The sequence below is a fragment of the Pontibacter mucosus genome (assembly GCF_003054055.1).
GTDB lineage: Bacteria > Bacteroidota > Bacteroidia > Cytophagales > Hymenobacteraceae > Pontibacter > Pontibacter mucosus.
The window spans coordinates 1-57,671 of sequence record NZ_QBKI01000002.1; the positions used below are offsets into that span (position 1 = coordinate 1).

Here is a 57,671-nt window from a genome sequence, read left to right on the forward strand (position 1 = left end):
AGCACCTCTTCCCATTCCGAACAGAGCCGTTAAGCCCGGGAGCGCCGATGGTACTGGGTTCACCCCCGGGAGAGTAGGTGGCCGCCAACCCCATCAACAGCAGGGCCCCCTTCGCAAGAAGGCGGGCCCTGTTTGCGTTTTCAGCCCCCTGGGAGAAGAAGGTGAGGAGATTTCTATTATAAGGTTCCTCCGAATCGAGATGTATGATTTCAATGGCAGAAACCAATCTTAACTTTTTACATCAAACTTACCCGAACTCCTCTATTCATATCTGCTTCTTTCTGGCAGCACCGACACTCAAGGCAATTATACCTCCTTCATCTTGTGTGGCAAACAGCCTTCTATTTAGGCTTCTAGATCTGGAGTAATCTCTCTATTATAGGTAGGCAGGCGGGGATATTGCATCTAGTATGGTTGCTTGCTAAGCGAACCCCCAGTTTCTGTTTAAGCAAATCCCTATATAACTGCCTTTCTTCGCCAACACTGATTAGGAAAAGTTAGTATAGCCTTGGAGCTTGTTGTTTTTTCTTCTGCTCCTCTTTAAATTGAGCTATGGCGTTTCTCTACCCTTCCTTCCTGTTTGCTCTTGCGGCTGTGGCAGTGCCCATCATACTTCATATGGTACAGCTAAGGCGTGCTAAAAGGGTGATGTTTAGCAATGTCAGGTTTATACAGGCTTCCAAGGATCTTACTGCCAGCCAGCGCAATCTAAAAGAACTGCTGATTCTGCTTTGCCGGATACTCTTCATCGTTTTTTTGGTGCTGGCATTCGCGCAACCCTTCTTACCAGCAGCAGATGTTGCCGCACCTGGTGATAGTTCGGATGTAGCTATAGTGGTTGATAACTCCTATAGTATGCAGAACCTTCAGGCTAATGAGAACCTTGCGCTGCTGAGCGTTGCAACAGATAAAGCCAAAGCCATCTCCGGCCTTTTTCCGGCTTCTACTTCATTTAGATTACAGACTTCTGACAATCTGAATCATGGAGCGCCTGTCGAGAAAGGGGAGGTTGCGGCTATGCTTGACGGCATAGATATGTCCGCGAAAAGCTTTGCACCAGGCGCGGCCTTCCGGGTACAGCCGTCGCATTTGTTTATACTTTCTGATTTTCAGAAGAATAATTTCTCACCGGCAGTACTAGATGCTGCTGACTCCGCCACCCAAATACATTTATTGCCCTTGGAGGCTGCCAGCACATCCAATGTCACTATAGACTCAGTTTATCTCGAAGATGAATTCCTACGGCCCGGCGCGGAGAACAGGTTGTTTGTGCTGCTTTCGAACACAGGGGACGAGGCAGTGGAGGATGTACCCGTAAAACTGTATCTGCAGGATCAACAGGCAGCCGCCTTAAGTATAGATTTACCCGCAGATCAGGCTACACAGGCCGTAATGACATTCAGAATAACAGGCAGCAGCACGGTAAACGCTTATGTGCAAGTGGAGGATTATCCTGTAGATTTTGACAACACCTACAATTTTGTCCTGGCACCCTCTTCTCCCATCAGCATTGTAGAAGTTACTGATAATCTCCAGTCAGAACTAAAGCAGCTTTATCAGAGCGAGCCTTTCTTTAAATTTGCCGCCTTCCGTAGCAACTCCATTGATTACGCCTCCTTGGCCGCTGCCGATATCGTTATTTTGAACGGTGTTCAATCCATGTCTGCGGCTTTAGCAGCAACAGCGGCTAACTATGTTAAGGAGGGAGGCACCTTAACCGTTATTCCACCCGATGGTAGCGAAATCGGTGCTTATACCACACTATTCCAAAACCTGAACATACCTGCCTCCTTCACTGGTGCGGGTAAAAGCGGGGTGAAAACAACACTGGCTACTCCCGACCCTAACAATCCTTTTTTCAGAAGTATCTTCTCTGATTTTAACGCGGAGATGCAAATGCCTGCCGCCTCCAGAAGTATAACCTGGAGCAGGGCTTCGGATGATATTCTGAAGTATAGAGGCGGCGCGCCTTTTCTCTCACGCTTTGACAGAGGGAGTGGGGCCGTTTACCTGATGGCTGCCCCCCTGAACGAAGATTACAGCACGCTGCCAAATCATGCCCTGTTTGTGCCTGTTATGTATAGGGTAGCTATTGGAAGCTACAAGCAGGTGCAGCAGTTGGCCTATACATTGGGCGGCGGAACGGTGCAGTTGCCCGTGCCGGCACAGGTTAAGCGCGAAGGAGTGTATGAACTGGTAAAAGATACCATGGCCTTTATTCCAGAGCAGCAGGTGCGGGGCGGCCGTCTATACTTTAATGTGCCGCCTGACATGAACGAGGCGGGGTTTTATACGTTGCAACGGCAGGATTCAGTACTGACGACGCTCGCCTTCAACTATGACCAGCAAGAATCCTACCTGCAGCAGTACAGCCCGGATGAGCTGCGCAGCCTGGTTGGGAAAGACCGCCCTAACGTGCATGTTTATGACTACGGGGACGCTTTTTCTGTAAAGGGCGAGTTCGAAAAACGATATTTTGGCGTCAAGCTTTGGAAATATTGCCTAATATTGTGTCTGTTTTTCCTGATGGCCGAAATAGCACTTATTAGATTCCTCTAACATGAAAGTTCTTCTTCAAGCAGCAACCATTTACAACCCGAACTCTGAGTACCACCTTCAGCAACAGAACATCCTCATCGAGCAGGGCACAATTACCTACATTGGCCCGGAAGCAAAGGAAGCAGACAAAACTGTAGCTGCAAACGGCCTTTGCGTGTCAGCGGGGTGGGTAGATTTGCAGGCATTTACCGGCGAACCGGGCCTGGAGCACAAAGAAGATCTGGAGAGCCTGGCTTTGGCAGCGGCAGCGGGTGGTTTTACAGAGGTATTGCTGTTGCCTAATACCGAGCCTGTCGTGCAGACGAAAGGAGCAATTAACTTCATTAAGAGCAAAAGCCTCTCCCTACCTGTAACGCTGCTGCCTGCCGCCGCCATCACGGTGAACGCAGAAGGCAAAGACCTGACCGAAATGATCGACCTGCACCAGTCGGGGGCAGTTGCTTTTACGGATGGCACAAGCCCCTTGCAGGGAGCAGACGTGTTGCTGAAAGCACTGCAGTACATGCAGCCTTTCAACGCTGTGCTGATGAACCGTCCGGAGCACAGGCGCCTTACCGAGAATGGGCAAATGCACGAAGGCGAGGCCAGCACCCGTTTGGGCATGAAGGGCATTCCGGCACTGGCAGAGGAAGTGACCGTGGTGCGCGACCTGCAGTTGCTGCGCTACGCGGGCGGTAAACTGCACTTCTCGCTTATCTCTACCGGTGCTGCTGTGGAGGCTATCCGGAAAGCGAAGGCCGAAGGACTGCAGGTGACCTGCGATGTGGCCAGCTACCAGGTGGCGTTTACCGACGAAACCATCGAGCCATTCGACACCAACTATAAAGTAACACCGCCTTTCCGTAGCGAGGCCGACGCGGCAGCCATAAAAGAGGGCTTGCTGGACGGCACCATTGATGCCGTGGTATCAGCACACATGCCGCAGGACGTAGAGGCCAAGAAACTGGAGTTCGACCTGGCGGAGTTTGGCATCATCAACCTGGAGACAGCCTTTGCGGTGGCCAATACAAGTATGGAACTGCCCCTGGAGGTGCTTATCGAAAAGTTAACGACTAACCCACGGCGTATACTTGGCTTGCCGGAGGCTATCCTTAAAGTAGGCGAGGCGGCAAATCTCACCCTTTTCTCCCCGGAGCAAGTATGGGTGTCTGCAGTGGAACAAAGCAAGTCGAAGTCACATAACAGCCCTTTCTTCGGGCGCGAGCTGAAGGGCAAGGTGCTGGGAACAATTCATAAGGGGCAGCTGGTTCTCAACGATTAATTTTAATATATTTATACTTATATTAGAAGGCTTGAAGCAGGTTTGGTCCGGAAGTAAAGACTATGTTTAATCAAACTATTGTGCGGATAGGGGTACGCTATGGCGTATTGGGCGGGCTTGTTTGCTTTGCTTTGGTAGCCATTTTATACTTTGTGGGCTACAATCCTTTCGGGGACATGGGCCGCATCTCTTACCTGCCTATCCCGTTCTTCGTTTTTCTGTCCATCCGTAACTACAGAAAGTATGTAGACTCGGAGCTTACTTTTGGCAAAGGATTCCGGGTGGGGCTGGCCGTGGCGTTTTACACGGCGCTCACCTCTGGCTTGCTGGTGCTGGCCCTTATCTACCTGATTGGGCCAGAGATACTGCAGAACCATATTGCCGAGATGCGGGCCATCCTGGAGGAGACGCGCGAGCAGCAGGTGCAGATACTGGGGGAGAAGTCGTATAACCAGTTGTATGAGGGGCTTGGCGAGCTGACCCCGACGACGCAGGCAGCAGATTTCTTTTTGTGGAGGTTGATTGTGGGTAGCATTTTCGCGCTGGTGGCTGCCGTGTTTTTTAGAAAATAACTACAACTAAACTCATATGACAACCATGACTGAAAAACAACCATCCGTAGGAGCTGTTGCCTTAAAGTGGGGCTTCATCTTTGGCCTTATTGGCGTTGTGTATACACTGGTGCTGATGGTGGCAGACCTGATGATGAACCCGTGGCTCTCCAGCCTGACGTATCTTATACTTGCTGCAGGCATTGCAGTGGCCATGAAGAACTACAGGGAAGAGAACAATGGTTTTATGTCATATGGGCAGGGTTTGGGTATTGGCGCTATTGTGTCATTTCTCTTTGGCCTGGTGACAGGGATATTCTCCTGGGTGTACACCAACTTTATTGACACGGAGTACATGAGCCGTATGATGGAGAAGCAGCGCGTGCAGATGCTGGAGCAGGGCCTGACCGACGAACAGATTGACGCAGCCATGGCCTTTTCTGAAAACTTTAAAGGGCCGTTGACGGCGATATTCGGTTCAGCCATCGTTATGCTGATTATTGGGTTTATCTTGTCGCTGATTATCGCTGCTATCATGAAGCGATCACGACCGGAGTTTGAATAAATAGATGCAATACGCTTATGATATTTCGGTAGTAGTTCCCCTCTTTAATGAGGAGGAGTCGCTGCCAGAGCTCGTGCGCTGGATCAGAAGGGTGATGCATGCGCACGAGTTTTCTTATGAGGTAATTTTGGTGGATGACGGCAGCACCGACCGCTCCTGGGACGTGATAAACGACCTGGGCGAGGAGGACAAGGCCGTGAAAGGCATCAGCTTTAACAGAAATTACGGCAAGTCTGCCGCTTTGAACGAGGGCTTCCGACGCTGCGAGGGCGAGGTGGTGATCACCATGGACGCCGACCTGCAGGACAGCCCGGAGGAGATTCCGGCGCTCTACGACATGATCAAAAACCAGAAGTATGACCTGGTGAGCGGCTGGAAAAAGAAGCGCTTCGACCCTCTGAGCAAAACCATCCCCACGAAATTATTTAATGCCGCCACGCGCAAGCTATCGGGCATACAGCTCCACGACTTTAACTGCGGCCTGAAAGCGTACCGGCAGCTGCTGGTGAGAAGTATAGAAGTGCACGGTGAGATGCACCGCTACATACCCGTTATCGCGAAGTGGAATGGGTTTACCCGCATTGGCGAGAAGGTGGTGCAGCACCAGGAGCGCAAGTATGGCACCACCAAATTCGGGCTGGAGCGCTTCGTCTATGGCTTCCTGGATCTGCTTTCCATTACCTTTGTGTCCCGCTTTAAAAAGCGCCCGATGCACTTCTTCGGCTCCTTTGGCACGCTTATGTTTGTGGTGGGTCTGGGCATTACCCTGTGGCTGATTGTGCAGAAACTGTTTGGCCTCTACGCCGGTGGCCGTGTGCGCGACATTGTGGACCAGCCGCTGTTCTTCCTGGCGCTGGTGGCCGTTATATTGGGGGTGCAGCTCTTCCTGGCTGGTTTCCTGGCCGAAATGATTTCCATTTCCTCCAACAGACGTAACGAGTACCTGATTCGGGATAGGGTAGGCGCGATTAAAAAGTAAATGGCAAAGCGGGTAACCATAGTGGGGCCGGCGCACCCCTTGCGGGGCGGAGGCATGGCTACCTTTAACGAGCGACTGGCCTACGCCTTCCAGGAGGCGGGCTGTGAGGTGGAGATCGTTACTTTTAGCCTGCAATACCCTTCTTTCCTTTTCCCGGGCAAGAGCCAGTATACTTTGGAGCCCGCGCCTGCTGGCCTTAGTATAAAAGTGCTCATCAATTCTGTTAACCCGTTGAGCTGGTGGCGCACCGGCCGGTACATCAAAAGTCAGAAGCCAGACCTGGTGGTGTTCCGCTACTGGCTGCCCTTTATGGGACCGGCGCTGGGCAGCATTGCCCGCATCATCCGCCGCAACAAGTATAGCCGCATCCTGGCCATTACCGATAACGTGGTGCCGCACGAGAAACGCCCCGGCGATGTGCCCTTCACCAAATATTTTCTCTCCTCCTGCCATGGTTTTGTCACCATGTCGCGCTCGGTGCAGCAGGACCTGGAGCATTTTGAGCCGGCAAAACCCAGCGAGTACCTGCCGCACCCGCTGTATGATAATTTCGGAGAGGCCGAGACGAAGGAAGCTGCCTGTTCTGCCCTGGGGCTTGATCCAACGTATAACTACCTCCTTTTTTTTGGCTTCATCCGTGCTTACAAGGGGCTGGACCTGCTGCTGCAGGCCATGGCCGACCCACAGGTGCAGGAGCTGCAGAACCTGAAGCTGATTGTGGCAGGGGAGTTTTACGAAGACGCTTTGCCCTACCTTCAACTCATCCAGGAACTGCAGCTGCAGGACAAACTTATTCTTCGCACCGAATTCATCCCGAACGCAGAGGTTCGCCATTATTTTTGCGCCGCCGACCTGGTGGTGCAGCCTTACAAGCACGCCACCCAAAGCGGGGTAACACAGGTAGCCTATCATTTTAACAAGCCGATGGTGGTAACGCGGGTAGGCGGTCTGTCGGAGCTTGTGCCTGACAGGGAGGTAGGCTATGTGGTAGAACCGCAGCCACAGGCCATCGCCACGGCCATACAACAGTTTTATACTTCCGGGCAGGCAGCCATACTTTCAGAGAACATCACCAAGTATAAAAAGCGCTTCAGCTGGGACCGTTTTGTGAAGTCCATTTGGGAGCTGGCTGAGAAAGTGAAAGTATAAGTATAGCTTTCCGCTTTTCTGCAGACAAAGTATAACGCCGGCTTCTTTGCAAGCCAAAGTATAGCGTGTAGATTGGGCGCTCCTCTAAATAGGGATAACTGAAGAGAAAGTATAAAAAATTGTGCTGGACGGAGGTTGTCTAAACATTAAATATTCCCTATTTTTATTTTTTATTGTGCCTGCTGACCTATGCCAAAAACTTTACTCCCATACTTTGTTACCTTATGCCTCATTGTTTGCGCCCCGGTGGCCAGGGCACAAACAGTAAAACAGGACAGCAGTTTTGTACGGCAGGCAGTTGCTGAGCTGGCGCAGGTCTACCAGGACAGTATCGGGCTGCAGAGCCACCTCTACTCCGGCGCCGAGTACACCAGCCTGGCCAAGCATTTCATGGAGGGCCATCCATACTTTAAAACCAAATCCTTCGAGCCGGGGTCTGTGCACTACGACGGCGTCGAGCTGCATGACGTGCGCCTGATGTATGACGTGGAGCAGGATGAGCTGGCTATCATCTATCCCGGCACCGGCTATATCATCAAGCTGGTGAAACAGTTGGTAACCGGCTTCGAGTTAGGGGGCGAAACGTTTCAGAAGCTGGCCCTGGATAGCACGGCTTCGCCCTCCAAGGCGACATATTACAGCGTGCTGCACGATGGGCAGGTAAAGGTGCTAGCGCAGCGCCGCAAAGTAGGGCAGGAGCGCGTGACGTCGAAAGGATTTGAGGGGGAGTACCGGGTGGAGGACAGGCATTACCTCTTTAAAGACGGCGCCTACCACACCATAAGCCGGAAACGCTCTCTGTTAGGCCTGCTGCAGGATGAGAAAAAACAGTTAAACGGCTTTATCCGGGAGAACAAACTCAAGTTCAGAAAGCAGCATAAAGAAGCCTCGTTTGTAAAGGTTGCCCGGCACTACGATACCCTGAAGCGATGATGTGTTTTGCCGCGCCTTTTATCCACCCTCACCCACGAACAGCTATGCCCCGGTTTTACGCCAAGTTTATACTTCTTTTCCTGCTCCTGGCTGGGGCTATACTTCCCGGCCTTGCGCAAGAGCACAGGGAGCCAACCATTACAGGAAACTATACCAACATAGCTTTCCAGGATTTTGTGGAGGACCTGGAAAAGCAGACGGCCTATACTTTCTTCTTCGACCCGATGGCGGTAGATAGTATCACCGTGACGCTGCAGGTGCAGGGGCAAACCCTGAGCCAGGTGCTGCGACAGGCTTTGCAGGGCACGCAGCTGCATGCGGCCGTTACAGCGCAGCGGCAGGTATTCATTACCCGCGAACGCCCTGTACTCACGAGCCTGCCGGATAATTTCTTTAACCAGGGCACCAATGAAGTTGAGGCAGAAGCACCGCAACTGGCAGAAGCATACCTCCCGCAACAGGTAAACCGCAGACAGGCAGCCTCTGAGCTGAAACTGTACGAGATTGGCACGCCGGGCGGCAAGGCTGGCAGGGCGAACCTGGCAGGAACCGTGCGCGATGCCAAAACCGGGGAAGCCATCATCGGGGCTTACGTCTATGTCGAGTCTCCTACCATTGGAACAGCCACCGACCAGTATGGCTACTATTCACTGACCTTGCCTGTGGGCCGCCATGAGTTGAAGCTGCGCGGCATTGGCTTGAAAAACACCCGTCGGCAGGTGCTGCTGCACAGCGATGGCAAGCTGGACATAGAGATGGAAGAGGAGGTGCGCACACTGAAGGAAGTGCTGGTGGAGGCTGAGAAAGACCGCAACGTATCGGGCCTGCAGATGGGCCTGGAGCGCCTCGACATCCGCACCATCAAGCAAGTGCCTACTGCCTTCGGCGAGGCGGATATTCTGCGCGTGGTGCTCACGCTGCCTGGCGTAAAATCAGTAGGAGAGGGAAGCACGGGCATGAACGTGCGCGGCGGCTCCACCGACCAGAACCTGATTTTGCTGAACGATGCCACCATCTACAACCCTTCGCACCTGTTTGGCTTTTTCTCGGCCTTTAACCCGGATGTCATAAAGTCGGTGGAGCTGTACAAGAGCGCGGTGCCGGCCAAGTATGGCGGGCGTCTTTCTTCGGTGCTGGAGGTAGCAACACGCGAGGGCAACAAAAAGGAGTTTTCCGGCTCCGGCGGCATTGGCCTGCTTACCAGCCGGCTCACGCTGGAAGGCCCGATTGTAAAGGACAAAACTTCTTTCCTGATTGGGGGCCGCACCACCTACTCTGACTGGATCCTGAAACAGCTGCCTGACAAGTCGTTTAAGAAAAGCGAGGCCTCGTTTTATGACGTGAACGCGCATATCAGCCACGAGATAGACAACAAGAACAGTTTATACTTTACCGGCTACTTGAGCAAAGACCGCTTTAAGTTGGCGGCCGACACCCTCTACCGCTACAAAAACCAGAATGCCAGCATCAAATGGAAGCACAACTTCCATAACAAACTCTACAGCGTGCTTACCGGCACGCATAGCCACTACAGCTACGACATCTCCAACGAAGATAATGCGGTAAACGCCTCGCGGCTTGCGTTTGGTATCGACCAGTCTGGGCTGCAGCTGGATTTCAACTTTTTCCCGGATTCCAAGCACACGGTGGATTTTGGGGCCAGCTCCATCCTTTACCACGTTACGCCCGGCTCCTTAACGCCTAACAGCAGCGAGTCGATGATCAGGGCGGACAAGGTGCAGCGGGAGAAAGCCCTGGAAAGCGCAATCTATATTTCCGACAGGTACGATATAAGCCAGCGGCTGTCGCTCTCCTTTGGGCTGCGTTACTCGCTGTTTAATGCGCTGGGGCCGCGCCAAGTATACAGCTACGCACCCGGTGTCCCAAAAACGCTTTCCACCATCGCCGATACCCTCTCCTACAGCGGGGGCAAATCCGTGGTAACTTATCATGGGCCGGAGTTCAGGTTTTCGGCACGGTATGGCCTCACGGATAACTCCTCGGTAAAGGCAAGCTACAACCGGCTGCGCCAGTACCTGCACATGCTCTCCAACACGGCCTCCATGTCGCCGACTGATACCTGGAAGCTGAGCGACCCCAACATAAAACCGCAGGTGGGCGACCAGGTGGCGCTGGGCTACTACCGGAACTTCCGGGCCAATACCATTGAGTTCTCCGTGGAAGGATACTACAAGTGGATGCAGGATTTCCTCGACTACCGAAGCGGGGCCTCCATCATCCTAAACCACCACATCGAAACGGACGTGGCCAACGCCGAGGGGAAAGCCTACGGCGTGGAGGTGATGCTCAAGAAAGCCACGGGCAAAATGAATGGCTGGGTAAGCTATACATACTCCCGCACGATGGCGCGCCTGAATGACCCGGCAACTTCAGAAGTAATAAACGGGGGTAACTGGTACCCGAGCAACTACGACAAGCCGCACGACTTTACCCTGATCAGCAATTACCGCTTTAGTCAGCGCTTCAGCACCTCGCTGAACTTTACCTATAGCACCGGAAGGCCTATTACCCTGCCCATGGCCAAGTACTACGACGGCACAAGCTACCGCATCCTGTACTCCGATCGGAACGAGTACCGCATCCCGAACTACTACCGGGTGGATTTAGCCATGAACATTGAGGGCAACCACAAAGTGCAGAAACTGGCCCACAGCTCCTGGACCCTGGCCGTGTATAACCTGACCGGGCGCAAAAACCCTTACTCGGTATACTTTAAATCAGAGAACGGCAGGATAAGAGGGTATAAAATGTCGGTTTTCGGGCAGCCGATCCCGACCGTTACCTACAACTTTAAGTTTTAATCGCATGAAATTCCGTTACTGGAACGCTATACTTGGTTGGCTGCTGCTGCTTGCGGGCGGTTGCGTGGAGCCTTATACGCCTGAGGTGCTCGAGGCCCCGAACAGCTTCCTGGTGGTCAATGGCTTTATCAACGCCAACGGGCCTACCACCATCCAACTCCTCCGGACACAGAACCTGAGCGAGGAAACCATGCCCCCCGCTGAAACCCGGGCGCTGGTGAGAATCGAGTCTGACAACGGAGAAGGCTATACCCTGCAAGAAACCGGCTTGGGGAGCTATACCATCGGGCCGCTGCACCTTAGCCCGCTGCAGCAATACAGGCTGTTTATCCGGACTTCCAACGGCAAAGAATATGCCTCCGACTTTGTGGAAGCGAAGCAAACCCCGGCCATTGATGAGGTAAGCTGGGCGCCAGTTGATAATGAGGTGCAAATCTACGTGAGCTCCCACGACCCAAGCAACAACACCTGGTATTACCGCTGGGAGTTCGAGAGCACCTGGCAGTTCAGGTCGGCGCTTTTCTCCAACTTTAAGTATGTGAACGACACGGTGGAGTTTCGCACCGATGCCGATCCGCCCATTTATCATTGCTGGAAATCAGCAAACTCCACTTCCATTCAGCTAAGCAACTCTGTCAGGCTGAGCCAGGATGTGATCAGCAAGTTCCGGTTGTTCACCCTACCTTCTGATGCCGAGCAGCTGGGAATAAAGTATAGCATCCTGGTGAAGCAGTATGCCCTCACGCGCGATGCCTATGAGTACTGGGAAACGCTCAAGAAGAACACCGAAAGTATGGGCACCCTGTTTGACCCGCTGCCCTCGCAGCTGAAGGGGAATATCCGCAACCTGCAGGACCCGAATGAGCCGGTGGTGGGTTTTATGTCGGCGTCTACTACGCAGGAGAAAAGGATGTTTATCAACAGCAGAGACCTGCCGCGGGAATGGCGGCTCTTTAACCCTACCTGCCAGTTGCCCGATACGTTCCTCTTTTCCAGAGACAGGGTAGCAGACTACTTTAGGAGCGGCGTGCTGATACCTTTGAATGAGCTGTATCCGGAGGGATCTCCTTTCCCGGTCGGCTATACTTACAGCAACCTGAATTGTGTGGATTGCAGGACCAAGGGCACGAATGTAAAACCAGCTTATTGGGAATAAATGATGAACCTCAGACAAAAATCACGGGAGCATCGACATCCCACCAGTATGCCGTTTTATCTGCCGGCTATACTTGCGCTTATACTTTGCCTGAGCGTCTGCGGCAAGGTAGCAGCGCAGGCAGGCGGCATTACAAGTATAACCCAAGACTTTGACGCCCACCGCAGGAAGGCACCCCAGGAGAAACTCTTCCTGCACTTGGACAGGCCGGTGTACGCCTGCGGCGAAACTATGTGGTTTAAAGTATACAGCGTGGACGGTACGCTGCACCAGCCGCTGGACCTGAGCAAGGTAGCCTACGTGGAGGTGCTGGATACCGCGCACCGGCCCGTGCTGCAGGCCAAGGTGGCGCTGAACAACGGTACCGGGAATGGCTCTTTTATACTTCCAGCCAGCTTGTCTTCCGGTAACTATACGGTAAGGGCCTACACCAACTGGATGAAGAATGCCGGCCCGGACTTCTTTTTTGAGCAACCGGTCACCATTGTTAATACCTTCAGGCAGTTGGAGGCACCCGGCGCCACGCAAGCGCCAGGCTACGCCGTTCAGTTTTTCCCGGAGGGCGGGCACCTGGTGGCTGGCATCGCCGGCAAAGTAGCCTTTAAGGCCGTGGACAAAGTCTCTGGCAAAGGAGTGGCCTTTACAGGAGAACTGCAGGACCAAAGTGGCGGCGTTATCGCAACGTTTGCGCCGCACAAGTTCGGCATGGGGCACTTCACCTTCACCCCGGAAAAGGAGGAGAAATACACCGCAGTTATAAGTTTGGCCGATGGGAAAATGATCCGGCAAGCGCTTCCTGCTGTGCAGGACCGGGGCTATGCCATGCAGCTGAAGGAGGCAGGTGCTGGCCGCTTGAAAATCTCTGTTAGCCAGGCGGGCGTGCAGGGAGCGCGGGTATACCTGCTGGGCCATACCCGGCAGCAGGTAGCAATAGCTGAAGAAGCTTTGGTAAACGAGGGGAAAGCCATTTTCCTGATAGAAGAAGAAAAATTGGCGGACGGTATTACCCACTTCACCATTTTTACGCCGGAGAGGCAGCCTGTGTGCGAGCGGCTATACTTTAAGCGGCCTACGCAAGCGCTTCAGTTGGAGCTTACGGCTAACAAGTCTACCTACGGCACCCGCGATAAAGTAGCACTAGACCTGGTGGCTCAGACAGCAGCAGGAACAGGAACCAGAGCGAACCTGTCTATGGCTGTGTACCGGCTCGACTCGCTGCAGCAAAGTATAAGCGGAGACATTGAAAGTTACCTCTGGCTCACCTCTGATTTGAAAGGCTCTGTTGAAAACCCCGGCTACTACTTCTCCGGGGCAGGTGCCACCGACCGCCAGGCCATGGACAACCTGATGCTCACGCACGGGTGGAGCCGTTTTAAGTGGGAAAGCATGATAGGCAAGCAGCCAGCGCCGCTGCAGTACCTGCCCGAGTATAACGGCCACCTGATACAGGGCAAGGTAACACACAGAGCCACCGGAGCACCCGCGCCCGGCATCGCCACCTACCTTTCCTCACCTGGCAAACACATCCGTTTGTACAACACGATTAGCGGCACCGATGGCCGGGTAACCTTCGAGGCTGTTAACTTCTTTGGCGAGCGGGATATCGTGGTGCAAAGCGACTTTACGAAAGACAGCACCTACCATTTCGAGATTTTCAGTCCCTTCTCCGACAAGTATAGCACCCGGAAACTTCCGGCGCTTAACCTGACCGAGCAACTGGCGCAGGAGCTTACACTGCGGCACGTACAGACGCAGGTGCAGCATGCCTTTGTGGGCAGCCGCGCAAACGGTATAGTGACAGCCTCCCCGGACACCACCACCTTCTACGGTACTCCTGATGAACGCTATTTTCTGGACGACTACAAGCGCTTCCGGGTGATGGAAGAAGTAATGCGGGAGTATGTGCCGGGCGTAATGGTGCGCAGGCAGGGCGGCAAATTCCGGTTTATGGTAATGAACAGGCCCTACCGAACCGTTTTCCAGAACAACCCGATGGTGCTGCTCGATGGCGTGCCGGTGTTTGATATCGACAGGATCATGGCCTTCGACCCGCTCCAGGTGCAGCGCCTGGACGTGGTGACGAGCCGCTTCCTTAACAGAGGGCAGGTGCATGAGGGGGTGGTGAGCTACACCACCTACAAAGGTGATTTGGGTGGCTTTGAGCTACATTCGAAAGCATTGCTGCAGGCCTACGAGGGGCTGCAACTGCAGCGGGAGTTTTATGCCCCCACCTACGAGACACCGGAGCAGAAGCAAAGCCGCCTGGCCGACCTGCGCAACCTGCTGCACTGGGCACCTGCGTTAGTGCTGGAGACAGGCCAGCAGCAGCAAACGCATTTTTATACTTCTGACCAAACCGGAACCTACCTAGTAGTCGTGCAGGGCCTGACCGAAGATGGCCATATCGGAAGCAAGGTGCTTACCCTTAAAGTACACCAGCCATTGGTAAGAAAGTAGCATGTTGTTGTAGATGATCATCACAGAGAAGTATAGCCAGCTGGCGCCCGAGGTAAAAAGTATACTGAGCCGGCTGGTAGAGGAGGAGTTTGGCCATGTGGCCTTTGTGCAGGAGCGTGCGTGGGCCCAGCCGGATTGGGTGCTCATCCAATATGAAAACGAGGAAATCGCCACCTTCTGCCATATTGTAGTACGCGAGGTAAGTATGGACGGGGCATCGTATACAGTGGCTGGCCTCAACAACGTCATCACGCCCAAAGCGCACCGAGGCAAAGGCTACGCAAGCGAGGTGGTGCGCGAAGCAGGTAAATTTGCCCTGCAGGAGTTAAATTGCGCTTACGGCCTGCTGCTCTGCGCCGACACCCTGCTGCCGTTCTATAGCCGGCTGGGCTGGTACAGGCTAGAGGAGTGTAAGCTATACTATAGCCAGCCTTCCGGCGAGCAACGCTACGACTCTAACACCATGTTACTGCCGCTAACGGGCCAGCCAAACTTCCATCCCAGGCACATCAACCTGAACGGGTTACCCTGGTAATTTCTGTTTTTAGCGATTTGTTGCTGCCGCCTGCCTTGCGGGTGTTTATACTTTGGGAGCCAATGCTTTACTTTGCACGGTAAGTATAAACACGATCTAAAACTATGGAAAAAGAACACTACACCCTGGTACTGGGAGCCGGGGGAAACATCGGCGGCAAGGTGGCGCGCGAGCTGCTGCAGCAAAAGGCTAAGGTAGGCGTGGTGGGGCGCAGCCGTAGCCGCCTGGCGGATTTTGAGGGCGAGGCCGAGCTGCTGGAAGGCGATTTTAATGACGACTCTTTTCTGCATCAGGCATTCCTGAAAGCCAGCAGCCTGTTTCTGACCGTGCCGGACGAGGCTTTCGCCGACGTTTCTGCCACGGCCCGGCGGCTTGCAAGTTTACTGAAGGGAACACCGGTGACACACATCGTGAACATCAGCAACAGCATTGTCCGGAAGGCAGGCCAACCCACCCGGCTGGTGGCGCTGGAGCAGGAACTGAACGCACACCTGCCACAGCACCTGCTGCACCTGCGCTGCGGCAACTTTTTCGAGAACCTGAACTGGGGACTGCACACGCCCTATGCCCCAAATCTGAAGCTGCCTTACATTTCCTCCTACGAAGTAGCCTATGAGGCCGCCGGCCACCTGCTGCAGCAGGACTTCTCGGGCAAACAGGTAAAAGCCTTGCTTGGCGAGCGCGACTATAGTATGAAAGAACTGGCCGCAGCAGCTGGCGTAACCTACCAGCAGTTGCCCTATACTCCGGAGAACATCCACTTTTACCAGCCCTTTAACGAGGGGGATTTTGAGGTGGAGCCGCGCACGGAGAAGTATAAAACCGGAAGAGACGCACGATTTACCTTAGCCTACTTTCTGGAGCACGACCTGCAGGTAAGCCAGGTATAATCCCCTTAAGGATTCATTTATGGGCAACGGAACTACTTGCCAAAGCGTGAATTCCCCTCCTTGGAGGGGCTAGGGGTAGGTTTGATGGCAAAATAATGGCAGATCGCACAACTACCAGATAATGGTATAGGGCCTTCCCAAAGTATAAAAAGAACCGCCCCGGCAGTTTCAGCTACCGGGGCGATTCTTTTTATACTTTACTGCGGTTCTATACTCAGATCAGTTGCTCTACGCCGGTATAGTTAAACGGAGAGATTTTCTTCAGCTCGGCTTTTACCTCGTCGCTCACCTGCAGCGTGTCGATGAAGGTATGGATGCGCTCCTCGGTCATCTTCTCGTTTTTGCGGGTCAGCTCTTTCAGGGCCTCGTAGGGCTGCGGGTAACCCTCGCGGCGTAGCACCGTCTGGATGCCCTCGGCCACTACAGCCCAGTTGTCCTCCAGGTGTGCGTTCAGGGCAGCCTCGCTCAGTTCCAGCTTGCCAATGCCTTTTTCCAGCGACTTCAGGGCGATAAGCGTATGCGCCAGCGGCACGCCCACGTTGCGCAGCACCGTAGAGTCCGTCAGGTCGCGCTGCAGGCGCGAGATGGGCAGCTTGGCCGACAGGTGCTCCAGCACGGCGTTGGCGATGCCCAGGTTGCCTTCAGCGTTTTCAAAATCAATGGGGTTTACTTTATGCGGCATGGCTGAAGAGCCAACCTCTCCGGCTTTAATCTTCTGCTTGAAGTAGCCCATGGAGATATACTGCCACACGTCACGGGAAAAGTCGAGCAAAATCGTGTTCAGGCGCTTGAGTCCGTCGAAGTAGGCGGCCAGGTTATCGTAGTGCTCAATTTGGGTGGTGTACTGGCTGCGGGTCAGGCCCAACACGTCCTGCACAAAACGGTTGCCGAACTCAGGCCAGTCTATACCTGGGTAAGCCACATAGTGCGCGTTGAAGTTGCCGGTAGCGCCGCCAAACTTGGCTGAGAACGGTACCTGGGCCAGCAGGTTAAACTGGCGCTGCAGGCGCTCGGCAAATACCATAATTTCTTTGCCTAAGCGGGTAGGGGAGGCCGGCTGCCCGTGCGTGTATGCCAGCATCGGAACGTCTTTCCATGTATGCGCCAGTCCCTCCAGCGTTTGAAGTATAGCCTGGTAGGTTGGCAGCAGCACCCTTTCATGCGCCTCGCGCAGCGAGAGCGGAATAGCCGTGTTGTTAACGTCCTGGGAGGTAAGCCCGAAGTGAATAAACTCCTTGTGCTCGCTCAGCCCCAGCGCGTCAAACTTTTCTTTCAGGAAATATTCTACCGCCTTCACATCGTGGTTGGTGGTTTTCTCCGTTTCCTTAATGGTGAGGGCATCCTGCTCCGTAAAATTGTGGTAGATGGCGCGCAGGTCCGGGAAGAGGTTGTGGTTTACCTCCTGCAGCTGAGGCAGCGGCAGCTCGCAAAGCGCAATAAAGTATTCCACCTCTACCAGCACACGGTAGCGGATCAGGCCAAATTCTGAAAAATAGGGGGCAAGGTCGCTGGTGTGGCGGCGGTAACGGCCATCCACCGGCGATATGGCAGTGAGTGTTGTAAGATTCATAGTTCGGGATGTGGTTCTCCTCTTCAAAGATACACAGGTTTCTACACGTAGCCAATTCTGGCGCGGCTGTTTATACTTGCCTATCCGACAAATATGCTGTCAGATGCAATTTTCTGGCTGGTGGGAGTGTTAAAGACTTGTGCTGCAACTGTTTTGGCACCAAGGTTGTGGCTAAGTACCTGTCCTGCACATCCTATCGCTGCCGTAACCGTAGTAGGGGTTGTGGCAGTATATAGTTCAATTTAGGGATGCCTATATAAAAAATAGCTTTATTTAAAAGCACTGCCTTTTTACAGATCTTATTCTTTAATTCGCACCGGATTATACCTTGGACCATCGTTTGAAAAATAAAATACTGATTTGGGCCGGCGGCGTGCTGGCCTTCTTTGCGCTCCTGTTCATCCTTCTTTTCGCCTTCAGGAGCAAACTCTTAAGCTATACCGTAGACCGCGTCATCGCCAAGGTGGAAAACCGCTATCCGGTGGATATGCACATCAACAAGGCTGAGTTTGTAGGCTGGAAATCTGTGGTGCTGAGCGACATCAGCCTGGTGCCGCACGACCGCGATACCCTCTTCACCACCGATAGCGTGCATGCCACTGTCGGGCTCCGCTCCTTGCTTAAGGGCCGTATCGTGTTCAGGCGCCTGGAGGTGAGCAACGGCTACCTGACCGCCGTGAAACGTGGCGACGAGACGAACTTCGACTTCCTGTTGAAGAAGGACGAGAAAACACCCGATCAGCCTAAGGACAGCACTGCCGCCGGCCGTAACTATGGCCAGCTGCTGAACCGCCTCATCGAAACCGCCTTCGATAACGTGCCGGACCAGGTAGACTTCAAGAACCTGAATGCCTCCTACGCCTCCACCAGCCGCAACATCGACATCAGAATGCCTTACCTGCTCATCGACAAAGGCAACATCGAGTCGGATGTGTACATTAAAACCGACTCGCTGGTAAACAGCATGCACGTGAAAGGCACCATCGACCCGCGTGACTATAACATCTCCGCCAGCCTGTATGCCAGTGATACGACTGGAATACGTCTGCCCTATGTAAAAGAGCGCTTCGACGCCACGGTGGCCTTCGATACGCTGCACCTGAGCCTGACGGATAAAAAGTACCGCAACGACAACCTGACCGTTCGGGGCAATGCCATGGTGAACAACCTGGTGGTGAACCAGCCCAAAATCGCCTCAGAGGATGTGCACGTAACCGAAGGCGAAGTGGACTACGTGGTTACCATCGGGCCAAACCTGTACGTGGTGGATAGCCTGACGGAGGTGCGCGTGAACAAGGCCAAGGCCAAAGTATACGCGGCTTACCAGAACCGGCCTTCCCGCATCATCGACCTGAAGGTGAAGAGCGACCAGATACAGGGCACCGACTTCTTTGCCTCCCTGCCCACAGGGCTTTTCGAAAACCTGGAGGGCATACAGGCCGAGGGCTGGCTGCAGTACGACCTGGACTTCCACGTAGACCTGGACAGCCTGGGGCAGGTGGTGTTCGACTCTGACCTGGATGCCTCCGAAGACTTTAAGATTGTGAAGTGGGGCAACACCAACATCGAGAAGATAAACAGCTCCTTTGTGCACACCATGTATGAGTATGGCAAGCCTATCCGCACCTTTACGGTGGGGCCGGCCAACCCGTTCTACGCGCCGCTGCATACCATATCGCCCTATTTGCGCAATGCCATCCTTACCGCCGAGGATGCCGGCTTTTACAGCCACAACGGTTTCCACGAGGAGGCTTTCCGGCAGGCTATCATCAAAAACCTGAAGGAGGGCGACTTTGCCCGCGGGGGCAGCACCATCTCCATGCAGCTGGTGAAAAACGTGTTCCTGACGCGCCAGAAAACTGTTGCCCGCAAGGTGGAGGAGGCCATTATCGTGTGGCTTATCGAAAACCTGGATCTGGTGTCGAAGAACCGCATGTTTGAAGTATACCTCAACATTATTGAGTGGGGGCCGGACGTGTATGGCGCCAAGGATGCCTCGCGCTTCTACTTTGGTAAGCAGCCGTCTGAGTTGAACCTGGCGGAGGCCATCTTCCTGACCAGCATCATCCCAAGCCCCAAACGCTACCGCTCCTCTTTTGACAGTGCGGGCAACCTGCGCAGCTGGAAATCCGGTTACTACCGCCTGATAGGGGGCATCATGCTGCGCCGCGGCCTGATTTCGCAGGAAGAGTATGAGAACCTGTACCCGAACGTGCGCCTCTACGGCCGTGCCCGCGACCTGATTGTGACAGAGCCGGATACGTCTATGGTAGAGGAAGAAGAGATAAACCAGTTTGAGCTGGAAAGTATAGACATGCTTAACTTTTAATCGAGCAAAGTATAAAAGCGCCGCCCCTGCAACTACACAGCTGCAGGGGCGGCGCTTTTATCACCCGCGGATTATGTATACTTGCACGTATGGAGAAAGAAGAGACACCAACGCATGAGCCTGTGGGCCTGATACCGCGGGCAAGCGCCATGGCCTCCCGCGTGGGTCTGGACTGGTTTCTGCTGGCGCTGATTGGGATGATCTTGCTGGCCTACCTGTGGCCGGAGCTCGGTGTGGACCGGGAACCCATTTCCTTGAGCGATGTGGCCAACTATGGGGTGTCGCTGATTTTCTTCTTCTATGGGCTGCGCCTGAGCCCTGAGAAATTAAAGGTAGGCCTGAGCAACTGGAAGCTGCATGTGGTGGTGCAGCTGAGTACTTTTATACTTTTCCCACTGCTGATTTTGCCGCTTTATACGTTGTTTAAGGACACGCCGCAGGAGTTGCTGTGGCTCGGGGTGTTTTACCTGGCCGCCCTGCCCTCTACGGTATCCTCGTCGGTGGTGATGGTGTCCATTGCAGGGGGTAATATTCCGGGAGCGATTTTCAATGCCAGCATCTCCAGCCTGATGGGCATCTTCATCACCCCGCTCTGGATGGGGCTCTTCCTGACCACCAGTACCGAGGGTTTCGATATGGGCAGTGTGATGGGGAAACTGGTGCTGCAGGTGCTGCTGCCGGTCGTGTTGGGCATCCTTTTGCACCGCTATTGGGGTGATTTTGCCGAACGCAACAAGGGCCGCCTCCGTGTGTTCGACCAGATCATCATCCTGCTCATCGTGTTCACGTCCTTCTGCGAGTCGTTTGCCCGTGAGATGTTCAGTGGCTACAGTGCCGTGGATATACTTCTATTGGGCGCCGCCATGATAGGGCTGTTCTTCCTGGTATACTTTATTATCATGGCCATCACCCGGCTGCTGGGCTTCGACCGCGGAAACCAGATTACGGCCATTTTCTGCGGCTCCAAAAAATCGCTGGTGCACGGTACTGTCATGTCGAAAGTGCTGTTTCCGGGGGGCAATATGGTTGGCATCATCCTGCTGCCCATCATGATTTACCACGCCCTGCAGCTGCTGGCCTCCAGCATCATCGCCCAGGCAGAGGCTAGGAGGAAGGGTGGTGAGTAAAGTATAAAGCTACCCTGACTGATACTTATTGCTGATCGTAAGCTTCGAGCTTTCGTTCTAGCCTTAGGGCCGCAGTGTCCGCAGGTCCCGCGAAGGTCTGGTGTTGGCTATACTTTGTCTGCATCAGGATTTGCTGGATGAAAGGATGAGCAGGATTGCTTTACCGGGTCCAACCACCCCTAACCCCTCCTTGTCTAAGGCGGGGAGCCTGCTGTTACTTTGGCTGAAGTATAATTTTCATAGCTTCAGTTCTCGCGCGGACAGGTCGCGACCTGTCCCTACAGAGTGTAAACCTACCACTAGCCCCTCCGTGGAGGGGAATTATATGCAGGCGATTAACATCCCCCTACTCCCTTCGAAGGGGGACTTAGGCTGAAGTTGCATAAGCAAAAGCTATCGACCCTATCCCAGCCTTTGGGTTGAGCGCCTTGTAGATTTCTGGTGCCGCTGTGGCGGCATTGCGACCGAAGGGTAGCAAAGGAAATGTACACCGCGCGATGCCCGAAGGCGAGCCCTCTCGGGCTTGAGAGCACCAAAGTATAAATGCAACAGTAGCCTTTGTTAGTCTATAGGATGAAAGGGAGCTAGCAAGGATAGCTTGGCTCCAGTTGCGGGAAGAAGGGGTTATGAAAGTATAACCGAAATATTAAAAGTATAGCCGAAGTATAAATATGGCTTTTCAAGCCAGTTGGGTTGCAAACCCAACATCATAGTAGGACACAAGTCTAAAGACTTGCGCCAGGAAGAGGACAAGGAAGTATCGCAGAAGCAAGTATGAAAGTATAGCCAAAGCATAAGTATAACTTAAGCGGATTCGGAAATCCATAGCCTTTACCACTTCCCTAAAAACAAAAAGCCCCACCCGCAAAAGCAGGCAGGGCTTTTAAACTATAGAAATCGCAGCTTTAAGCCATTTGTTTCTGATGCTCCGCTTTCAGCGCAGCCTCTTCCTTGTCCAGCAGGCGCTTGTCCAGAATGAACGGGCCGAATGGCAGGAGGGAAGCGATGAAGCCTGCCGCCAGCTTTTTAAAGCCCCAGTTATGCGCCAGCGTCACCTGCAGCAGGGCCAGCACATATAGCACGAACAGCAGACCGTGCGCCCAGCCAACGTACTTCACAAACAGAGGCATATCAAACATATACTTTAAAGGCATAGCTATACCCAGCAGAAGCAGGTAAGAGATTCCTTCGTAAATGCCTATCGTGCGCAGGCGGGAGATGGGAGTTTTCATCAGAGCTATTTTCTTGATAATGGATGTTGTTTTGCAACACCACAAAAGTACAAAACGTGCCCTACTCCCGCTGCAAAATTCGACAAAAGTATAGTTCCGGCAGCCAGTCGGCAGCAAAGCCGCAGGTTTAGCTATTCCTGCGAAACTCGTGTGGTTACTGCAGGGTTGGCGAATACTTCGTTCTGAATCCCAAGCGAAAAGCCGTGGATGGCGTCGAAAATAGCACGCACGAACTCTTCATCCAGGCCTATGTCGCCAGCGGCCTTCAGCCTGTTCTCGATCAGCTGCTGCCAGCGGCCCGACTGGTAAATATCCAGTGCATTGGCGCGCTTATACTCCCCGATGCGCTTCGATACATCGGCGCGCAGGAATAGCACGTTCAGCAGTTCGTGGTCCAGTTTATCGATGAGGGAACGCAGGTCCTGCAGCTGCTCGGGCTGCGCCACGCGCTCGCTTTCCAGGTCCAGCACAGTCAGCAGTTTGTCCAGGCCACTTGGCGTTACCTGCTGCGAGGCATCGCTGAGTGCTACATCCGGGTTAATGTGCGTCTCGATCATGAGGCCATCCGCACCTAGGCGCAGTGCCTGCTGGCTAACAGTCTCCAGCAAGTCGCGGCGTCCGGCAATGTGGCTAGGGTCGCAGAGCAGCGGAATGCCAGGGGCCAGCGAGCGGATTTCCTGGATGGTTTGCCACTTGGGGTGGTTGCGGTATGGCTTGTTGCTTGGCGTAGAGAAGCCGCGGTGGATAAGCGCCAGGTCGGTGATGCCTGCCTGGTTGAGGCGCTCCAGCGCGCCCAACCAAAGCTGAATGTCCGGGTTCACGGGGTTTTTCACCATCACCGGGATGTCTGTGCCACGCAGCGCATCAGCGATTTCCTGCACCGAGAAAGGGTTAACCGTGGTGCGGGCGCCTACCCACAGGATGTCCACGCCATACTTCAGGGCTTCCTCTACATGCTGCGTGTTAGCAACCTCCACAGTAGTTAGCAGGCCTGTTTCCTGCTTCACGGTCTGCAGCCACTCCAATCCTACGGTGCCTACGCCCTCGAACATACCCGGACGGGTGCGGGGCTTCCAGATACCTGCCCTGAAAATGGAAACGCGGTGGTCTTTCTTCAGCTCCCGTGCCGTCTGCAGCATCTGCTCTTCCGACTCTGCGCTGCAGGGGCCGGCAATTACGGTTGGCAGCGGACCGCCGTTCAGGATTTTTGTCTTTGCTACTGTGTTTAGGTTAGATGTGGTACTCATGATTTATAGTTGTGTTAATGTTTCCTTAGATGATTTTACTCTGTTAATGGCTTCCTGAAGCTGGCTTTCGGGGCAGCAGAGGGAGACCCGCAGGTAACGCTCGCCCTGGCTGCCGAAGATCTTGCCGGGCGTCAGGAAAATGCCCTGTTCGTACAGCAATTCGTTGAGGTAGGCTTCCACGTCGCTTACTTCCTCCGGCACGAGGGCCCACACAAACATGCCCACTTGGTGTGGCTGATACGTGCAACCCAGCTGTTGGAGCAGGAGGTGCGCCAGTTGTTGCCTTTTGGCGTAGGCGCTGTTGCGCTCGGCGTGCCAGCTGTGGCTGTTCTGCAGGGCTGCCACGGCGGCTTCCTGCACCGGCAGCAGCTGCCCCGAGTCAAGGTTGCTTTTCACGGCAAGTATGGCGGCCAGGTACTCCGGTTGCCCCAGCACCATGCCCACGCGCCAGCCCGCCATGTTATGCGATTTGCTCAGCGAGTTCAGCTCCAGGCAGTTTGCCTTTGCCCCGGCTATACTTAGCAGGCTTAGCGGCTCTTGCTCGTGCAGCACCAGGCTATAGGGGTTGTCGTTGATGAGGAGCAGGCCATGCTTTTGGGAGAATTCCACGAGCCACTCCAAAGTGTGCATGGTGGCTGCAGTACCGGTGGGCATGTGCGGATAATTGATCCACATGAGCTTCACGTCTTTCTTGGCCACCAACTGCTCCAGCTCTTCGCGCTGTGGCAGCCAGCCGCTTTCCTCTTCCAAAGTATAAGTAAGGACTTCTGCCCCTGCCAGGCGCGCGGCGGCCGCGTAGGCCGGGTAGCCCGGGTTAGGTACCAGCACCTTGTCGCTGGGATTAAGGAAAGCCATGGAGATATGGAAAATGCCCTCTTTCGATCCGGCCAGTGGCAGCACTTCCTGCTCCTGCAGCTCTACCTGGTATTGGCGCTGATACCAGGCCTGTACCGCTTGCCGTAGCTTTGCTGTGCCATTGTATGGCTGGTAACCGTGGCTGCCCGCCTGCTGCGCCGACTGCGCCAGCGCCTGTACTGTTTCGGCAGAGGGAGCCATGTCGGGGCTACCGATGCCGAGGTTAATGATGTGCTTGCCCTGTGCCTGCAGCGCCCGCACCTCCGCCAGTTTTCGCGAGAAGTAGTACTCCTGCACGTGCTGTAATCTGTCTGCCTTAGGTATGATCATGGTCTTAAAGTATGGCTGCGGTTTCTTTGGTGACGGTGCTTGTTTGTGGGCGTGCTGCCTGCTTAAGTATCCCCAGCACCTGCAGGTCCTCTACCAGTGGCCTTACTTGCGCAATAGCTTGTTGTAGATGCGATACATGGGGTGCTTCCACCTCTGCCACCAGCTGGGCTCTCCCTTCTCCGGCAGGCAGGGTTTGCAGGAGCGTCAGCTCTACCTGGTGCTTTTGCAGCAGGCTCAGAAGCAGGGTGAGGGTAGAAGTATGGAGCGGCTTCCGGAACACCACAATGGCCTTGTCTGCATCAGCGGGCACCTCGGGCTGCTCGCGCTGCAGCAGCAGAAAGCGCGTGTGGTTCTGCAGGGAATCCGCGATGTTTTCGGCAAGTATCTCCAGGCCGTACAGTTCAGCAGCAGCCTTGCCGGCAATGGCTGCCGTGGCCATTAAGCCTTGCTCCTGTATGGCCTTGGCGCTGTCGGCCGTGTCGTGGGTTACCTGGGGCTGCAGGTGCGGGTGCCGCTGCAAAAAGCCTTTGCACTGCGCCAGTGCCACCGGGTGCGAGGACACCGTGCGGATGTCGGCTATACGTTGGCCGGGCAGTGCCATCAGGTTTTGGTCGATGGATAGCCAGAGTTCTGCCGTAATGTGCAGGCGGTGCTCCTGCAGCAGACTATAGTTGAGCAACAGGCTCCCGGCCAGCGTATTCTCGATGGCCATTACCGCTGCATCTGTCTCCCCCTGCTGCAAAGCAACGCAAAGGCTGCTAAAAGTATCGCAGTGCGCTACTTCTAGGGGCATGCCGGGGAGCAGCTGCCGTGCGGCTGCATCGTGGAAGGAGGCGGGGCCACCCTGTATGGCAACTCTGGACTTTTTCATGGTTAGATGGTTGGGGTAAAAAAGAAAAAGCCCCGCTGTTGGCGGGGCTTCTCTGGTTTATACTTGGTTCATTTCGCAAACACAATAGCATTACCTGTGGAGCCCCGGCGGAGTACCAAAAAAGTAAAAGCTAAAGTAAAAAGTGTTGTGCGACATGGTTCTTGTTACAATCTCTGCGGCTAAAGTAGTGGCTGCAGTTTATAAATCCTACAAAAATTTTATTTTTTATGCTACCGCTGTGGAGCCTATACCGCTTTGAGGGCTGATGCGGTGCTGCTGCAGCGCATCCATCAGCGACTTTACAAAGCTGCTGTCCTTCCCGGTATAGTCATCCCGCCGCAGCCAGGCATCCAGCTCTTTCTGCCAACCGCTTGCCTGCGGGCCTTCCTGCACATCGCCCATCTGGTGCAGGCTGATTTTCTGCGATACCTCACGGCGGCGCAGCAACAGCTCTACCAGGGCCTTGTCCATACTATCCATCTGCTGGCTCAGGTCATCGAGCTGCTCCACCAGGTGGTTAGTGCCCTCCAGCTTCACCTTGGTCCTGATGGCGTTGATGAGCAGCTCCAGTTCCTGCGGCATCAATTGTTGTTGCGGGCTGCTGAGCGCCGCTGCCGGGTTCATGTGCGACTCGAACAACAGGCCATCCACACCCAGGTCAACGGCCTTCTGGCTAACAGGGTAAAGCAGGCTACGGCGTCCGGCAATGTGGGCCGCATCGCAAAGTATGGGCAGCTCAGGGTGCATGTCCTTTAGCTGCAGCATGTAGTCCCAGCGCGGGTGGTTGCGGTAGGGGTACTGCTCATCGGCGGCAAAGCCACGGTTTACCAGGCCAAGGTCGGTGATGCCGGCCTGGTTCAGGCGCTCCAGGGCGCCCAGCCAGAGGCCCATGTCCGGGTATACAGGGTTGTTTACCAGCACCGGCATGTTGGTTCCTTTCAGGACAGCAGCAATCTCTTCCATGGCGAAAGGGTTAACCGTAGCGCGGCCGCTGATGCTGAGGATGTCTACGCCATACTTCATGGCCTCCTCGGCGTGCTGGGCGTTGGCCACTTCGCAAGCGGTGCGCAGGCCGGTCTCTTTTTTCACCATGTCGAGCCACTGTAGTCCCACCGTACCGACACCCTTGAACGAATTAGGGCGTGTGCGTGATTTCCAGATACCCGCCCTTAGTACGCTGATGCCCTGAATGGACTTCAGCTGCTGGGCTGTTTTGAGTAACTGTTCCTCGCTCTCGGCACTGCATGGTCCGGCAATCAGCACCAGGCTGCCGTCTGCATGTCGGAAGCTGCCTTGTTGTGCTACATTGATCGGTGTTCTACTTGCTCTCATGGTTTTGGCATGTTAAATAATTTGGTTTTTTGGTTTAGTTAAAGTTTGAGATATGGTTAAAACAAAAAAGCCCCGCAATATGCGGGGCTCCCTTGGTGGTTTATATCTTACAACTTTTTACAGCGCACAATACATTTACCTCGGAAGCCCCGTCTGAGGCACCTTAAAGGAAATCGCATTAATGCAAGTCATTAGTTGAAGCATGTCTTTGTCTGTATTTGTGGCAAGTATAAAGTATAAATGCCCAATAAGCAATTTTTTTGGCAGAAATATTTTTGGTGACTCTGCTTAGTAGGCTTGGTTGTAATTGTTTATGAGGCGTTTACAAAGTATAAATCCTCAAAGTATAAACCTTAATAGCGGTCGAAGTGGCGGAAGTAGCTGCTGAGCTTCATCCTGATTACACCCAGCACAGCCTCCTTGAAAATCCCTTTCGTCATCTTGGAAGTACCCTTGGTGCGGTCCGTGAAAATGATAGGCACCTCCTTTATCTTGAAGCCATACTTATAGGAAAGGAACTTCATCTCGATCTGGAAAGCATAGCCTATAAAGCGTATCTCATCCAACGGAATGGTTTCCAGTACCTTGCGGCGGTAGCACTTAAAACCGGCCGTCGTGTCATGGATAGGCATGCCCGTCACTAAGCGCACATACCAGCTGGCAAACCACGACATCAGCACCCGGCTCATGGGCCAGTTTACCACGTTTACGCCCTGCACGTAGCGGCTGCCAATGGCTACATCGTAGCCCTCGTTGGAGCAGGCATCATACAGGCGCAGTAGGTCGTCTGGGTTGTGCGAGAAGTCGCAGTCCATTTCAAAGATGTACTCGTAGCCGTGGCGCAGCGCATACTTAAAGCCGTGGATGTAGGCAGTGCCCAGACCAAGTTTGCCCTGGCGGGTTTCGAGGTGCAGGCGGCCGGGGAACTCCAGTTGCAGGTGGCGCACGATATCGGCAGTACCGTCCGGAGAGCCATCATCAATGATTAATAGCTCAAAGGGATGGGGCAGCGACATCACCTTGCGCACCATCGCCTCCACGTTCTCCCGCTCATTGTAGGTTGGGATGATCACCAACGCGTCTTTCATGCCGGCAAATATAGCTAATCAGCTATTGTGGGCATGGCGTAAGGTGGAATTAATTTTGCAGGAGAGCTCTTTGGCACCCCGGATGCAATCCGGCACGGACACCCCGGAGTACCAGTTGGCAGCGATAAACAAGCCTTCCTCCTCCAGCGTCTGCGCCATCTCGTGGGCGTCCTCGATATGCAAATCGAACTGCGGGATAGAGTGGTGCCACAGGTGCGCGTACTGAAAGATGGGATTGCCGGCGGTGATGCCGTGGAGTTCTTTCAGCTCCTGATGCACCTGCTGCAGCAGCGTGTCCCGCTCGGTGAGGGCCAGGTGCTCTGCCTGCGCTCCTCCTACAAAGGTGGTGAACAGCACCTCGTGGGGGCGGCAGCGGCCACTGAACAGGGAGCTGTTCCAGATAGACCTGACGGAGAAGGTATCCTCCGCCACCGGGTGCATTGCCCCAAATCCATCCGGGGGTAAGCCAATGTCGCGGCTGTTGTATACCGAGTGCACCACCGCAAGCGGCGGGTAGTGGATGTTCTGCAGGGCAGCGGCCATGCCCGGGAAAGTATAGTGCAGCAGCTCGGCGGCGTTGGGGGCTGGCAGGGAGAGCACCAGCAAGTCATACTCCGCCGTGTCTGTATCGGTGGGGGAGGAGCAGCTGACGATATACTTGCCCTCATGGCGGGTAATCATGGCCACGCGGTGCTCGGTGTGCAGCGAGATAAGCTTGTCGGCAATGGCTTCGGGCAGGGTTTGCATCCCCTCTACAAAAGAGAACGGGCTAAGCTGTTCTGATAACTGCTGGTGTTGGAACAGGCCTTTCAGCACTGAGCCGTGCTCCAGCTCCATTTCCTTCAGCTGCGGGAATACTTTCTGGACGAGCAGTTTATCAGGGTTGCCTGCGTAGAGCCCCGATACAAGCGGGTTGACGGCATAATCCAGCACGCCAGCCCCAAAGCGGCGCTCAAAAAACGCTGAAACGGTTTCGTAGCGGTTGTTTTCCGGTGGGATGTACCTTTCCTGAAGTATGCGGTAGCGTGTTTTCCAGGAGAAGCAGGTGTTGGAGAGCAGGCACAAGGGGGAGTACGGCAATTGCCTGTACGCGCCGTCGCGGAGCACAAACTGCTGGTGGCTGCCAACCGTTGCCGGCAGCACCTCATCTTCCAGCTTCAGTTCCCGCAGCAGCTCACTTATCTCGGCAGAGGGGCTTATGGCGTTAGGGCCTAGTTCCAGCAGGTAATCATCGGTTCTCACGGAGCGGATATTGCCGCCCACCCGGCTGCCCGCCTCAAACAGGTCATAGGGTATGCCCAGCTTTTGCAGGTAGTAAGCCAGCGCCAATCCCGAAATCCCCGCCCCGATAACCGCTACCCTCATCTGCCATTCCTCCTGTCTGTTTATACTTCCGATACCTGTTCTTGCCGGTTGTTTGGCCCGGCTCATACTCCCTTAAACGTTTAATTGTGTAATTTAGCACTTCACTCCTAAACCAATGCCGCATGCAGCAGCAAAAGTGCGTTTTCCTGGACCGTGACGGTGTGCTGAACCGCGAACGGGGCGATTATACCTATGCCCTGGACGATTTTGAGGTGCTTCCCGGGGTGCCCGAGGCTTTGAGGCTGTTGAAGAAGAACGGCTACCTGCTGATAGTGGTTACAAACCAGGGCGGCGTGGCCAAGGGATTGTACAAAAAGGAAGACGTGCTGGCCTGCCACCAAAAGCTGCAAGGCGCCTGCGACTCCCTGATAGATGCGCATTACATGGCTCCCGGCCACCCGAATTATTCCGCCTCCCTCTCCCGCAAACCCGACAGTCTGATGCTGGAAAAAGCCATCGCCAAGTATAATATTGATGTTGAAAAGAGCTGGATGGTAGGCGATTCGCTGCGAGATTTGGAAGCAGCCGAAAAGGTAGGCGTGAAGGGAATCCTGGTGGGCAACAAGTATAAGCCCGGCGCGCACGTATGGCAGTTGGCCGACCTATGGGAAGCGGCGCAGTTTATACTTGGGAAGTCGGCTGAGGGTGATAGCTAAGTATAAGTTATACTTATTTTGATTTAGTTACCGGGATCAGCCTTGACAAAAGACACTTACAGAGACGGAAGCGGTGTGTTGATTAAATATTCTATATATTTAACGCATGCTATACTTTTGTCGATTTCTTAAGCGTTTGCCTGTTTGCCTTTTGTTATTGGGCCTTGTCTTCAGCGGGTGCAGCAAACATGGCTATGTTAATTTAGATTATCCGCTACCGCCGCAAGTATACCTGCCGGAAGGCGTAAAAACGATTGCGCTCGTGAACAGGTCGCTCACAAGGCCGGAGGAGAAGCAGGGGCAGGTGCTGGAGGCCATTGTAACAGGAGAGATCTCCGGTTCTGACCGGCTGGCCTCCGACGAGAGTCTGAAAGGCGTTTTCGATAGGATTAATGGGTACAGGGACATACAGGCTGTAATTCCCCCGCAAACCAGGCTCTACGGCACAGGCACGCGCGAGACGCCTGAACTGCTTGATTGGGAACTGGTAAGAAATATCTGTGATGCCAGCAACGCAGACGCCCTACTCGTGCTTGAGACTTTCGACTCTAACTCCGATGTGTTGCTGTCAACAGTTGCCAACCGCGTGACGGCGGCGCTGGGTAACAATGCCCCTATACATGCTGTCCCAAATCAGATCAGGGTAAATGTGCTCGCTTTCTGGCGGTTGTATGACCCAGTCTCCAAAACCATCATCGACCAGCATCAGGCAAAAAGCTTCCTGACCTTTAACGGAGTAGGGGGCAGCAATTTAACGATCCCTCCACCCGAAGCCCTCCACAACACCGCTTACGAGGCCGGACGCAACTACATCGAGCGTTTTCTGCCGGGGCATTATACTGTTAAGAGAGACCTCTACAAAAAAGGAAAAGGATCCAGCAAACAGGCATTCAAGGCGGCGTTCAGGAGCTCCGAAGTCGCCAATTGGCAAGGCGCTATGGATGGCTGGAGCGCCATACTTGCCCAGGCAAGCCGCAAAAACGCCGGGAAGGCCTGCCTCAACATTGCCGTGGCGCACGAAGTGCTGGGCAACACAGACCTAGCCCTGGAGTGGGCTAAAAAGTCGTACGAGGTGTATGGCAACAAGTTAGGGAGAGACTACACGAAAGTACTGCTACATAGGAGAAGTTTGGAGTAGAGCCAACAGAAGAGGAGGCTTGGTGACGGAAATGCATTAATCAAGTATAGCCGGCCTTACCTTGAGGCGATTCACAGATGGCAAGTATAAATTCGGTGTTCATGTTTGGCAACTGGCCGACCTATGGGAAGCGGCGCAGTTTATACTTGGGAAAGCGGCTGGGGAAGTATAAGGGAATACGGATATTTTAGCTATACTTACTAATGAATGAGGAAGGTGTGAAAAGCAAGCTCTAAACACTCCAACCAAAGGGCCAATAACCGGAATGACTCCTTATACACTATAGTTGCCAGTAATTGCTAAGTATGAAAATAATCAGGCAGATAGATGTTTTTGATAATAAAACAGAAAGGCTGGTAGATGAAATTCTATTATCTGACTTAGACTTGGAAGAAGTTAAGAAAATCATCCAACCTGAAGAAAGTGACCCTGCTTTGTATGATTGCTATGAGATTACGGGAAGCTTGAAAGAGTACTTTGAAAGCTTAGGTTTTAGCTTCAAGGAGAATAAATACTCCTACTATCTATGTTGTTACCAAGACTTTGAGTAGCACAATGAAAACAATATCAAGTATTGTTTTCTTGCTGTGTAGCTTATTGATTTTCATAGCCTACTTTGGGTTGCTGTATGAGAAAATAGTTAGACCGCAGTTTAAGAAGATGGGAACAGCAGACTTTTTCTTCTGGGGCTATTTTGTAGCTATTTTGCTTGCCCTTGATGTTCTCATTGTTCGACAGTTTATCAAAAGGTTGAGAAATAAGTAAGAATAACTTCTGGCAACAAGGTGCATAATTTAGGTTCGCCTACGCCTCACCCACATTATGCACGAGCAACGTTGGGTGTAATCTGAACAAATGACAATCTAAATAGAATCAATATGACATATATTAATACTGGAATTAAACAACCTGGTATTGTAGAACTTCTTTTCTATAAGAACAACACCGGCAATGCTTTGTCCAACTTGGCAAATGCACTTTTGATTGAGAAGTCACCTCTTAGCTCAGGTGAAAGAGAATTGATAGCTTCATATGTCTCTTATTTGAATGAATGCGAATTTTGTCATCTGTCTCATTCTGCTGCTGCAAATGCACACTTAGGAGACAATGGAAAAACTGTAAGCTGTATAATAGAGAACATTGAAACAGCTAACATTTCAGAAAAATTGAAGCAACTTTTAAAAATTGCAGGGAAAGTTCAAAAAAGCGGAAAACTTGTAACTAGCGAGGATATTGAGGTCGCTAAATTAAATGGTGCAATAGATGAAGAAATACACGACACAGTTTTGATAGCAGCAGCATTTTGTATGTTTAACAGATATGTTGATGGATTGGGAACTATACCGGCAACAAAAGAAGAATATCCTGAAATGGGTCGAAGAATGTCGAAAGGCTATAAAATGCCCCCCAACTTTTTAAAGAAATTTATACTTAAACTGATGAAAAGAAATTCGGATTCTGGTGCAATGGAACATATGAAAAATATCTCTTGAGATAAGACTACACCCAACAGCACCTACTCAAAAGTGGCGGGTCATTGGTCAAATCAACCTTTGTGCTTCTATCAAAGTTTGAGCTCGATTGACAGTGAAGTGCTTTGAAATCGCCACCTTCGGGTAGCTGCAAAACGTTACTTCTACCAACTAGATTATGAGCTTCCTAAAAGCAGAGTGGCGAAAATTAGCGATTGCAAACTATGAAGTGGATTCTTCGCTCTTAGCCCAATATCTTCCATATGGCACCGAACTAGACCTGTGGAACGGCAAGTGTTATGTGAGTCTGGTGGGCTTTATGTTTGTGAATACTCGTTTGCTGAACTGCAGAATTCCCTTCCATGTGAATTTTGAGGAAGTGAACCTGCGGTTTTATGTAAAGCGCCTGGAGCAGGGCGAGTGGAAAAGGGGAGTCGTGTTCGTTAAGGAAATTGTGCCGAAACCTGCTTTAACCTTGGTGGCCAATACTATCTACAACGAGAACTACGAGACGCTGCCCATGAGGCACCGGTGGGAGGAAGCAGAAAACGAAAGGTTGGTAGAGTATAGCTGGAGAAAGAACTCGAAGTGGCAAACCTTTAGTGTTAGGGCTAGCAGCAAAGCAACAGAGATAGAGGCCGGAAGCGAAACAGAGTTCATCACAGAGCACTACTGGGGCTACGCCAAGGTTAGCGAAACAAAGACAAATGAATACGAAGTAACGCACCCAAGATGGGCTGTTTACGATGTTCTGGACTATGAGTTAGCCGTTGATTTTGGAGAAGTATACGGCAGCCACTTTAGCTTCTTAAACGCCCAGGAGCCGGCATCCGTAATGCTGGCAGAAGGATCTGAAATTACCGTTGAGAATAAGAAATGCATCAATAAGCGCCTTGGGGGAAAAGTGATAGCTGTTTGATAAGTATAAGGTAACTAAAACAAAAAAACCGGCACAAAGGCCGGTTTTTGTATGTATGGTCTAGTTTATCGCGAGTAGGGGGAGTTAGATGCTGGCTTTGTCTGTAGCCACTTCCTCGGCAGAGGCTGTTACCACAGGCGCCTTTTCCAGTGCAGGAGTTTCTACAGTGGCGTAGTTGTAAGCCGGGCAGTACGTTTTGCAAGAGGCCATGCCCATTGCCAGGCACAAGCTACCTAATAGAATAACTTTCTTCATGATATAGTAATTAGAAGGGTTTCGGACCAAAAATAGTATAAATACTTAAAAAGTAAAAAACTGTTACGAAAAATATAGGCGAACCCTTATACTTCGTAACCCAGTATACGCATCATCGACTCGCTGGTTTGCTCCGGTGCAAATTGCCAGTGCTTCAGCTCTCCATTCTCATTCCGATCTATCAAAATATGCTGTGGAGACGGAATCAGGCAGTGTTTAATGCCACCGTAACCACTCAGCTGTTCCTGGTAGGCACCCGTGTGGAAGAAGCCAATATACAGGGGCTCACCTTTGGGTATCTTCGGCAGGAACACCTGGTAAGAGTGCATTTCTGAATTGTAATAATCCTGGCTATCGCAGGTCATGCCGCCTAGTTGTACCTTACGGTATTCCTTGTTCCAGTGATTCACGGCCAGCAGCGGCCAGCGCTGGTTCAGGGCCCATGCATCCGGCAGGTTCGTGATAAACGAGCCGTCGATCATGTACCAAAGCTCCTTGTCGTTCTGCAGCTTCTCGTCCAGTATGGAATAAATGGTAGCCCCACTCTCGCCCACCGTGAAGATGCCAAACTCGGTGAAGATGTTCGGCTCCGGCACACCTTCATCCTCACAAATCCGCTTGATGGTGCGCAGGATCTCATCGGTCATGTAGCGGTAATCGTAATCCGCCTGGATAGAGGTTTTAATAGGGAAGCCACCACCGATGTCAATCGTGTCCAGCTCCGGGCACAGCTTCTTCAGCTCGCAGTACTTACGTACAAAACGGCTAAGCTCCGACCAATAGTATGAGGTGTCCTTGATTCCGGTGTTGATGAAGTAGTGCAGCATCTTCAGCTCAAAGCGTTCGTCCGGCTTTATCTGCTGCTCATACAGGTCTATCACGTCGTTATAACGCACACCCAGCCGCGAAGTATAGAACTCAAACTTCGGCTCCTCGTCCGAGGCCAGGCGGATACCCAGCTTCGTCTTCACGTTTATGTGTTGTTTGTAATAGTCGATCTCGCCCAGGTGGTCGAGTATCGGCATGCAGTTCACAAAGCCATCGTTCACCAGTTCTGATATCCAGTGGCGGTAGCGCTCGCGCTTAAAGCCGTTGCAGACGATATACGTGTTTTTGTCTATCTTACCTTTCTTGTAGAGCGCGCGTATAATCTGCATATCGTAGCCCGAAGAGGTTTCGATATGGATGTCGTTTTTCAGGGCCTCCTCTATCACAAAAGAGAAGTGAGAGGCCTTGGTACAGTAGCAATAAGTATAAGTGCCCTTGTAATCAAGCTTCTCCATGCTCTCCCGGAACAAGGTCTTCGCCTTCTGTATCTGCGAACTTATCTTGGGTAGGTATGTCAGCTTCAGGGGTGTTCCATACTGCTTAATTATATCCATCAGAGGGATGCCGTTAAACAGTAACTCGTTATTCTCCACCTTAAATTCTTCTGTCGGGAAGTCAAAAGTTTGGTGAATAAGGTCGGTATATTTATCCATTCTGTGAGTTAGGGGAAATTAAGAAAACATGCAATATTGATTGTATTTTACCATCTTTGCAAAAAGTTTGTTATAAAACTATGAAAAAAGTAAAGCTGATAGAAGTAAGGTCTGAGTTGGGGGCTGGCACACGCGGCGCCAGCATGGGGATAGACGCCTTGCTTGTTGCCTGCTGGGACAAAGGATCAGATTACTTTAAGCGCTTCAACTCTATCAGTGTTCCAGACTTAAACTATACGTTATTCGATCAGGATGCCTTCCCGTATGCCCACCGCATCGACAGCATCCTGACCGTGCAAAAGAACATTGGCCGGGCAGTAGAACAAACTATTGCCATGGATATGTTCCCGCTCGTTTTGTCCGGCGATCATTCTAACGCACACGGCACCATTGCCGGTATAAAAGCTGCCTACCCTGACAAGACGTTGGGTGTTATCTGGATAGACGCCCACGCCGATATCCACTCGCCTTACACGTCGCCGTCGGGCAACGTGCACGGCATGCCGCTGGCCATGGCCCTGAACTTCGACAACCTGGAGCGCCAGATAAACGACCCCTCGCCGGAAGCCATCTTCTTCTGGAACTCGCTCAAAAAACTGGGCTTCGATGGGCCGAAACTGAAACCCGAGCACCTGGTATACATCGTGGTGCGCGATACCGAGGAGCCGGAGGATTACCTGATTGAAAAGTACGGCATCAAGAACTTTACCTATGCCGAGCTTGTGAGCAAGGGTGCTGCTACCGTGGCACAAGAGGCCCTGGACCGCCTGCGCGACTGCGACATCATCTACGTATCGTTCGATGTTGACAGCCTCGACTCCAAATTCTCGAAAGGCACCGGCACACCCGTGGAGGTGGGCCTGACGGTGCAGGAGGCTAAGGAACTGAACTACCACCTGCTGCAGGATCCGCGCGTGGTGTGTTACGAGATGACCGAAATCAACCCAACCCTGGACACCGAAAACACGATGGCGGAGAACGCCTTCGATATACTAGAGACAGCCACCGAGGCTATCTTGCAGAAAGAATCTAAAAGTACAGCCATACATTAATGCAACTACAAAATGCCATTAGCCAGCGCATCAGCCAGGCGCTGCATGCTCTGTTCGGAATCACTGTTGATGCTTCACAAATCGCCCTGCAACCCACCCGTAAGGAGTTCGCCGGCTCGTTCACGTTCGTTACCTTCCCCTACACCAAGCAGGTGGGCAAAGGCCCTGAGCAAATAGGCCAGGCGCTGGGAGAGTACCTGCGCGAACACGCCGCCGAGGTAAAAGACTTTAACGTGGTGAAAGGCTTCCTGAACCTGGAGGTGCAGGAGAGCGAGTGGCTGCGCCTGTTCAAGGGCATCATGGAAGACCCGACTTACGGCTATGGCGAACCAAGCGACCGCAACGTGATGGTGGAGTACTCCTCGCCAAACACCAACAAGCCGCTGCACCTGGGCCACCTGCGCAACAACTTCCTGGGCTACTCCGTGGCCGAGATCCTGAAAGCCAACGGCCATAGGGTAATGAAGGTGAACCTGGTGAACGACCGCGGCATCCACATCTGCAAGTCGATGCTGGCCTATGAGAAACTGGGCCACGACGAGACGCCGGAAACCAGCGGCCTGAAAGGCGACCACCTGGTAGGCAAATACTACGTGCTCTTCGACAGGGCGTACAAAGAGCAGATTGATGCCCTGGTAGAGCAGGGGATGGACAAAGAGGAGGCCAAGAAGAAAGCTCCCTGGATGCTGGAAGCGCAGGAAATGCTGCTCAAGTGGGAGCAGGGCGATCCGCATGTGGTGAACCTGTGGAAAACCATGAACACCTGGGTATACGCCGGCTTTGATGAGACGTACCGCACCATTGGCGTGGATTTCGACAAATACTACTACGAGTCGGAGACCTATACGTTAGGCAAGGCGCGTGTGGAGGAAGGCCTGGAGAAGGGTGTGTTCTTCAAGAAAGAGAACGGCTCTGTGTGGGTAGATCTGACCGGCGAGGGCCTGGACGAGAAATTGCTGCTGCGTGCTGACGGCACCTCGGTGTACATCACCCAGGACTTGGGCACGGCCGAGCTAAAGTATAACGACTTCCCTTACGACCAGTCGGTGTACGTGGTGGCCGATGAGCAGAATTACCACTTCCAGGTATTGAAGGCCACGCTGAAAAAGCTGGGCAAACCGTATGCAGATGGCATTTTCCACCTCTCTTACGGCATGGTCGACCTGCCATCCGGCAAGATGAAATCACGCGAAGGTACGGTGGTGGACGCCGACGAACTGGTGCAGGAGATGGTGGACACGGCTCGCCAGCAAACAGAAGAACTGGGCAAGATAGAAGGCTTTACCGAGGAGCAGGCGCAGGAGCTGTATCATACGCTGGCCATGGGCGCCCTGAAGTACTTCTTGCTAAAGGTAGACCCTAAAAAGCGCATGCTCTTCAACCCGCAGGAGTCCATCGACTTCCGGGGCAATACCGGTCCGTTCGTGCAGTATACGCACGCCCGTATCTCTGCCATACTTCGCAAGGCCGGTGAAATGGGCATCAAGTATGACCCGGCGGCCTTTGAGAACTTTGAGAACCTGCACGAGGCAGAGCAGGAGGTAATCACACAGCTGGTAAACTTCCCGGCGGTGGTCAAAGAGGCGGGTAACCTGTATGCACCTTCTATTATCGCCAACTACGCTTACGAGCTGGCCAAAGCCTACAACCGCTTCTACCAGGAAATCTCTATCTTTAACGAGACCGACGAGCAGGCCCGTAGTTTCCGTATCGCGTTATCGGCCATGGTGGCCCGCTTCGTGCGTGAAAGTATGAAGCTGCTGGGTATCCAGGTACCAGAGCGAATGTAGACCAGTGATTTAAGGGATTTTGCTGATTAGGAAGATGTATGTCTTCTGGGAATTTCCCTTAGAGGATAAGGCAGCGAAGTTCTCACTTAAAGCACCGATTTATAACAATATATTTGAAAATAGTGAGAACTAGATTCTCCCCTTGAGGGGAGTTGGAGGGGTGTTAGGGTTTTGCAGATGACTGTTGCTAATGGCTTTACACCCCTGTAGTCCTCTCCAGGGGACAGTATTCAACAGTGCATCAAAGGGGGACTTTATAATACATCTTCATCATACTTTAAAAGCCACAAAACAATCTATATGAAAAAGCTGCTCAAACTTTTGGCGCTGGTGCCTGTATTAGGAGTGATGGTGTCTTGCAACAACGGAACGGCTGCAGGCGCTGAAACAACAACTGATAAACCTATGGCAACAGCATCAACCCCGAACACCAACACCCAAACCAGCGACTTCTATACTTTCAAGATGAAGACGCTGGACGGCAAAGAGGTGGATTTCTCAAAGTATAAAGGCAAGAAAGTGCTGCTGGTGAACACGGCCTCCGAGTGCGGTTACACACCGCAGTACGAAGACCTGCAAAAGCTGCACGAAACGCATGGCAACGAAGTAGAGGTGCTGGGTTTCCCGGCCAACAATTTTGGTGGGCAGGAGCCAGGCTCGAACGAGGAGATTGCCTCTTTCTGTCAGAAAAACTATGGCGTAAGCTTCCAGATGTTCGAGAAAATCTCGGTGAAAGGAGAGGACCAGCATCCGCTGTATACCTGGCTGTCGCAAAACGCACCGGGCAAGGAGGAGCCAGGCTGGAACTTCTGCAAGTACCTGGTGGACGAGAACGGAAATGTAGTGGCTTTCTATCCATCTAAGGTGAAGCCGATGGACAAGGAGTTGCTGAGCGCTATACAGCAATAAGTATAGATTTTGCCTGGCACCGGCACCCGCTCTTGTCAGGTTTAGCAAAGTATAAATTTTGAATACATCCCAACACACCGCACACCAAAGTCCAGGTCTGGTAAAGGCCTGGATTTCGGCTTTTAGGCCACGCACCCTTCCGCTGGCTTTTTCCTGCATCGGCATGGGCGCTTTTATAGCGGCGGCCAACGGACATTTTAACGGGACCGTAGTGGCCCTGTGTGTACTGACCACGCTTTTCCTGCAAATCCTCTCCAACCTGGCCAACGATTACGGCGACTCCAAGCACGGGGCTGACAGCGAGCACCGCGAGGGGCCGATGCGGGCCGTGCAGGCAGGCCACATTCTGCCCGAGCAGATGAAGAAGGGCATGGTGGTGTTTAGCCTGCTCTCGCTGATATCGGGTTTGCTGCTGCTGTGGGTAGCTTTCGGTACGGAGGGCATGCTGCTGTTTTTGCTGTTCCTGGTGCTGGGGCTGGCCTCTATCTGGGCCGCTATTAATTATACCGCCGGCGACAAGCCTTACGGCTACGCGGGGCTGGGCGACATTTTCGTGTTCATTTTCTTCGGGTTGGTTGGCGTGCTGGGGACCTACTTTCTGCAGGCGCAGACGCTGGAGCCCTCGGTTATACTTCCGGCGCTGGTGTGCGGCTTCTTTTCAGTGGGAGTCCTCAACGTCAACAACATCCGCGACATCAACTCCGATATACTGGCTGGCAAGCGTTCCATTCCTGTGCGTATCGGTCCGAAAGCTGCGCGGGTATACCATGTGCTGGTGCTGCTGGGAGGGGTGCTGAGCGCTTTTGCCTATGTGCTGCTGAACTACCACAGCCCCTGGCAGTTCCTGTTTATACTTGCCCTGCCGCTGGTGCTGGTGAACGGGGTAAACGTATGGCGTAAGAAAACGTCCAAGGAACTGGACCCTTATCTCAAGCAAATGGCTATTACTACCTTGCTGTTTGTGCTGCTGTTTGGGCTGGGGCAGGTGTTGTAGGGGGTATTTACCTTACCTGTCTTTAGGAGAGGAAGTTTTGCAGTACCGGGTCCAACCACCCCTGGCCCCTCCTTGTCTAAGGAGGGGAGCCTGGAATTACTGTGGCTGAAGTATGAGCTTCGTAGTGGCTGCCCCTATAAAGTATAAACCCAGCCCTAAGAGCTGCGCTCGCTAGCTCAAAACTCCCGTTTTGGCCAGTCCCACAAGAGGGGAATTTATACTTGCCCTTTCGCTGTCATCTCGAGCTGCGCGAGAGATCTGGGTGGAATTCTATTTAGATCTCTGCTAGAGGTCGAGATGACAGTAATAGCAGCGGCTATCGAATGATTCCCAGCCTTTGGGTTGAGCGCCTTGTGGATTTCCGGTGCCCGTCAAGGGCATTGCGACCGAAGGGTAGCAAAGGAAATGTACACCGCGCGATGCCCGAAGGCGAGGCCTCCCGGCCTAGGAGGGCAGAAAGCTAGAAGTGAAACAGTAGTTTATGTACGTCTGGAGGATGAACAGCAGCTAGTAAGGATAGCTTGGTTCCAGTGGCAGGAAGCGGCGGCTATGAAAGTATAAAAAAGTATAGCCAAAGTATAAAGTATAGCAGCAAGTATAAGTATGGCTTTTAAAGCCACTCGGATTGCAAATCCGAGAAGATAGGTAGGCACGGGTTGCAAACCCGCGCCAGCAATGGGAGATGTATAAAGCATAAATTGGCAAGTATAAAGTATAGCCAAAGTATACCGCCTTATACTTCACTCACTCTCTTCCGGCTCCTCAGGTATACTTTAACCAGCTCATTTATCAGCAGCGGCACCAGCCCAAGTATAACCACTGTTACCCAGCCCTCCAGATCAAGCATGCGCAGACTGAAGGCCTCCTGCATGAAAGGAATACTGATGATGAGGTGCTGCAACAGTAGCCCCAGCACAATGGCGCCAATCAGGTATTTATTACTGAAAAGGCCCACCTGGAAAATAGACTTGCTCGGGTGGCGCATGGCCAGCGAGTAATTAAGCTGACAGGCCACCAATGTCAGGAAAGCCATGGTGCGGGCGTTCTCCAGGGTTTCTACCGGCACCGCCTCATCAAAGGGGGTGAAACCGTGTTCATAGTAGCCGTACCAGAAGGCGAAAATAGTGAGGGCACCAATCAGAATACCGCCGCCTATCGCGCGAATGCCCGCGCCGCCCGCGAAAAAGCTCTCATTCGGGGTGCGTGGTTTCTCTTTCATCACGTCCGGGTCGCCGGGGTCCATGCCCAGCGCTACGGCCGGGAGGCTGTCGGTAACCAGGTTAATCCAGAGCAGTTGCGTGGCAACGAGCGGCGCCTGCCAGCCGATAAGCAGCGTGATAAACATGGCCACCACCTCGCCCAGGTTACAGGTCAGCAGGAAGATGACCGCCTTACGGATGTTGCTGTAGATGTTGCGCCCCTGCTCGATGGCCGAAACGATGGTGGCAAAGTTGTCGTCGGTCAGGATCATGTCCGAAGCGCCCTTGGCAACGTCGGTGCCGGTGATGCCCATAGCAACCCCAATATCGGCGGCTTGCAGGGAGGGAGCGTCGTTTACTCCGTCGCCGGTCATAGAGACAATGTTGCCCTGCTCCCGGAGAGCGCGCACGATCCTGACCTTATGCTCCGGCGAAACCCGCGCAAACACCCGGAAGTTATTCACCCGTTGCTCAAAGGCCTCCTCGGTCAATTCGTCCACTTCCTGCCCGGTAATGGCCTGGTCTATACTTTCTGCAATTCCCAGCTCGCGGGCAATGGCGAAGGCCGTGTGCTTATGGTCGCCGGTGATCATGACAGTCGTAATGCCTGCCTGGTGCGCCATCTCCACCGACGGCTTGACCTCCGCCCGGGGCGGATCGATCATGCCCACCAGCCCCAGCAGGATCAGGTCCTGCTCCATTTCCTCGGTACTTACCACCGTGCTTACCGGTTTATAGGCCACACCCAATGTGCGCAGGGCCTGGGCCGACATGCGCTCTGTCGCCTCGGCGTATGCCTGTTTGTGTGCCGGGGTCAGCTCAACGATCTGGCCGCCTTCTATGACGTGGGTGCTGATGTTCAGTAGGTTGTCGATAGCGCCTTTTGTGTACACGGTATAGTTGCCCTCTTCCTCCACCAGCGTGGACATGCGCTTGCGGTCCGAATCGAAGGCAAACTCGTTCAGGCGCCTGTTGCCGGACAGCAGCTCGTCGCGATCCAGGCCCAGGTCATCCCCCAGCATCAGCAGGGCAATCTCTGTCGGGTCGCCGGTACCGGATTCGGTCTGCTTGTCGTAGGTAGCGTCGGAGCAAAGTATAAATGCCTTGGCCAGAAGTATAGCCTCGTCGGTGCCGGTATTGGTAGTGCCGTGTTCGATTGTGGCTTCCTCCTTAAGGGTAAAGTATTTCACCACCTTCATCTTGTTCTGCGTCAGGGTGCCGGTTTTATCGGAGCAGATGATGTTGACGGAGCCAAGGGTTTCAACGGCCGGGAGCCGCCGGATAATGGCATTGCGCTTGGACATGCCCGTAACGCCGATGGAAAGCACGATAGCCACAATAGCCGCCAAACCCTCCGGGATGGAAGCCACCGCCAGGGATACCGATATCAGGAACATCTCCGTTAGGTCGCGGCCCTGCAGCAGCGCCACTACAAAAATGAGCACACAGATGCCGATGGCCAGCTTGCCGAGCGTTTTGCCCAGGTGGTCCAGGCGTATTTCCAGCGGGGTTTTCGATTCTTCCTCACCGCCAATGATGCTGGCGATATTGCCCACTTCCGTATGCATGCCGGTGCCCACCACCAGGCCTTCGCCACGGCCATAGGTCACCAGCGTCGACATGAAAACAGAGTTGTCGCGGTCGCCTAGGGGCGTTTCGGAAGTATGTATCTGGGCCGCGTCTTTTGTAGAGGGCACCGACTCTCCGGTGAGCGCCGACTCCTCTACCTGCAGGTTTGCCGACTCCACCAGGCGCGCGTCGGCGGCAATGTAGCGCCCGGCATCCAGTATAAGTATATCGCCGGGCACGATGGTTTCGGCATCTACCTCCTTTACGGTGCCACTGCGACGCACCAGGGCTCTGGGGGCGGCCATTTTCTGCAGCGCCTCAATGGCGTTGCCGGCCTTCACCTCCTGCGCCACGCCCAGTATGGCATTCAGTATGATTACGGCAAGTATAATAATGCTGTCCACGTACTCGCCCATGACCATCGTAATCACCACGGCTACAAAGAGCACGTAAATCAGCCAGTCCTGCAACTGGGCCAGGAACATCTGCAGGATGCTTTTCTTCTTCTTACCCTTCAGTTTATTGGGGCCATACTTTTGTAAACGGGCTAGTGCCTCTTCTTCCGAGAGCCCCTGGGCGGGATTAGTGTCGAGGTCTGCAACAACCTCATCGATTGATTTGGTAAACCACATGCTGATCGCTTTATCGGTCCCATTAAATTAGGGAAGTGCCAGATGTAAAACTACAGCTGGGGAGAAAGGTTTGCGGGAGGTAGGGTAGTGACGGGTTGAGCAGCAAGCATTCTTCGGCAATGGTAGCTACGCATTGCCATTCACAAACTCGATTGCCTTTTCAAGTACCTCGTCTTTCCCGTCAATGATCCCCTGAACTGTTGGTTTGACTTCAATATCGATTTTAACACCTTTTCTTTGAATTGGAGACATATCCGGGTAAAAAATACCGGAACTTGTAAAGTAGGAGGTATAGCCACCCACAAACTCTTGTGGTATCATCAAGCCTCCTGCACCTGCAGTTTGACTGCCTACCGTCGTTACATTATAACCATTCTGGATCCAAACGGCAGTATACTCAGCCCGGCTTTGGGTATACTCATCGACAAGTAGTACCACTTTCCCTTTATACTTTGATTCAGTTTTGGGAATTTTTTCCTGATCAGATAAAATATATTTCCCAGGATACTTGAAGTCAGGCTTTATTTGTCTAACCACTACCTCGTTTTTGGCTCCCAAAAAGTTCTTGAAATGATAGCCATAAAATGCATTGGGATAGTTTCTCAAATCAATAATAATGGCTTGGGTGCCTGCTAAACTGTTGAACGCGTTGGTTAATGCTTTTCCATCTATGGTCCCCAGGTTTAGGTACCCAATGTTACCTGCCATGATCTCCCAGGTCCTTTTGTTAGGGCTATGGTTAAATTGGTCAAAAGGGTACCTGGCAAGCTTTCGGACTTTTGTTTCACCGCCTCTGGTGATTTCGACTGTAACGCTGTCAGAAGAACCGTTCAGGATTTTGTTAAAAGCGTATTTTAATTTGGTGTTATAATTTGCTCCATAAATATACTTCAGGTTTTGTTTTAGCACCTCTGCTACGTCAATCCCTTCCACTTTACTTATCACATCCCCGGTCTTTATATCACTTAGCCTCGCCAGGGAATCGTCATAAATACGCGTTATCACGACTTCATCATCGATTATTCTGAAAGCAGCTGGAATCTGTTTTACACCGAAATGTTCCTGTATTGGTTTACTTGTGAAGTAGCCATGACTGTCATCTATTTTCACTACGAGCTCCAGCATAGCCAAATGATAAGCTGATTCTGAATCTGTAGAGGAAAATTTAGGCAGCATCTGGGAGAGCACAATATCCCATTCCGTGTCTAGCTGATACTTGTGGGGATAGAAATACGCAATCGTGTTCCAGTACCTGAATAAAGACAAGAGGCGCAAAGGCCTGTTTGTCCAATCGAAGTTGTCATAAGATTTTTCATTCGTAAGAACGAGTCCTGAATTTCGCCCACTGGTAGCTACATAGAAAGGTTTTCCCTGAAACCTGCTTTGTTCGATATACTTAAGTTTCTCAGTGAGCTCTTTGGTAAATACTTCATTATTCTCGAACCAGGTCAAGTCAAAGTTTTTATCGAAATGCGCTGTTTCAGAACTAGTCTGACATTTTTTGCATGGTTTAATAGCGCCTAATGACTCTATCCATCTCAGGTAGATGCCAGATAGTTCTTCTTTGGTACCAGCCTTTTCTACAGAAGGCAAGATGGTCAGTAACTGATCATCCCAGTCAAGCTTTCCGCTAGCAACATTGGGATGATAGTATTTTAAAAAGCCCCAGACTTTGGCGGTTGCTGCTAGTTTTTCTGTTTCAAATAAGCTGTTCTGAGCAGATGCTGTATTGAAACAGATAATCAGGCTTAGAAAAAGGAGGATGGTGTGCTTCATCTTTGCTTTGGTGATGACAGGGGTATTTATAATAAGTCAAGGCTTCTGCCTGAACTTGGTAGCACAAATGTTATCTCCAATGTTTTATCAGCTCGTCCAGACCCTGAGAAATACCTTCGTAGTATTGGCCTTCTTTAAACTTAGGAACCATAAACCGGTCAATTATACTTTTGCATACTTCATCAGGAAGTGCTTTTTTAGTTCCGATTCCGGTGGAAATGCGTACGTTCTTCAGGGTTTTACTCAAAACTATAGTTAATCCATTGTTCTTCTCTTTTTTACCTACTCCCCACTCATTGGACATTTCAACTGCATACTGGTCAAAATCAGAGTAAGGCTCAGTAGAGCTAATCGTAACTACCACTATTTCATTAGTCGTTTTTTGCTGATAAAGAGTAATTAGCTTAGTCAACTTCTTCTCTTGCTCTGGGGTCAGTATATTCTCGAAGTCGTTCACATACCCGATTGGTTTAGGGAAACCAATCTCTATCAATTCAGAAGAGACAAGTCCGAGATTCTGTTTTTCAAATTCTGCTTCCTGTGCTGAGCAACTATAAGTGGCAAGACTTAGCATCAGCCCCAGCAGTATTAAAACTCTTCTGTTTTTCATAAATAGCATAGTCTACAACTAGTGAATAACTAAAGACTATTTTTTATCTGCAAAGTATTTAAGGTAACAGAACCCCTTCGCTGGCTCAATATAAAACCACTTACAAAGTATAGCCCAGCTACTCACAATCTTAGCCGGGCTATACTTTATACTTTCATAAATTAATTACCGCCTCCGCCAGAAGTGCTCTCGCCGCTTTTCAGGTCGTCGTTGCGGATGCCGCGCTTGGTGCGTTTGATGTCTTCTTTAAGCTTACCGAACCTGTAGTTAAAGCCGATGCTGGCCCGGCGGCGCACATAGCTATATTCGCTGCGCTGCTCAAAGTTCAGACCGCTCACGTCGCTGTAGCCGGTAAAGAACTTGCTGAAGGGGTTTTGCACCGAGAGGCTGATGCTGGCCTTTTCGTCTTTGAGGAAGCTTTTGCTAACCGAGAAGCCGTTCCAGAACTGCCCGGCCGACTTGCCCTGCAGCATCACGCGCGGGGCGTAGTAGCCCAGGTTCACACCAGCCCGCCAGTTCTTCTCGAACCTATAGTTTACATAACTGTAGACGTTCCCGCTGATACCGCTGTTCTCCAGGTCCACGCCGCCTATGTTTCCGCTGAGTTGGCTGTAAGACATAGAGCCATTCAAATTCATGCTGAGCTTCTTGAAGAACGTGGCGTTGCTGTTGATGGAGAGGGTGGTCGTGTTGTTCCTGCCAATGTTACCGTAGGTGGTGCTGCTCACAGAGTCTGCGGGGTTAAAGGTGGTATAGCCCTGGATGGCGTTGTTGGTAAACGTATGGGTCAGGGTGCTGTTCAGCGACTTTCCGTTTTTGAACATGCTGTGGCCCAGGCTGAAAACGTGGCTGGTGGCCGCCTTCAGCCTCGGGTTACCGAAGGAGATGGCTTTCTCGTTCTGTCTGTTCACGTATGGGTTCAGGTACCACAGGCTGGGCCGCTCGATGCGCTGGGTATAGGACAACTTCAGGGAGGCCATGTTCTTAAGCGTGCGCGTCAGCGTCGTGCTTGGAATCAGGTTCAGGTAGTCCCGGTCGGCCACTGAGCCCGATGACTTGAAGTTGGCATCCACCACGGTTTGCTCCAGGCGCGCGCCGGCCCGTATGCCCCATTTCTTGTAGCGCAGGCTGGCCGAAGTATAAGCGGCGTAAATATTCTGGCTGTAGTCAAACTCGTTCGTCAGGCTTGGCACCTCTACATAGGTGTTTGTTTCGGGATTATAGTTGCGGTAAAAGTAGTCGCTGCCATTATCACGAAGGATGGTTTTGGCGCCCACCTCTAGTGTATGCTTTTTAAACGGATGCACATAATCTATCTGAGCTGTCTGCTCTACGGACTTGCCCTCGTTCTGCGTGCGCGTGCCGGCAGGGCCCCTGTAGTTCAGGGTGGGCACAAACTCCAGGTCAGTGTCGTCAGTGTTAAAGTTGTCGCCGATTTTGTAAGAAAGGGTGAGCAGCTGTTCTTTGTTGCGCTTAAAGGTATGCTGATAGTCCAGGCCCACTTCGTAATTGCCCCAGGAGCCGTCGCCGTAGTTGTTGCGCTCGAAGGCCTGCGTGCGGTTGCCCTCCCTGCCAAAATCCTCCACGGTCTGCAGGTACACCGACTCAAAGTTGCTCTTGCTTACGCCAAACTTGGCCGTAAGCAGGTTTAGCGTGTCTATCTCGTAGCTCAACTCGCTGTTGAAGTAGTTGTACTGGCTTTTGTTATTGCCCTGGCCCTCTTGCCGCAAGGTGGTGCCCAAACTTTTTTCGCGTCGCTCAAAAGAGGAATAGGAGTCCGGGCTGGTGAACTTATTGCTGCCGCCGTAGGCCGAAATACCCAGCTTGCCTACTTTCGCCCGGATGTTGGCGGAGCCAAAGCGGCTGTCCGGGGTGGCCTGCGAGAGGTAAACGCTGCCGTTGTAGCCGTTCTGCGGCTTATCGTGCGTGATGACGTTGATGATACCGCCAATCCCCTCAGCGTCATACTTGGCGGGTGGGTCGGTGATAACCTCGATGCGTTTGATGGTGTTGGCCGGCATGCTGCGGAACACATCTTTGGGGTTGCGGGCAAAGAGGGTGGAGTTTCTGCCGTTTACCAACACCCTGAAATTGCTGCTGCCGTTGAGTTGTATGTTCTCTTCGGCGTCGAGGCTGAGCATGGGCACCTTGCGGAGCATCTCCAGGGCCGTGGTGGTCTTGCTCTCCGGGTCGAACTCCACGTTGTAGCCGATTTTGTCGATGTCCTGGGTCACGAGCAGTTTCTCGGCGGTAACCTGCACCTCCTGCAACTGCTTGGCCGAGGCGGCGATACGCAGCTTGCCCAGGTCAGCGGGTTTATCTGCTTCCAGTGCGGGTACCTGCATGGAAAAGGGCTTGTAGCCTACATAGGTAAGTATAAGTTTGTAAGGCGCCAGGGGCAGGCCGGTAACTTCAAAGCTGCCGTTGGCCTGTGTAAAGGTTGTTTTCAGAGCTTCTTCCTTGTCAGGAGGGCTCACCACGACGGTCACATAGCTGAGGGGAGCCTGGGTGGCCGAGTCTACCACCACCCCTTTAAGGGTACCGGTAGCCGGGCTCTGCGCCCAGGAAAAAGAGCAGATCAGGAGGCACAAGGCCAGCAGGAGAGTTTGTTTCATGTATCATATAGTTTAAAGTGAGCGTGCTGTAATCCACCAAGTATAAGCCGGCCTATACTTATACTTTCAGGAACACTCACATTAACCTCCTACAAACGACTAGCTGCTATGCCTGCTTCTGCCCTAAAAGTTGTGTTTGGTAATATAACGATAATCAGAGGAATATAATATATGATTCAGAAAATATTGATAAGATAAATTATATAACAACAGGTATAAGTGCAGTGGGTGTGTCTTGCTGTTGCTCAGAAGTATAAGCCAGAAATAAAAAAAGCCACCCCAGCATTTTGCTGAAGCGGCTTTCTCAAAAAGGTATACTTTATACTTATTGAATTTGGTGGCTCTGGATGATTTGAGCGCCATGGTGTAGCAAATCTGCCTTAGCTTTCTCATATCCCTCCGGGCTGATAGCGCGCACCGCGTCCTCCAGGTAGTATACTTTAAAGCCTTCCTGCAGCGCATCCTTCGCCGAGAAATACACGCAGTAGTCAGCAGCCAGGCCGGTCAGGTGGATTTCGGTGATACCTTTGCCGCGCAGGTAATCTGCCAAGCCGGTGCTCTTCAGGCGGCCGTTATCATAGAAGCCACTGTAACTGTCGATGGCAGGGTCGGTGCCTTTGCGGAAAATGGCTTCGATGCGGTGATGCTCCAGTTCTGTCGAGAACTCGGCGCCTGCCGTGCCCTGCACGCAATGGTCCGGCCACAGCACCTGTTCCAGCCCATTCAGCTCTATCACGTCAAAAAGGTTCTGCCCGCTGTGCTGCGAGGCAAAGCTCTTGTGGTCGGCCGGATGCCAGTCCTGGGTAGCCACTACCAAATCATAGTTTTCCTGGATGCTGTTTACCAGGGGTATAATGGAATCTCCTTCCGGCACGGCCAAGGCGCCGCCCGGAAGAAAATCATTCTGTATATCAATTAAAAGTAAAGCGCGCATACCTAGCTTATACTTGTGTGTTGGCAGGGGCGCTGCTGGCCGTGCTGCCACCCTTGTTCTTATTGCGGTTACGGTTCCTGTTTCGGTTCCTCTTCTTGCCCTGGTTTTCGCCGCCCGGCTGTCCGGCTAATTTCACCGGTCTGTCGCTGCCCTCCGCTTTCGGTTGGGCGCCTTCCGGGCGCGGTGCTCCTGGCTTCGAACCTCTGTGGTGCTTGCTGCGGTGAGTATTAGCCTTGCTTCCTGAGCCGGGCTTGTTGCCGCCGCGGTGCCGTGAGCTTCCGCCGTCTCTGCGTGTAGGGTCGTAGGCAGGGCCGGGACCGAAATCGTCCGGAAGGGGCAGTTTTGGCAGCTCGCGCTCGATAAGGCGCTCCACCTTCTGCACCCGGAACATGTCCTTCTCATTCACAAACGTGATGGCCATGCCCGTGGAGGCGGCACGGGCGGTGCGGCCCACGCGGTGCACGTAGTCCTCGGCGTCCTGCGGCATGTCAAAGTTCACCACGTGGCTCAGGCTGTCGATGTCGATGCCTCTGGAGAGGATGTCGGTGGCCACCACGATCTGGTATTGCTTGTTCTTGAAGCCCTGTAGTGCCTTCTCGCGCTCCTCCTGGGTCATGTCCGAGGAGATGCCCTCGGCCGTGAAGTTCATCTTCTTCAGCGAGCGCACAATGGGGTTCACGTTCGACTTGCGGGACGTGAAGATGATCATGCTGTGCACGTCCAGCTCGCGCAGCAGGTGCTCCAGCAGTGGCAGTTTCTGGTTGTCGTAAGTCAGGTAGAGACGCTGGTCGATGCCTTCGGCCGGCTTGGAGATGGCCAGGTTCACCTCAGCGGGCTGCTGCAGAATCTGCTGGGCCAGCTCCCGGATTTTGCGCGGCATGGTGGCCGAGAAAAGGAGCGTCTGGCGCTGCTTGGGCAACTGGCTGATTATTTTGATCAGGTCGTCCATAAAGCCCATGTCCAGCATCTTGTCGGCCTCGTCCAGCACCAGGTGGTTGAGTTGGTCCAGCTTTACGTAGCCCATGGCCATGTGCGAGAGCAGTCGGCCGGGCGTGGCAATGATGATGTCGGCGCCGGTGGTCAGGGCGCGTTTCTGCTGCTCCCAGTCATCGCCTTTGTTGCCGCCGTAAATGGCAATGGAGCTCACGGAGGCAAAGTAGCCAAAGCCTTCTACCTGCTCATCAATCTGCTTGGCCAGCTCGCGGGTAGGCACCAGTATAAGGGTGCTGGTGTGCTCATAGCTTTGGTGGGAGATACGGTCGATGAGGGGCAGTAGGTATGCTGCGGTTTTGCCCGTGCCGGTCTGGGCGCAGGCAATCAGGTCTTTTTGCTCAAGGATCAGCGGGATAGCCTGCTGCTGTACGGGGGTGGGGTTGTTGTACCCCATAGAGTCGATGCCCGTCAGCACATCCTCGTGTAGGTTAAAAGAATGGAAGTCCAATGTGTTTAATATTTGGTTTAGTACATGGCGGCCATCTTTTTCCATCAGCCGCTTTTTCTCAGTAAAGATAGTATAAATCTCCCGACTAAAAATATATGCATTTTATCGAATATTTTTTTGGATAATGTTGTGAGATAAAAAGACTTGTATTATGTTTGTATAAAATTGCATGAAGGGTGTGGAGTGATTATAGGTATAAGTTGCAATAGTGCAATTTAGCTGGTGGAGAAATTGTGCCGAAAAATGGTGCAAGAGCTAATAATAGCAAATTTATATATTTTAATATTATGTTTTGTATAGATATAATTATAAAATATTGAAACATTGCCTCCGGGAAGGCGTAAACAACATCTAAGCAACCAAAAAACATAACATCACAAAAAATATATATTAACTCCAAAAGTCATGAAAAAAGCTATACAAGAGTCGCCAAATTTGTTTCTGCTGGTAGGCCTTAATATTATAAATGCGATCTTCATGCTGCTGGTTTAACAGTGGCATCTGGGAATGATATAAAACTTTAGATGAAGGAGCGGCCCCCAAACAGGGCCGCTCTTTTTTATGCCCTCCGGTTTAAATTTGCTTAATTTGTTCATGGACGGGGATTTTCAGCCCCGCATCAGCAGTCATTTAAAGTATTGAAAGAAGTATAGCATTATGGCAGGACATAACAAGTGGTCGCAGATAAAGCGAAAGAAAGGGGCCCTGGACGCTAAACGCTCAAAGATTTTTACCAAGCTCATCAAGGAAATTACGGTAGCCGTGAAAGTGGGTGGCTCCGACCCGGATGGCAACCCGCGCCTGCGCCTGGCTATTCAATTAAGCAGGGCCGCCAACATGCCCAAGGATAACATAGAACGTGCCATCAAAAAAGGGGAGGGCAGCGACGCCGGCGATTACCATGAGGTGACTTATGAGGGCTACGGACCCAGCGGCGTGGCCGTTTTCGTGGAGTGCCTTACCGATAACATCAACCGTACAGTGCAAAACCTGCGCACCATGTTCAACAAGAGCGGCGGCAGCCTAGGCACCAGCGGCTCCGTGGAGTACCTGTTCGACCGCAAGGGCGTGTTTGTGGCCAAGCTAGACCCCGAGCAACCCGTAAATGAAGACGAGCTGCTGCTGGACCTGGCCGACGGCGGGGCCGAGGAGGTGGAGTTCGAGGAAGGTTACGTGACCATCTACAGCGCCATGGAAGATTTCGGGGCCATGCAGAAGAAGGCGGAGGAACTGCAGCTGGACCTGGAGAGCGCCGAGCTGCAGCGCCTGCCCCAGACCACTGTGAAAATAGAGGACCCGGAAGTGGTACGCAAAGTGCTCAAGCTCATAGACGCCCTCGAAGACGACGACGATGTGCAGAAAGTATACCATAACCTGGAGTTGAGCGAGGAAGTACTGGCAGAACTGGAGTAGCCCCAAGAAAGTATAAACATAGCCGCAGCCATTGGTCTGCGGCTTTTTGTTTGAGGATTTCGCAACACATGACACAACCGATATTCAAAGACATGCTGGTGCTGGAGCTGGCAAGCGTGCTGGCCGGGCCAAGCGTAGGGCAGTTTTTTGCCGAGCTGGGCGCGCGGGTGCTGAAGGTGGAGAATGCCGCCACCCACGGTGACGTTACCCGCAGCTGGAAACTGAAGGCCGAACCCTCCGACACCGATACGCCTGCCTACTTCTGTGCCGCCAACTGGGGCAAAACCTCCCTGGCCCTGAATCTGACCGAGCCGGAGCAGCTGCAGCAGCTGTATACGTTGGTAGCACAGGCCGATGTGGTGATTGCCAGCTATAAGCCCGGCGACGCCGAGCGGTTGAAGGTAAGCTACGAGGTGTTCCAACGCATAAACCCGCGCCTGATCTACGGCCACATCACCGGCTACGGCCCTGATGATGCCCGTGCGGGCTACGATGCGGTGGTGCAGGCGGAGAGTGGCTTTATGTACCTCAACGGCGAACCTGACGGAGAACCGCTGAAAATGCCCGTGGCCCTGATGGATGTTCTGACGGCGCACCAACTGAAGGAAGGGCTGCTCGTGGCCTTGCTGCAGCGCGAGCGCACGGGGCAGGGGCAACTGGTGCAGGTGTCGCTGCTGCAGGCGGCCGTGTCGGCATTGGCAAACCAGGCCACAAACTACCTGGTGGCGGGGCAGGAGCCGCAGCGGATGGGCTCGGAACACCCCAACATTGTGCCCTATGGCTCGGTTTACACGTGCCGGTGCGGCAATAAACTTGTGCTGGCCATCGGCGACGACAGGCAGTTCCGGAAGCTGTGCGCTATACTTGGCGCTGAAAGTATAGCCACCGATCCAAAGTATAAAACCAACTACGAGCGGGTGCAACACCGGCAGGAGCTAAACCAACTGCTGCGCCAACTGATTGCCCAGCAGGACCGCGAACCTTTACTGAAGCAGCTCCACGCGCAGCACGTGCCGGCGGGGGCGGTGCATACCATACCCGAGGTATTTGTGCAGCCACAGGCCAGGCAGCTACTGCTGCAGCAACCCGGCAGCAAACCCGGCTTACGGCAGGTGGCTTTTAGGCTGCAGGGGCAACAGGAGCTGGATCTGAACCCGCCGCCAACGTATGATAACTACCCTGGTTAAAGTATAAAGTGGCCGGTAGGAGGTTTTTAATCAGCATTTTATACCTTGCAGGTCAGGCCGAATCAAACAAAGTAGCCTGAACAGGTGTAAAATAAACCTGGTACACCCATTGGCGAACAAGGAACTATGGAAGAAAGAGAAGAAAAGATAGAGGATAAATTAGAGGACAGGCTCGATGATATTGTAAACGGTCTGCACCACAAGTCTAAAACCAAGCAGGCAATTTTCCGCAACACCGTTAGGGCCTTTGAGAAACTAAAGGTGATTGCCCAGGAGCTGGTGGCCGAGCTGACGGAGCGGGTGACGCGCCACGACGCCGACGTGGTGATTGAGTACCGTAGCGTTAGTGAACACGAGTTTCAAATCAAGTTCTCCGGCGATCTGCTGGTGTTTGTGATGCACACCAACGTGATTACCTTCCCCGACGATTACGAGATCATGCGCAACGATTACGTGGATGAGGACTTCAGACGCCGGTTCTTTGGGCACATCATGGCCTACAACTTTATGGCCGACACCATCAAGTATAACCGCCTCGACGACCCCGGTTACCTGATCGGGCGCATGCTTATCAACATCGAGAACCATTACTGCATCGAGGGCGTGAAGCAGCTGGACCTGCCACAGGAGCGGATCAGCAACATCGCCAAAAACGTGCTGAGCGACAGGGTGCTGCGGATAATTATAGAAAGCGCCATGGTGGCAGCCGTTAACAACGACCTGATGGGGCAGGATGTGAGTGATATTGAGCGTATTACGCTGAAGCAGAAATTGGAGAACACTCACCTTACCAAACCGCGCAAGCTGGGCTTCCAGATAAGTCCGGAGCTTACGAACTAGCGGCTATACTTTACACTTCCATAAAAAGTATAAAAACGGCCCGGGCAGCACCCGGGCCGTTTTTTTCGTCAATCTTTAAACTAAACTCTTTCAAAACTTTAAGGGCGGCCACGCGCTAAGCCACCTCCACTGGCTCTTCGCGCAGTTTATGCAGGGCTTTTTCCACCTGCGGCAGGCTCTCCAGCAGCTGCTCAAAGCTCTCGATGCAGAAGTACTGGCTCTGGAAGGTCTCCTTGATATAGGGCGTGTCCAGAATCTGCTGCACGTCAAAATCAAACTTTATACTTTGCTCTGACACTGACAATTTACTCTCACCGACAGAGGAAAGGATGCCTGCGCCGTAAATGCGGGCTTTCTCTCCCGGCTTGCGGAACAGCCCGAACTCGATGGTGTACCAGTAAATGCGCGTAAGGCGGTCGATAATGTCGGGGCGGTCCAGGTGCTGCAGCGCCAGGGATGACAGCTTGGCCAGGAACTCGCAGTAAACCGGTATGGTGAGCAGGGGCACGTGGCCGAAAACGTCATGGAACATGTCAGGCTCCTCCAGGTAATCCAATTGGTCCATCCTTCGCACCCACACGGTGGCCGGGAATTGCTTGTTTGAGATGAGTTTGAAGAACAGGGCGTCGTCCACAATGCCGGGGGCGGCCACTACCTCAAAGCCGGTCAGGGGCTTGAGGCGCTGGTTTACCTCTGCAAAGTTGGGGATACGGTCGGACTGGAAGTTTACGAGCCTCAGGCCCTCAAAAAACTCAGGGATGGCCTTACCGGGCAGGTTCTCGATCTGGCGCTGGTAAAGGATGGCCCATACGTTATGATTTTCCTCGGTGTACGTGCTGTAGTTTTGTGTCAGGTTCATGTTTTTATACTTTGATGATGTTAGAAAAGGCTGAAAAAAGAAAAAAGCAGGGGCTTGAGCCGCTGCTTTGGCAGGTTCACCGCTGGAGGAGCCGCTGCTCCTTTGTCCGAAATGTCAGGTGGTGGTGATTGCCTTAGCCGCGGGTGCAGTAATAGCGATAATAATAGCTGTAATAGCTATACACGCTCAGGCAATAAAAATAGGCAGTAGACAGCAGCGCCAGGCCAGTAGAAGCTGGCGTAGGAAGTGTAATGGCTATGGCTGCTGGTTTATGCATGTTGTTTTTGATGGTTGCAAGAATGCAAACTTCTGGGTTAAACGCAATTTTTACCGGAAGGTTTATACAGCAGGGGGTAAAGTTTATACTTTTATACTTGCTCCATCTGGCGCAAGTCTTCAGACTTGTGTCTTACAATGATGTTGAGTCTCTGACTCGACTGGCTTGAAAAGCCATACTTTATACTTTGGCTATACTTCTATACTTGCTCAGCTTATACTTTCCTAGCCACCGCTTCCTTCCATTTGAACCAAGCTATCCTAACTAGCCACCGTTCATCCTCCAGGCTTACATAAGCTACTGTTGCACCTCTGGCTTTGCAGCTCTCAAGCCCGAGAGGGCTCGCCTTCGGGCATCGCGCGGTGTACATTTCCTTTGCTACCCTTCGGTCGCAATGCCCTGGAAGGGCACCAGAAATCTACAAGGCGCTCAACCCAAAGGCTGGGATAAGGTCTATAGCTTCTGCTGATGCAACTTCAGCCAAGTTCCCCTTCGACGGGGGTAGGGGATGTTAATCGTCTGCCGAAACTCCCTCCCCTGTTTTTAGGGGAGGGTTGGGGAGGGGTAAAAGCTCCCCTCCTTAGCTAAGGAGGGGTAGGGGTGGTTGGACCCGGCACTACAAAAACTCCCAACCTTGCTCTGCGTGAACCCTGCTTGATACTTGATAAAAAGGTGAGGTATATTGTAAAGTAGGATCAGTTCAAGTTTATATTGTCATATTTGCCTGAATCCCAGGTTAAAACGTATAGACCTGAATCCCAGGTTAAAACGTATAGAATAGAAAATTAGAAGGTGGGGTTTAAAGTATGGAGGCAACCGGTATAGGAAAGTATAGCCGCTGCGGCAGAGCGTTGTTGCTCTTGCTGCTGATGGTGCTGGCTGCCTGTACCTCGTCGCCTTCCTCTTCCGACAAACCCAAAACAGAATATGTCATCATACTGGTGATAGACGGTACGCGCATGTCCGAAACCTGGGACTCCGTTCCGGGCCTTATCCCCAACATGTCTACCGTCCTGAAGCCGAAAGGCGCTTTCCTGCCCAATTTTCTCAACGATGCCTATACGTATACCAACTCCGGCCACGCAGCCATCACGACGGGCGTAAACCAGCCCATCGACAACTATGGCGACGAGTTTCCGGCTAACCCCTCCATCTTCCAGTACTTTCTGAAGCAGAGCGGCAAGCCTGCCACGGCGGCCTGGATCGTGTCGAGCAAGGACAAGCTGCACATACTGGCTAACACCAGCAGGCCCGGGTGGGAGAACACGTTTCAGCCGTCGGTAAATGCGGGCGTGAACGGCCCCGGCACCGGCTACCGCATGGATTCCCTGACCCTGATAGAGGTCAAGCGTATCCTGACGACCCATAAACCCAACCTGATGCTCATCAACTTTATGGAGCCTGACGGCTTTGCCCATGCCGCTAACTGGCCCAACTACCTGCGCGGCATTTCCCGGGACGACAGGTACGCTAAAGAGCTTTGGGACTTTCTGAATGAAGACGAGACCTTCCGGGGCAAAACCACCCTGTTTATCACAGCTGACCACGGGCGCCACCTGAATGGGATAGACGGAGGGTTTGTGGACCATGGCGATAGCTGCCCCGGCTGTCAGCAAATTTACCTGCTGGCAATGGGCCCGGACTTCAGGCGCGGAACCGTTGAGACAAGGCATACCCTGATTGACCTTGCCCCGACAGTGGCCCGCCTGCTTCATTTCACCATGGACTCGCTGGTGGTGGTGCCGCGCGTAGATACCACCTATGTAACTTCTCCGGCCGACAGCGCCCAGGCCGCTCTGGGGCAGGATTCTATCCGGCTGGAGATTGTGATGGATACGACCGTGCTGAAGGCCAGGGTGATAGAAGAGCTCTTCAAATAACTTTTGCGCCTTCCCGGAAAGTATAAACTTTAAGCCGCTGTAGGTATGAAATCGTGGCTGCTATACTTCCTGCTTCTTTGGCTGCTACCCGGCACGCCCTTGCTTCTCCGGGCTCAGAATGATACCACTGTACTTGCTGCTTCAGAAGAAAAGCTCGCGGATAGCCTGCGGGCGCTGCAAAACCCGCTATTCCGGAGCGAGGAGGTGCTGCATTTTACCCTCCGCATGGATGTGAAGACGGTGCTGCGCGATGTTGACGATGACCGGAAATCGCATGAGGCGGTGCTGATTTACAAAGGGGCAGATGGGGCTGAGGTGGAGGAGAAGCTGAAGGTAAAGGTGCGCGGCAACCGCCGCCGCGACCCTACCGTGTGCAACTTTCCGCCGCTGCAGCTCAATTTCTCGCGCAAAACCGTGCAGAGCACCATCTTTGGAAAAGTGAATAAGCTGAAGCTGGTCACGCACTGTATCAACGATGAATATGTGCTGCGTGAGTACCTGGTCTACAAAGTATACAACACCCTGACTGAGGCCAGTTACCGCGTGCGCCTGTGCCGGGTGCAGTACGAG

46 protein-coding genes, 1 rRNA gene and 1 pseudogene (1 of these 48 running past the window's edge) are annotated in these 57,671 nt (G+C 52.8%); 30 read left to right on the forward strand and 18 right to left on the reverse strand.

Translation table 11 applies throughout. The annotated features are described in order from the left end of the window. The 14 genes and pseudogenes from rrf to C8N40_RS03720 all read left to right on the forward strand — a co-directional run. Nucleotides 1-90, forward strand: a 5S ribosomal RNA gene (gene rrf / locus C8N40_RS03660); the annotation flags it as partial. Between the two features lie 462 nt (nucleotides 91-552). Further along, a pseudogene (locus tag C8N40_RS23395) lies at nucleotides 553-780 on the forward strand (BatA domain-containing protein); the annotation flags it as partial. Nucleotides 781-855: 75 nt separating this feature from the next. Continuing rightward, complete coding sequence (locus C8N40_RS03665; protein ID WP_245904981.1) at nucleotides 856-2,559, forward strand: COG1361 family protein; 1,704 nt, start codon at nucleotides 856-858, stop codon at nucleotides 2,557-2,559. Between the two features lies 1 nt (nucleotide 2,560). Next, on the forward strand, nucleotides 2,561-3,820 hold the full coding sequence (locus tag C8N40_RS03670) for a dihydroorotase (protein ID WP_108210453.1): 1,260 nt from the start codon (nucleotides 2,561-2,563) through the stop codon (nucleotides 3,818-3,820). Nucleotides 3,821-3,882: 62 nt separating this feature from the next. Beyond that, on the forward strand, nucleotides 3,883-4,392 hold the full coding sequence (locus C8N40_RS03675) for a DUF4199 domain-containing protein (protein WP_108210454.1): 510 nt from the start codon (nucleotides 3,883-3,885) through the stop codon (nucleotides 4,390-4,392). 25 nt (nucleotides 4,393-4,417) lie between these two features. Continuing rightward, a complete protein-coding gene (locus tag C8N40_RS03680) occupies nucleotides 4,418-4,936 on the forward strand; it encodes a DUF4199 domain-containing protein (RefSeq protein ID WP_108210945.1) in 519 nt (172 codons plus the stop codon). Between the two features lie 4 nt (nucleotides 4,937-4,940). After that, nucleotides 4,941-5,915: a glycosyltransferase family 2 protein gene (locus tag C8N40_RS03685; protein ID WP_108210455.1), complete on the forward strand. Its 975-nt coding sequence runs from the start codon at nucleotides 4,941-4,943 to the stop codon at nucleotides 5,913-5,915. Continuing rightward, nucleotides 5,916-7,064: a glycosyltransferase gene (locus C8N40_RS03690; protein WP_108210456.1), complete on the forward strand. Its 1,149-nt coding sequence runs from the start codon at nucleotides 5,916-5,918 to the stop codon at nucleotides 7,062-7,064. Between the two features lie 189 nt (nucleotides 7,065-7,253). Then, the gene (locus C8N40_RS03695; protein WP_146173503.1) at nucleotides 7,254-7,997 is read left to right on the forward strand and encodes a hypothetical protein; all 744 of its coding nucleotides are present in this window, start codon (nucleotides 7,254-7,256) and stop codon (nucleotides 7,995-7,997) included. A 44-nt stretch (nucleotides 7,998-8,041) separates the two neighbouring features. Continuing rightward, nucleotides 8,042-10,819 (forward strand): TonB-dependent receptor, encoded by a 2,778-nt coding sequence (locus C8N40_RS03700; protein WP_108210458.1) that lies wholly within the window; start codon nucleotides 8,042-8,044, stop codon nucleotides 10,817-10,819. 4 nt (nucleotides 10,820-10,823) lie between these two features. Continuing rightward, nucleotides 10,824-11,975: a DUF4249 domain-containing protein gene (locus tag C8N40_RS03705; protein WP_108210459.1), complete on the forward strand. Its 1,152-nt coding sequence runs from the start codon at nucleotides 10,824-10,826 to the stop codon at nucleotides 11,973-11,975. Between the two features lie 48 nt (nucleotides 11,976-12,023). After that, complete coding sequence (locus C8N40_RS03710; RefSeq protein ID WP_170114011.1) at nucleotides 12,024-14,432, forward strand: MG2 domain-containing protein; 2,409 nt, start codon at nucleotides 12,024-12,026, stop codon at nucleotides 14,430-14,432. Between the two features lie 13 nt (nucleotides 14,433-14,445). Further along, on the forward strand, nucleotides 14,446-14,967 hold the full coding sequence (locus tag C8N40_RS03715) for a GNAT family N-acetyltransferase (RefSeq protein ID WP_108210461.1): 522 nt from the start codon (nucleotides 14,446-14,448) through the stop codon (nucleotides 14,965-14,967). Between the two features lie 104 nt (nucleotides 14,968-15,071). Further along, the gene (locus tag C8N40_RS03720; RefSeq protein WP_108210462.1) at nucleotides 15,072-15,857 is read left to right on the forward strand and encodes an NAD(P)H-binding protein; all 786 of its coding nucleotides are present in this window, start codon (nucleotides 15,072-15,074) and stop codon (nucleotides 15,855-15,857) included. 214 nt (nucleotides 15,858-16,071) lie between these two features. On the opposite strand, the gene purB is transcribed toward C8N40_RS03720, so the two are convergent. Next, on the reverse strand, nucleotides 16,072-17,427 hold the full coding sequence (gene purB, locus C8N40_RS03725; protein ID WP_108210463.1) for an adenylosuccinate lyase: 1,356 nt from the start codon (nucleotides 17,425-17,427) through the stop codon (nucleotides 16,072-16,074). Nucleotides 17,428-17,767: 340 nt separating this feature from the next. Here purB and C8N40_RS03730 point away from each other — a divergent pair, with 340 nt between their 5' ends. Together C8N40_RS03730 and C8N40_RS03735 are read left to right on the forward strand one after the other, a co-directional pair. After that, the gene (locus C8N40_RS03730; RefSeq protein WP_108210464.1) at nucleotides 17,768-19,756 is read left to right on the forward strand and encodes a biosynthetic peptidoglycan transglycosylase; all 1,989 of its coding nucleotides are present in this window, start codon (nucleotides 17,768-17,770) and stop codon (nucleotides 19,754-19,756) included. Nucleotides 19,757-19,905: 149 nt separating this feature from the next. Further along, on the forward strand, nucleotides 19,906-20,883 hold the full coding sequence (locus C8N40_RS03735) for a bile acid:sodium symporter family protein (protein WP_211318047.1): 978 nt from the start codon (nucleotides 19,906-19,908) through the stop codon (nucleotides 20,881-20,883). A gap of 905 nt (nucleotides 20,884-21,788) precedes the next feature. On the opposite strand, the gene C8N40_RS03745 is transcribed toward C8N40_RS03735, so the two are convergent. From C8N40_RS03745 to hemG, 7 genes are all read right to left on the reverse strand, one after another. Then, nucleotides 21,789-22,115: a DUF3817 domain-containing protein gene (locus C8N40_RS03745; protein ID WP_108210466.1), complete on the reverse strand. Its 327-nt coding sequence runs from the start codon at nucleotides 22,113-22,115 to the stop codon at nucleotides 21,789-21,791. Between the two features lie 131 nt (nucleotides 22,116-22,246). After that, complete coding sequence (locus tag C8N40_RS03750; protein WP_108210467.1) at nucleotides 22,247-23,362, reverse strand: chorismate mutase; 1,116 nt, start codon at nucleotides 23,360-23,362, stop codon at nucleotides 22,247-22,249. A gap of 3 nt (nucleotides 23,363-23,365) precedes the next feature. After that, complete coding sequence (locus C8N40_RS03755) at nucleotides 23,366-24,547, reverse strand: pyridoxal phosphate-dependent aminotransferase (RefSeq protein WP_108210468.1); 1,182 nt, start codon at nucleotides 24,545-24,547, stop codon at nucleotides 23,366-23,368. Between the two features lie 4 nt (nucleotides 24,548-24,551). Continuing rightward, nucleotides 24,552-25,418, reverse strand: coding sequence for a prephenate dehydratase domain-containing protein (locus C8N40_RS03760; protein ID WP_108210469.1), 867 nt, complete (start codon nucleotides 25,416-25,418; stop codon nucleotides 24,552-24,554). Nucleotides 25,419-25,643: 225 nt separating this feature from the next. Next, entirely contained in the window at nucleotides 25,644-26,750 is a 1,107-nt protein-coding gene (locus C8N40_RS03765) for a 3-deoxy-7-phosphoheptulonate synthase (RefSeq protein ID WP_108210470.1), read from the reverse strand. 353 nt (nucleotides 26,751-27,103) lie between these two features. Then, nucleotides 27,104-27,838 (reverse strand): polyprenol monophosphomannose synthase, encoded by a 735-nt coding sequence (locus C8N40_RS03770; RefSeq protein ID WP_108210471.1) that lies wholly within the window; start codon nucleotides 27,836-27,838, stop codon nucleotides 27,104-27,106. 18 nt (nucleotides 27,839-27,856) lie between these two features. Then, nucleotides 27,857-29,269 carry a protoporphyrinogen oxidase gene (gene hemG / locus C8N40_RS03775; RefSeq protein ID WP_245904982.1) on the reverse strand — a complete coding sequence of 471 codons (1,413 nt, stop codon included), beginning with the start codon at nucleotides 29,267-29,269 and terminating at the stop codon, nucleotides 27,857-27,859. A 56-nt stretch (nucleotides 29,270-29,325) separates the two neighbouring features. Between hemG and C8N40_RS03780 the strand changes: the two genes are divergently transcribed. The 5 genes from C8N40_RS03780 to C8N40_RS03805 all read left to right on the forward strand — a co-directional run bounded on the left by C8N40_RS03780 (nucleotide 29,326) and on the right by C8N40_RS03805 (nucleotide 33,388). Then, nucleotides 29,326-29,859, forward strand: a complete 534-nt coding sequence (locus C8N40_RS03780; protein WP_108210472.1) for a D-glycero-alpha-D-manno-heptose-1,7-bisphosphate 7-phosphatase — start codon at nucleotides 29,326-29,328, stop codon at nucleotides 29,857-29,859. A gap of 106 nt (nucleotides 29,860-29,965) precedes the next feature. Next, a complete protein-coding gene (locus C8N40_RS03785; protein WP_281259491.1) occupies nucleotides 29,966-30,997 on the forward strand; it encodes a DUF6340 family protein in 1,032 nt (343 codons plus the stop codon). A 305-nt stretch (nucleotides 30,998-31,302) separates the two neighbouring features. Then, nucleotides 31,303-31,548, forward strand: coding sequence for a DUF7683 domain-containing protein (locus C8N40_RS03790; RefSeq protein ID WP_108210474.1), 246 nt, complete (start codon nucleotides 31,303-31,305; stop codon nucleotides 31,546-31,548). 327 nt (nucleotides 31,549-31,875) lie between these two features. After that, nucleotides 31,876-32,490, forward strand: coding sequence for a carboxymuconolactone decarboxylase family protein (locus C8N40_RS03800; RefSeq protein WP_108210476.1), 615 nt, complete (start codon nucleotides 31,876-31,878; stop codon nucleotides 32,488-32,490). A 157-nt stretch (nucleotides 32,491-32,647) separates the two neighbouring features. Next, the gene (locus tag C8N40_RS03805; RefSeq protein WP_108210477.1) at nucleotides 32,648-33,388 is read left to right on the forward strand and encodes a YqjF family protein; all 741 of its coding nucleotides are present in this window, start codon (nucleotides 32,648-32,650) and stop codon (nucleotides 33,386-33,388) included. An 84-nt stretch (nucleotides 33,389-33,472) separates the two neighbouring features. Here C8N40_RS03805 and C8N40_RS22580 read toward each other — a convergent pair whose 3' ends face one another. Further along, entirely contained in the window at nucleotides 33,473-33,643 is a 171-nt protein-coding gene (locus C8N40_RS22580; protein WP_170114013.1) for a hypothetical protein, read from the reverse strand. A gap of 86 nt (nucleotides 33,644-33,729) precedes the next feature. Further along, nucleotides 33,730-35,124, reverse strand: coding sequence for a type III PLP-dependent enzyme domain-containing protein (locus C8N40_RS03810; protein ID WP_108210478.1), 1,395 nt, complete (start codon nucleotides 35,122-35,124; stop codon nucleotides 33,730-33,732). An 80-nt stretch (nucleotides 35,125-35,204) separates the two neighbouring features. On the opposite strand from C8N40_RS03810, the gene rocF reads away from it, so the two are divergent. From rocF to C8N40_RS03830, 4 genes are all read left to right on the forward strand, one after another. Beyond that, on the forward strand, nucleotides 35,205-36,176 hold the full coding sequence (gene rocF / locus C8N40_RS03815) for an arginase (protein ID WP_108210479.1): 972 nt from the start codon (nucleotides 35,205-35,207) through the stop codon (nucleotides 36,174-36,176). Next, nucleotides 36,176-37,966 (forward strand): arginine--tRNA ligase, encoded by a 1,791-nt coding sequence (argS, locus tag C8N40_RS03820; protein ID WP_108210480.1) that lies wholly within the window; start codon nucleotides 36,176-36,178, stop codon nucleotides 37,964-37,966. Before rocF ends, argS begins: the two co-directional genes overlap by 1 nt. 405 nt (nucleotides 37,967-38,371) lie before the next feature. Beyond that, the gene (locus C8N40_RS03825) at nucleotides 38,372-38,875 is read left to right on the forward strand and encodes a glutathione peroxidase (RefSeq protein ID WP_245904983.1); all 504 of its coding nucleotides are present in this window, start codon (nucleotides 38,372-38,374) and stop codon (nucleotides 38,873-38,875) included. Nucleotides 38,876-38,933: 58 nt separating this feature from the next. Beyond that, nucleotides 38,934-39,869, forward strand: coding sequence for a 1,4-dihydroxy-2-naphthoate polyprenyltransferase (locus C8N40_RS03830; protein WP_108210482.1), 936 nt, complete (start codon nucleotides 38,934-38,936; stop codon nucleotides 39,867-39,869). Nucleotides 39,870-40,602: 733 nt separating this feature from the next. On the opposite strand, the gene C8N40_RS03835 is transcribed toward C8N40_RS03830, so the two are convergent. From C8N40_RS03835 to C8N40_RS03860, 6 genes are all read right to left on the reverse strand, one after another. Next, the gene (locus tag C8N40_RS03835) at nucleotides 40,603-43,269 is read right to left on the reverse strand and encodes a cation-translocating P-type ATPase (RefSeq protein ID WP_108210483.1); all 2,667 of its coding nucleotides are present in this window, start codon (nucleotides 43,267-43,269) and stop codon (nucleotides 40,603-40,605) included. Between the two features lie 126 nt (nucleotides 43,270-43,395). Then, nucleotides 43,396-45,045, reverse strand: a complete 1,650-nt coding sequence (locus C8N40_RS03840; RefSeq protein ID WP_108210484.1) for a S41 family peptidase — start codon at nucleotides 45,043-45,045, stop codon at nucleotides 43,396-43,398. Nucleotides 45,046-45,115: 70 nt separating this feature from the next. Beyond that, nucleotides 45,116-45,655, reverse strand: a complete 540-nt coding sequence (locus C8N40_RS03845; protein WP_170114014.1) for a TPM domain-containing protein — start codon at nucleotides 45,653-45,655, stop codon at nucleotides 45,116-45,118. 161 nt (nucleotides 45,656-45,816) lie between these two features. Next, complete coding sequence (locus C8N40_RS03850; protein WP_108210486.1) at nucleotides 45,817-48,270, reverse strand: TonB-dependent receptor; 2,454 nt, start codon at nucleotides 48,268-48,270, stop codon at nucleotides 45,817-45,819. Nucleotides 48,271-48,595: 325 nt separating this feature from the next. After that, nucleotides 48,596-49,204 carry a bifunctional nicotinamidase/pyrazinamidase gene (gene pncA, locus C8N40_RS03855; protein WP_108210487.1) on the reverse strand — a complete coding sequence of 203 codons (609 nt, stop codon included), beginning with the start codon at nucleotides 49,202-49,204 and terminating at the stop codon, nucleotides 48,596-48,598. Nucleotides 49,205-49,211: 7 nt separating this feature from the next. After that, the gene (locus C8N40_RS03860; RefSeq protein ID WP_108210948.1) at nucleotides 49,212-50,591 is read right to left on the reverse strand and encodes a DEAD/DEAH box helicase; all 1,380 of its coding nucleotides are present in this window, start codon (nucleotides 50,589-50,591) and stop codon (nucleotides 49,212-49,214) included. A gap of 711 nt (nucleotides 50,592-51,302) precedes the next feature. Here C8N40_RS03860 and C8N40_RS03865 point away from each other — a divergent pair. The 3 genes from C8N40_RS03865 to C8N40_RS03875 all read left to right on the forward strand — a co-directional run bounded on the left by C8N40_RS03865 (nucleotide 51,303) and on the right by C8N40_RS03875 (nucleotide 54,085). Then, complete coding sequence (locus tag C8N40_RS03865) at nucleotides 51,303-52,058, forward strand: YebC/PmpR family DNA-binding transcriptional regulator (protein WP_108210488.1); 756 nt, start codon at nucleotides 51,303-51,305, stop codon at nucleotides 52,056-52,058. Nucleotides 52,059-52,126: 68 nt separating this feature from the next. Continuing rightward, on the forward strand, nucleotides 52,127-53,245 hold the full coding sequence (locus C8N40_RS03870) for a CaiB/BaiF CoA transferase family protein (RefSeq protein WP_108210489.1): 1,119 nt from the start codon (nucleotides 52,127-52,129) through the stop codon (nucleotides 53,243-53,245). A 126-nt stretch (nucleotides 53,246-53,371) separates the two neighbouring features. Further along, nucleotides 53,372-54,085, forward strand: coding sequence for a hypothetical protein (locus tag C8N40_RS03875; RefSeq protein ID WP_108210490.1), 714 nt, complete (start codon nucleotides 53,372-53,374; stop codon nucleotides 54,083-54,085). Nucleotides 54,086-54,200: 115 nt separating this feature from the next. Here the strand turns inward: C8N40_RS03875 and C8N40_RS03880 are convergent, their stop codons facing one another. Both C8N40_RS03880 and C8N40_RS22585 read right to left on the reverse strand, forming a co-directional pair. After that, entirely contained in the window at nucleotides 54,201-54,944 is a 744-nt protein-coding gene (locus C8N40_RS03880; RefSeq protein WP_108210491.1) for a phenylalanine 4-monooxygenase, read from the reverse strand. 133 nt (nucleotides 54,945-55,077) lie between these two features. Continuing rightward, entirely contained in the window at nucleotides 55,078-55,221 is a 144-nt protein-coding gene (locus tag C8N40_RS22585; protein WP_170114015.1) for a hypothetical protein, read from the reverse strand. A gap of 806 nt (nucleotides 55,222-56,027) precedes the next feature. Here C8N40_RS22585 and C8N40_RS03885 point away from each other — a divergent pair. Continuing rightward, a complete protein-coding gene (locus C8N40_RS03885; protein ID WP_108210492.1) occupies nucleotides 56,028-57,101 on the forward strand; it encodes an alkaline phosphatase family protein in 1,074 nt (357 codons plus the stop codon). Between the two features lie 45 nt (nucleotides 57,102-57,146). Next, nucleotides 57,147-57,671 carry the 5' end (the start) of a hypothetical protein gene (locus C8N40_RS03890; protein WP_211318037.1) on the forward strand. It continues 594 nt past the right edge of the window, so the window shows 525 of its 1,119 coding nt (coding positions 1-525); the start codon lies at nucleotides 57,147-57,149; the stop codon falls past the right edge of the window.

Bases quoted from the DNA above. Each gene is read 5' to 3' on its own strand.
- C8N40_RS03665 (WP_245904981.1), top strand. From the start codon at position 856: ATGCAGAACCTTCAGGCTAATGAGAACCTTGCGCTGCTGAGCGTTGCA.
- C8N40_RS03670 (WP_108210453.1), top strand. From the start codon at position 2,561: ATGAAAGTTCTTCTTCAAGCAGCAACCATTTACAACCCGAACTCTGAG.
- C8N40_RS03675 (WP_108210454.1), top strand. From the start codon at position 3,883: ATGTTTAATCAAACTATTGTGCGGATAGGGGTACGCTATGGCGTATTG.
- C8N40_RS03680 (WP_108210945.1), top strand. From the start codon at position 4,418: ATGACTGAAAAACAACCATCCGTAGGAGCTGTTGCCTTAAAGTGGGGC.
- C8N40_RS03685 (WP_108210455.1), top strand. From the start codon at position 4,941: ATGCAATACGCTTATGATATTTCGGTAGTAGTTCCCCTCTTTAATGAG.
- C8N40_RS03690 (WP_108210456.1), top strand. From the start codon at position 5,916: ATGGCAAAGCGGGTAACCATAGTGGGGCCGGCGCACCCCTTGCGGGGC.
- C8N40_RS03695 (WP_146173503.1), top strand. From the start codon at position 7,254: ATGCCAAAAACTTTACTCCCATACTTTGTTACCTTATGCCTCATTGTT.
- C8N40_RS03700 (WP_108210458.1), top strand. From the start codon at position 8,042: ATGCCCCGGTTTTACGCCAAGTTTATACTTCTTTTCCTGCTCCTGGCT.
- C8N40_RS03705 (WP_108210459.1), top strand. From the start codon at position 10,824: ATGAAATTCCGTTACTGGAACGCTATACTTGGTTGGCTGCTGCTGCTT.
- C8N40_RS03710 (WP_170114011.1), top strand. From the start codon at position 12,024: ATGCCGTTTTATCTGCCGGCTATACTTGCGCTTATACTTTGCCTGAGC.
- C8N40_RS03715 (WP_108210461.1), top strand. From the start codon at position 14,446: ATGATCATCACAGAGAAGTATAGCCAGCTGGCGCCCGAGGTAAAAAGT.
- C8N40_RS03720 (WP_108210462.1), top strand. From the start codon at position 15,072: ATGGAAAAAGAACACTACACCCTGGTACTGGGAGCCGGGGGAAACATC.
- purB (WP_108210463.1), bottom strand. From the start codon at position 17,427: ATGAATCTTACAACACTCACTGCCATATCGCCGGTGGATGGCCGTTAC.
- C8N40_RS03735 (WP_211318047.1), top strand. From the start codon at position 19,906: ATGGCCTCCCGCGTGGGTCTGGACTGGTTTCTGCTGGCGCTGATTGGG.
- C8N40_RS03745 (WP_108210466.1), bottom strand. From the start codon at position 22,115: ATGAAAACTCCCATCTCCCGCCTGCGCACGATAGGCATTTACGAAGGA.
- C8N40_RS03750 (WP_108210467.1), bottom strand. From the start codon at position 23,362: ATGAGTACCACATCTAACCTAAACACAGTAGCAAAGACAAAAATCCTG.
- C8N40_RS03755 (WP_108210468.1), bottom strand. From the start codon at position 24,547: ATGATCATACCTAAGGCAGACAGATTACAGCACGTGCAGGAGTACTAC.
- C8N40_RS03760 (WP_108210469.1), bottom strand. From the start codon at position 25,418: ATGAAAAAGTCCAGAGTTGCCATACAGGGTGGCCCCGCCTCCTTCCAC.
- C8N40_RS03765 (WP_108210470.1), bottom strand. From the start codon at position 26,750: ATGAGAGCAAGTAGAACACCGATCAATGTAGCACAACAAGGCAGCTTC.
- C8N40_RS03770 (WP_108210471.1), bottom strand. From the start codon at position 27,838: ATGAAAGACGCGTTGGTGATCATCCCAACCTACAATGAGCGGGAGAAC.
- hemG (WP_245904982.1), bottom strand. From the start codon at position 29,269: ATGAGCCGGGCCAAACAACCGGCAAGAACAGGTATCGGAAGTATAAAC.
- C8N40_RS03780 (WP_108210472.1), top strand. From the start codon at position 29,326: ATGCAGCAGCAAAAGTGCGTTTTCCTGGACCGTGACGGTGTGCTGAAC.
- C8N40_RS03785 (WP_281259491.1), top strand. From the start codon at position 29,966: ATGCTATACTTTTGTCGATTTCTTAAGCGTTTGCCTGTTTGCCTTTTG.
- C8N40_RS03790 (WP_108210474.1), top strand. From the start codon at position 31,303: ATGAAAATAATCAGGCAGATAGATGTTTTTGATAATAAAACAGAAAGG.
- C8N40_RS03800 (WP_108210476.1), top strand. From the start codon at position 31,876: ATGACATATATTAATACTGGAATTAAACAACCTGGTATTGTAGAACTT.
- C8N40_RS03805 (WP_108210477.1), top strand. From the start codon at position 32,648: ATGAGCTTCCTAAAAGCAGAGTGGCGAAAATTAGCGATTGCAAACTAT.
- C8N40_RS22580 (WP_170114013.1), bottom strand. From the start codon at position 33,643: ATGAAGAAAGTTATTCTATTAGGTAGCTTGTGCCTGGCAATGGGCATG.
- C8N40_RS03810 (WP_108210478.1), bottom strand. From the start codon at position 35,124: ATGGATAAATATACCGACCTTATTCACCAAACTTTTGACTTCCCGACA.
- rocF (WP_108210479.1), top strand. From the start codon at position 35,205: ATGAAAAAAGTAAAGCTGATAGAAGTAAGGTCTGAGTTGGGGGCTGGC.
- argS (WP_108210480.1), top strand. From the start codon at position 36,176: ATGCAACTACAAAATGCCATTAGCCAGCGCATCAGCCAGGCGCTGCAT.
- C8N40_RS03825 (WP_245904983.1), top strand. From the start codon at position 38,372: ATGGCAACAGCATCAACCCCGAACACCAACACCCAAACCAGCGACTTC.
- C8N40_RS03835 (WP_108210483.1), bottom strand. From the start codon at position 43,269: ATGTGGTTTACCAAATCAATCGATGAGGTTGTTGCAGACCTCGACACT.
- C8N40_RS03840 (WP_108210484.1), bottom strand. From the start codon at position 45,045: ATGAAGCACACCATCCTCCTTTTTCTAAGCCTGATTATCTGTTTCAAT.
- C8N40_RS03845 (WP_170114014.1), bottom strand. From the start codon at position 45,655: ATGAAAAACAGAAGAGTTTTAATACTGCTGGGGCTGATGCTAAGTCTT.
- C8N40_RS03850 (WP_108210486.1), bottom strand. From the start codon at position 48,270: ATGAAACAAACTCTCCTGCTGGCCTTGTGCCTCCTGATCTGCTCTTTT.
- pncA (WP_108210487.1), bottom strand. From the start codon at position 49,204: ATGCGCGCTTTACTTTTAATTGATATACAGAATGATTTTCTTCCGGGC.
- C8N40_RS03860 (WP_108210948.1), bottom strand. From the start codon at position 50,591: ATGGGGTACAACAACCCCACCCCCGTACAGCAGCAGGCTATCCCGCTG.
- C8N40_RS03865 (WP_108210488.1), top strand. From the start codon at position 51,303: ATGGCAGGACATAACAAGTGGTCGCAGATAAAGCGAAAGAAAGGGGCC.
- C8N40_RS03870 (WP_108210489.1), top strand. From the start codon at position 52,127: ATGACACAACCGATATTCAAAGACATGCTGGTGCTGGAGCTGGCAAGC.
- C8N40_RS03875 (WP_108210490.1), top strand. From the start codon at position 53,372: ATGGAAGAAAGAGAAGAAAAGATAGAGGATAAATTAGAGGACAGGCTC.
- C8N40_RS03880 (WP_108210491.1), bottom strand. From the start codon at position 54,944: ATGAACCTGACACAAAACTACAGCACGTACACCGAGGAAAATCATAAC.
- C8N40_RS22585 (WP_170114015.1), bottom strand. From the start codon at position 55,221: ATGCATAAACCAGCAGCCATAGCCATTACACTTCCTACGCCAGCTTCT.
- C8N40_RS03885 (WP_108210492.1), top strand. From the start codon at position 56,028: ATGGAGGCAACCGGTATAGGAAAGTATAGCCGCTGCGGCAGAGCGTTG.